Source organism: Gallicola sp. Sow4_E12 (assembly GCF_052116305.1).
Classification (GTDB): domain Bacteria; phylum Bacillota; class Clostridia; order Tissierellales; family Peptoniphilaceae; genus JBQKLI01.
This window is the reverse complement of sequence record NZ_JBQKLI010000005.1, coordinates 1-57,671: the sequence shown is the minus strand read 5'-3', so window position 1 is coordinate 57,671 and position 57,671 is coordinate 1. Positions and strand designations below refer to the sequence as shown.

At 38.8% G+C, this 57,671-nt stretch carries 55 protein-coding genes and 1 pseudogene (1 of these 56 running past the window's edge); 32 read left to right on the top strand and 24 right to left on the bottom strand.

All coding sequences use genetic code 11. The features are described 5' to 3' along the window. From ACTQ46_RS03955 to ACTQ46_RS03935, 5 genes and pseudogenes are all read right to left on the bottom strand, one after another. Nucleotides 1-1,367, bottom strand: the 5' portion of a protein-coding gene (locus ACTQ46_RS03955) for a sodium:solute symporter family protein (RefSeq protein WP_441747602.1). 61 nt of this gene lie to the left of the window's left edge; 1,367 of the gene's 1,428 nt are visible here — the first part of the coding sequence; the start codon lies at nt 1,365-1,367; its stop codon lies off the left edge, out of view. A 243-nt stretch (nt 1,368-1,610) separates the two neighbouring features. Next, entirely contained in the window at nt 1,611-1,793 is a 183-nt protein-coding gene (locus tag ACTQ46_RS03950; protein WP_441747600.1) for a PspC domain-containing protein, read from the bottom strand. A 38-nt stretch (nt 1,794-1,831) separates the two neighbouring features. Continuing rightward, the gene (locus ACTQ46_RS03945; protein WP_441747599.1) at nt 1,832-2,071 is read right to left on the bottom strand and encodes a hypothetical protein; all 240 of its coding nucleotides are present in this window, start codon (nt 2,069-2,071) and stop codon (nt 1,832-1,834) included. Nucleotides 2,072-2,200: 129 nt separating this feature from the next. After that, on the bottom strand, nt 2,201-2,500 hold the full coding sequence (locus ACTQ46_RS03940) for a PucR family transcriptional regulator (protein ID WP_441747687.1): 300 nt from the start codon (nt 2,498-2,500) through the stop codon (nt 2,201-2,203). A 63-nt stretch (nt 2,501-2,563) separates the two neighbouring features. Next, nucleotides 2,564-3,276 (bottom strand): annotated as a pseudogene (locus ACTQ46_RS03935) (sugar diacid recognition domain-containing protein); the annotation flags it as partial. Between the two features lie 191 nt (nt 3,277-3,467). Between ACTQ46_RS03935 and ACTQ46_RS03930 the strand changes: the two are divergent. The 3 genes from ACTQ46_RS03930 to ACTQ46_RS03920 are packed head-to-tail and all read left to right on the top strand — an operon-like array spanning nt 3,468 to nt 5,880. Continuing rightward, complete coding sequence (locus ACTQ46_RS03930; protein ID WP_441747598.1) at nt 3,468-3,854, top strand: GntT/GntP/DsdX family permease; 387 nt, start codon at nt 3,468-3,470, stop codon at nt 3,852-3,854. Nucleotides 3,855-3,856: 2 nt separating this feature from the next. Then, nucleotides 3,857-4,729, top strand: a complete 873-nt coding sequence (locus ACTQ46_RS03925; RefSeq protein WP_441747597.1) for a GntP family permease — start codon at nt 3,857-3,859, stop codon at nt 4,727-4,729. Between the two features lie 17 nt (nt 4,730-4,746). Then, nucleotides 4,747-5,880: a glycerate kinase gene (locus ACTQ46_RS03920; RefSeq protein ID WP_441747596.1), complete on the top strand. Its 1,134-nt coding sequence runs from the start codon at nt 4,747-4,749 to the stop codon at nt 5,878-5,880. 113 nt (nt 5,881-5,993) lie between these two features. On the opposite strand, the gene ACTQ46_RS03915 is transcribed toward ACTQ46_RS03920, so the two are convergent. Genes ACTQ46_RS03915 through ACTQ46_RS03890 form a run of 6 tightly spaced genes read right to left on the bottom strand, consistent with a single transcriptional unit; the run spans nt 5,994 to nt 11,653 of the window. Continuing rightward, nucleotides 5,994-6,860, bottom strand: coding sequence for a 4Fe-4S binding protein (locus ACTQ46_RS03915; RefSeq protein ID WP_441747594.1), 867 nt, complete (start codon nt 6,858-6,860; stop codon nt 5,994-5,996). Beyond that, on the bottom strand, nt 6,857-7,615 hold the full coding sequence (gene tatC, locus ACTQ46_RS03910) for a twin-arginine translocase subunit TatC (RefSeq protein ID WP_441747592.1): 759 nt from the start codon (nt 7,613-7,615) through the stop codon (nt 6,857-6,859). The genes ACTQ46_RS03915 and tatC overlap by 4 nt, the downstream gene beginning before the upstream one ends. Beyond that, nucleotides 7,599-7,787 carry a twin-arginine translocase TatA/TatE family subunit gene (locus ACTQ46_RS03905; RefSeq protein ID WP_441747590.1) on the bottom strand — a complete coding sequence of 63 codons (189 nt, stop codon included), beginning with the start codon at nt 7,785-7,787 and terminating at the stop codon, nt 7,599-7,601. The genes tatC and ACTQ46_RS03905 overlap by 17 nt, the downstream gene beginning before the upstream one ends. Nucleotides 7,788-7,798: 11 nt before the next feature. Next, complete coding sequence (locus tag ACTQ46_RS03900; RefSeq protein ID WP_441747589.1) at nt 7,799-8,422, bottom strand: 4Fe-4S dicluster domain-containing protein; 624 nt, start codon at nt 8,420-8,422, stop codon at nt 7,799-7,801. Between the two features lie 8 nt (nt 8,423-8,430). Further along, nucleotides 8,431-11,040 carry a molybdopterin-dependent oxidoreductase gene (locus ACTQ46_RS03895; protein WP_441747587.1) on the bottom strand — a complete coding sequence of 870 codons (2,610 nt, stop codon included), beginning with the start codon at nt 11,038-11,040 and terminating at the stop codon, nt 8,431-8,433. Next, nucleotides 10,967-11,653 carry a TorD/DmsD family molecular chaperone gene (locus ACTQ46_RS03890; RefSeq protein ID WP_441747585.1) on the bottom strand — a complete coding sequence of 229 codons (687 nt, stop codon included), beginning with the start codon at nt 11,651-11,653 and terminating at the stop codon, nt 10,967-10,969. Before ACTQ46_RS03890 ends, ACTQ46_RS03895 begins: the two co-directional genes overlap by 74 nt. A 158-nt stretch (nt 11,654-11,811) precedes the next feature. On the opposite strand from ACTQ46_RS03890, the gene ACTQ46_RS03885 reads away from it, so the two are divergent. From ACTQ46_RS03885 to ACTQ46_RS03865, 5 genes are all read left to right on the top strand, one after another. After that, a complete protein-coding gene (locus tag ACTQ46_RS03885) occupies nt 11,812-12,732 on the top strand; it encodes a putative selenate ABC transporter substrate-binding protein (protein ID WP_441747583.1) in 921 nt (306 codons plus the stop codon). Between the two features lie 3 nt (nt 12,733-12,735). Further along, the gene (locus ACTQ46_RS03880; protein ID WP_441747582.1) at nt 12,736-13,509 is read left to right on the top strand and encodes a phosphonate ABC transporter ATP-binding protein; all 774 of its coding nucleotides are present in this window, start codon (nt 12,736-12,738) and stop codon (nt 13,507-13,509) included. Then, the gene (locus tag ACTQ46_RS03875; protein WP_441747580.1) at nt 13,502-14,302 is read left to right on the top strand and encodes a PhnE/PtxC family ABC transporter permease; all 801 of its coding nucleotides are present in this window, start codon (nt 13,502-13,504) and stop codon (nt 14,300-14,302) included. The genes ACTQ46_RS03880 and ACTQ46_RS03875 overlap by 8 nt, the downstream gene beginning before the upstream one ends. Then, nucleotides 14,302-15,138 carry a PhnE/PtxC family ABC transporter permease gene (locus tag ACTQ46_RS03870; protein ID WP_441747578.1) on the top strand — a complete coding sequence of 279 codons (837 nt, stop codon included), beginning with the start codon at nt 14,302-14,304 and terminating at the stop codon, nt 15,136-15,138. The genes ACTQ46_RS03875 and ACTQ46_RS03870 overlap by 1 nt, the downstream gene beginning before the upstream one ends. A gap of 111 nt (nt 15,139-15,249) precedes the next feature. After that, nucleotides 15,250-15,777 (top strand): nitroreductase family protein, encoded by a 528-nt coding sequence (locus ACTQ46_RS03865; RefSeq protein WP_441747576.1) that lies wholly within the window; start codon nt 15,250-15,252, stop codon nt 15,775-15,777. Between the two features lie 32 nt (nt 15,778-15,809). Here the strand turns inward: ACTQ46_RS03865 and ACTQ46_RS03860 are convergent, their stop codons facing one another. Beyond that, nucleotides 15,810-16,277, bottom strand: a complete 468-nt coding sequence (locus ACTQ46_RS03860; RefSeq protein ID WP_441747574.1) for a methylated-DNA--[protein]-cysteine S-methyltransferase — start codon at nt 16,275-16,277, stop codon at nt 15,810-15,812. Continuing rightward, nucleotides 16,274-18,436 (bottom strand): metallophosphoesterase family protein, encoded by a 2,163-nt coding sequence (locus ACTQ46_RS03855; protein ID WP_441747572.1) that lies wholly within the window; start codon nt 18,434-18,436, stop codon nt 16,274-16,276. Before ACTQ46_RS03855 ends, ACTQ46_RS03860 begins: the two co-directional genes overlap by 4 nt. 158 nt (nt 18,437-18,594) lie before the next feature. On the opposite strand from ACTQ46_RS03855, the gene ACTQ46_RS03850 reads away from it, so the two are divergent. After that, complete coding sequence (locus ACTQ46_RS03850; RefSeq protein WP_441747571.1) at nt 18,595-19,671, top strand: FRG domain-containing protein; 1,077 nt, start codon at nt 18,595-18,597, stop codon at nt 19,669-19,671. Between the two features lie 500 nt (nt 19,672-20,171). Here the strand turns inward: ACTQ46_RS03850 and ACTQ46_RS03845 are convergent, their stop codons facing one another. The 3 genes from ACTQ46_RS03845 to ACTQ46_RS03835 all read right to left on the bottom strand — a co-directional run bounded on the left by ACTQ46_RS03845 (nt 20,172) and on the right by ACTQ46_RS03835 (nt 22,391). Beyond that, a complete protein-coding gene (locus ACTQ46_RS03845) occupies nt 20,172-20,567 on the bottom strand; it encodes a YbaN family protein (RefSeq protein WP_441747569.1) in 396 nt (131 codons plus the stop codon). A 103-nt stretch (nt 20,568-20,670) separates the two neighbouring features. Then, on the bottom strand, nt 20,671-21,303 hold the full coding sequence (locus ACTQ46_RS03840) for a response regulator (RefSeq protein WP_441747567.1): 633 nt from the start codon (nt 21,301-21,303) through the stop codon (nt 20,671-20,673). Continuing rightward, nucleotides 21,300-22,391: a sensor histidine kinase gene (locus ACTQ46_RS03835; protein WP_441747566.1), complete on the bottom strand. Its 1,092-nt coding sequence runs from the start codon at nt 22,389-22,391 to the stop codon at nt 21,300-21,302. Before ACTQ46_RS03835 ends, ACTQ46_RS03840 begins: the two co-directional genes overlap by 4 nt. Before the next feature lie 119 nt (nt 22,392-22,510). Here ACTQ46_RS03835 and ACTQ46_RS03830 point away from each other — a divergent pair, with 119 nt between their 5' ends. From ACTQ46_RS03830 to ACTQ46_RS03755, 16 genes are all read left to right on the top strand, one after another. After that, nucleotides 22,511-23,449 (top strand): ATP-binding cassette domain-containing protein, encoded by a 939-nt coding sequence (locus tag ACTQ46_RS03830; protein WP_441747565.1) that lies wholly within the window; start codon nt 22,511-22,513, stop codon nt 23,447-23,449. Continuing rightward, nucleotides 23,442-24,656: an ABC transporter permease gene (locus tag ACTQ46_RS03825; RefSeq protein ID WP_441747564.1), complete on the top strand. Its 1,215-nt coding sequence runs from the start codon at nt 23,442-23,444 to the stop codon at nt 24,654-24,656. Before ACTQ46_RS03830 ends, ACTQ46_RS03825 begins: the two co-directional genes overlap by 8 nt. Beyond that, nucleotides 24,643-25,827, top strand: a complete 1,185-nt coding sequence (locus tag ACTQ46_RS03820) for an ABC transporter permease (protein WP_441747563.1) — start codon at nt 24,643-24,645, stop codon at nt 25,825-25,827. Before ACTQ46_RS03825 ends, ACTQ46_RS03820 begins: the two co-directional genes overlap by 14 nt. Before the next feature lie 192 nt (nt 25,828-26,019). Continuing rightward, nucleotides 26,020-27,045: a LacI family DNA-binding transcriptional regulator gene (locus ACTQ46_RS03815; RefSeq protein ID WP_441747562.1), complete on the top strand. Its 1,026-nt coding sequence runs from the start codon at nt 26,020-26,022 to the stop codon at nt 27,043-27,045. Further along, nucleotides 27,017-27,904, top strand: a complete 888-nt coding sequence (locus tag ACTQ46_RS03810) for a ribokinase (protein ID WP_441747561.1) — start codon at nt 27,017-27,019, stop codon at nt 27,902-27,904. The genes ACTQ46_RS03815 and ACTQ46_RS03810 overlap by 29 nt, the downstream gene beginning before the upstream one ends. Then, nucleotides 27,901-28,293 (top strand): D-ribose pyranase, encoded by a 393-nt coding sequence (gene rbsD / locus ACTQ46_RS03805; RefSeq protein ID WP_441747560.1) that lies wholly within the window; start codon nt 27,901-27,903, stop codon nt 28,291-28,293. Before ACTQ46_RS03810 ends, rbsD begins: the two co-directional genes overlap by 4 nt. 9 nt (nt 28,294-28,302) lie before the next feature. Then, nucleotides 28,303-29,781, top strand: a complete 1,479-nt coding sequence (locus ACTQ46_RS03800; RefSeq protein ID WP_441747559.1) for a sugar ABC transporter ATP-binding protein — start codon at nt 28,303-28,305, stop codon at nt 29,779-29,781. Then, a complete protein-coding gene (locus ACTQ46_RS03795) occupies nt 29,778-30,713 on the top strand; it encodes an ABC transporter permease (RefSeq protein WP_441747558.1) in 936 nt (311 codons plus the stop codon). Before ACTQ46_RS03800 ends, ACTQ46_RS03795 begins: the two co-directional genes overlap by 4 nt. 9 nt (nt 30,714-30,722) lie before the next feature. Then, nucleotides 30,723-31,646, top strand: a complete 924-nt coding sequence (locus ACTQ46_RS03790) for a D-ribose ABC transporter substrate-binding protein (RefSeq protein WP_441747557.1) — start codon at nt 30,723-30,725, stop codon at nt 31,644-31,646. 302 nt (nt 31,647-31,948) lie between these two features. Continuing rightward, nucleotides 31,949-33,871 carry an OPT family oligopeptide transporter gene (locus ACTQ46_RS03785; protein ID WP_441747556.1) on the top strand — a complete coding sequence of 641 codons (1,923 nt, stop codon included), beginning with the start codon at nt 31,949-31,951 and terminating at the stop codon, nt 33,869-33,871. Beyond that, complete coding sequence (locus ACTQ46_RS03780; protein ID WP_441747555.1) at nt 33,855-34,190, top strand: PqqD family protein; 336 nt, start codon at nt 33,855-33,857, stop codon at nt 34,188-34,190. The genes ACTQ46_RS03785 and ACTQ46_RS03780 overlap by 17 nt, the downstream gene beginning before the upstream one ends. Before the next feature lie 528 nt (nt 34,191-34,718). Further along, nucleotides 34,719-35,267: a TIGR01440 family protein gene (locus tag ACTQ46_RS03775; RefSeq protein WP_441747554.1), complete on the top strand. Its 549-nt coding sequence runs from the start codon at nt 34,719-34,721 to the stop codon at nt 35,265-35,267. A 459-nt stretch (nt 35,268-35,726) separates the two neighbouring features. Continuing rightward, nucleotides 35,727-36,446: a polyphosphate polymerase domain-containing protein gene (locus ACTQ46_RS03770; protein ID WP_441747553.1), complete on the top strand. Its 720-nt coding sequence runs from the start codon at nt 35,727-35,729 to the stop codon at nt 36,444-36,446. Between the two features lie 20 nt (nt 36,447-36,466). After that, nucleotides 36,467-37,141, top strand: coding sequence for a DUF4956 domain-containing protein (locus ACTQ46_RS03765; protein WP_441747552.1), 675 nt, complete (start codon nt 36,467-36,469; stop codon nt 37,139-37,141). Nucleotides 37,142-37,171: 30 nt separating this feature from the next. Beyond that, nucleotides 37,172-37,795: a hypothetical protein gene (locus ACTQ46_RS03760; protein ID WP_441747551.1), complete on the top strand. Its 624-nt coding sequence runs from the start codon at nt 37,172-37,174 to the stop codon at nt 37,793-37,795. A gap of 4 nt (nt 37,796-37,799) precedes the next feature. Beyond that, nucleotides 37,800-38,789 carry an anti-sigma factor domain-containing protein gene (locus ACTQ46_RS03755; RefSeq protein ID WP_441747550.1) on the top strand — a complete coding sequence of 330 codons (990 nt, stop codon included), beginning with the start codon at nt 37,800-37,802 and terminating at the stop codon, nt 38,787-38,789. A 162-nt stretch (nt 38,790-38,951) separates the two neighbouring features. Here ACTQ46_RS03755 and ACTQ46_RS03750 read toward each other — a convergent pair whose 3' ends face one another. From ACTQ46_RS03750 to ACTQ46_RS03725, 6 genes are read right to left on the bottom strand one after another with little or no spacing between them, the layout of a single operon-like run. Then, on the bottom strand, nt 38,952-39,446 hold the full coding sequence (locus ACTQ46_RS03750) for a phosphatase PAP2 family protein (RefSeq protein WP_441747549.1): 495 nt from the start codon (nt 39,444-39,446) through the stop codon (nt 38,952-38,954). After that, nucleotides 39,443-40,069, bottom strand: a complete 627-nt coding sequence (locus tag ACTQ46_RS03745; protein ID WP_441747548.1) for a sugar O-acetyltransferase — start codon at nt 40,067-40,069, stop codon at nt 39,443-39,445. Before ACTQ46_RS03745 ends, ACTQ46_RS03750 begins: the two co-directional genes overlap by 4 nt. Before the next feature lies 1 nt (nt 40,070). After that, nucleotides 40,071-40,538, bottom strand: coding sequence for a YbaK/EbsC family protein (locus tag ACTQ46_RS03740; protein WP_441747547.1), 468 nt, complete (start codon nt 40,536-40,538; stop codon nt 40,071-40,073). Next, nucleotides 40,535-42,532: a thioredoxin domain-containing protein gene (locus tag ACTQ46_RS03735; RefSeq protein WP_441747546.1), complete on the bottom strand. Its 1,998-nt coding sequence runs from the start codon at nt 42,530-42,532 to the stop codon at nt 40,535-40,537. Before ACTQ46_RS03735 ends, ACTQ46_RS03740 begins: the two co-directional genes overlap by 4 nt. A 10-nt stretch (nt 42,533-42,542) precedes the next feature. Next, a complete protein-coding gene (locus ACTQ46_RS03730) occupies nt 42,543-43,586 on the bottom strand; it encodes a ribonucleotide-diphosphate reductase subunit beta (RefSeq protein WP_441747545.1) in 1,044 nt (347 codons plus the stop codon). Between the two features lie 8 nt (nt 43,587-43,594). Then, on the bottom strand, nt 43,595-46,123 hold the full coding sequence (locus tag ACTQ46_RS03725) for a ribonucleoside-diphosphate reductase subunit alpha (RefSeq protein WP_441747544.1): 2,529 nt from the start codon (nt 46,121-46,123) through the stop codon (nt 43,595-43,597). 188 nt (nt 46,124-46,311) lie between these two features. Here ACTQ46_RS03725 and ACTQ46_RS03720 point away from each other — a divergent pair, with 188 nt between their 5' ends. The 6 genes from ACTQ46_RS03720 (at nt 46,312) to ACTQ46_RS03695 (ending at nt 52,809) form a co-directional block, all read left to right on the top strand. Further along, the gene (locus ACTQ46_RS03720; RefSeq protein ID WP_441747543.1) at nt 46,312-46,995 is read left to right on the top strand and encodes a DUF554 domain-containing protein; all 684 of its coding nucleotides are present in this window, start codon (nt 46,312-46,314) and stop codon (nt 46,993-46,995) included. Nucleotides 46,996-47,423: 428 nt separating this feature from the next. Continuing rightward, a complete protein-coding gene (locus ACTQ46_RS03715; RefSeq protein WP_441747542.1) occupies nt 47,424-48,194 on the top strand; it encodes an acyl-CoA dehydratase activase in 771 nt (256 codons plus the stop codon). After that, the gene (locus tag ACTQ46_RS03710; RefSeq protein ID WP_441747541.1) at nt 48,191-49,030 is read left to right on the top strand and encodes a 2-hydroxyacyl-CoA dehydratase; all 840 of its coding nucleotides are present in this window, start codon (nt 48,191-48,193) and stop codon (nt 49,028-49,030) included. Before ACTQ46_RS03715 ends, ACTQ46_RS03710 begins: the two co-directional genes overlap by 4 nt. A gap of 9 nt (nt 49,031-49,039) precedes the next feature. Further along, nucleotides 49,040-50,320 (top strand): double-cubane-cluster-containing anaerobic reductase, encoded by a 1,281-nt coding sequence (locus ACTQ46_RS03705; RefSeq protein WP_441747540.1) that lies wholly within the window; start codon nt 49,040-49,042, stop codon nt 50,318-50,320. Beyond that, nucleotides 50,320-50,580, top strand: coding sequence for a DUF3343 domain-containing protein (locus ACTQ46_RS03700; RefSeq protein WP_441747539.1), 261 nt, complete (start codon nt 50,320-50,322; stop codon nt 50,578-50,580). Before ACTQ46_RS03705 ends, ACTQ46_RS03700 begins: the two co-directional genes overlap by 1 nt. 456 nt (nt 50,581-51,036) lie before the next feature. Further along, a complete protein-coding gene (locus ACTQ46_RS03695; RefSeq protein ID WP_441747538.1) occupies nt 51,037-52,809 on the top strand; it encodes a Na/Pi cotransporter family protein in 1,773 nt (590 codons plus the stop codon). A 174-nt stretch (nt 52,810-52,983) separates the two neighbouring features. Here the strand turns inward: ACTQ46_RS03695 and ACTQ46_RS03690 are convergent, their stop codons facing one another. Then, nucleotides 52,984-54,870, bottom strand: a complete 1,887-nt coding sequence (locus ACTQ46_RS03690; protein WP_441747537.1) for a cell wall-binding repeat-containing protein — start codon at nt 54,868-54,870, stop codon at nt 52,984-52,986. An 8-nt stretch (nt 54,871-54,878) separates the two neighbouring features. After that, a complete protein-coding gene (locus ACTQ46_RS03685; RefSeq protein ID WP_441747536.1) occupies nt 54,879-56,765 on the bottom strand; it encodes a cell wall-binding repeat-containing protein in 1,887 nt (628 codons plus the stop codon). Between the two features lie 276 nt (nt 56,766-57,041). On the opposite strand from ACTQ46_RS03685, the gene ACTQ46_RS03680 reads away from it, so the two are divergent. Continuing rightward, on the top strand, nt 57,042-57,671 hold a 630-nt coding region (locus ACTQ46_RS03680; protein ID WP_441747535.1), incomplete at its 3' end, for an IS256 family transposase.

Sequence of the window (57,671 nt, the reverse complement as noted above, 5' to 3'; positions counted from 1 at the left end):
GTTACCAGCATAAAGGTAACAGCAGACCAGAAACTGCCGAAGACAATCGCAAGTATTCCGAAAGGCTCTCCCATCAGCTGCCATACTACAACAGCGATAGAGCCTACTACGATAGAAGAAATCCCTGCATTTTTCGTTGCATCTTCTACTACCATTCCCAAACCGTATGCTCCGATCGGTCCTGCAGAACGAAGGGCAAAGGCAAATAGGTTCAGCGTTACAATACTGATATTAAGCATTGCAATTAGAGAACTGACTATTAGAATAATAACATTCATTCCCCTTGCATAATAAATTACTTTTCGATCCTCTAAGTCAGGATTAAAATAGCGAAGATAAATATCGTTCATCATTATAGAGGATGCGCTTAGAAGGTTGGAATCGGCACTGGACATTGTTGCTGCTACGATAGATGCTGCCAATACTCCAGATACCCAAGTCGGTGCATAGTTCTGTACGGTATACATAAGAGCTGATGTTCCTGCTCCGCCGTCAAGACCTGGATTTTCCGCTAATGCTATAAGTCCTATAATAGTAGGAAGGAATGCAATCATAGCCATAAAGATAGCAGAAAGAATCGCTGCTTTTTGTGCTGTCTTCTCATCTTCTGCAGAAGAGAAACGGCTGACCATTTCCGGTCCGGAAAGGAAGGTACAGAAATAGTTGAAAATAAGTCCTATAATCGTAACCCATCCGACTTTAAAGAAATCAAGCTCTACCGGCGGAAGCATTTCTACGATAGTTCCCCATCCGCCGACACCTCGTAATATAAAGAACATACTTACTGCAAGTCCGGCAAAAATAATAAAGAACTGAATCAAGTCTGAGATCTGGTCTGCCAGCATTCCTCCCATAACTGTATAGACTCCCGTTACAATCGCTGCTATCACAATCGCAAGATTAAGAGGAATCCCTACAAGAACGGATAGTACCGACCCTGAGGCCAAAATCTGAGAAGAAGTCAATAAGAATAAAGATAATACGTTTAGAACGGCCGTAAATGTTCCTGCCGCATTTCCAAATCTTCTGTGAACGACTTCCGGAATCGTAATCGCCATCGTTTTACGAATTCTAGGAGCAAAATAAGCCAACGGTATCATGGCAATCGCCGCTGCCAATACATACCAGGATGCACTCATTCCCCACCCGGAGAATGCCCGTGCTGCAAGACCTGTTGTAGAGCCTCCTCCTACGTTGTTCGCTGAAAGAGAAGCTGCTATCATAACCACTCCGACGGATCTTCCTGCCAGCATATAATCTGTACTGGATTTTATCGCGTATTTATTTGTAAAAAATCCAATAGCCAGCATGCCGATAAGATAAATAATAACAATAATAATAGGTAATAAACTAACATTGCTGTCCATAAATAATCCTCCTTTTTTATTTTGCAGAGTCTCCTCTACAGTCTTAGAATAGCATATAATTTTTCCATTTCAAATGAATTTCACACTTTTTTGAAAAGGTTTGCTCTTTTTGCCCCAGTGAATATTCTTTTGTTAAGACTTTGTAAGAATAAATATTTTCCTAAAATAGAATAGGATCTCCTATTCACAGAAGACCCTTTTCTTTTCTTATTCTCTTTTTATTCATAACAGCCGCCTGTAAACTTATTCTTCCGGAATCAATAACCATGCCAACAAATAAACCAAGACACCGTTTATCGGAGTTAATGCAAATAGAACAAATAATATTCTTACAATAGTAGAGTCGATATTGAAATACTCCGCTAATCCGCCGCAAACACCGGCAATCTTATAATCATAATGGGATCGGGTTAATCTTCGTCTCATAATAACTCTCCTTTCTTTTTTTATTATATACCCACTTCTTACATCTTATATAAGATCCACTGGCTTCTTGAAGGGAAAAACTTTAAAGTATAACGCCTGCCCCCTGTTTGGCATTCGTAAACGAAAGCATCTATCCCCGCCTTCTTCTCTTTTTTGATGTCTATAATCTGCTCCACCTTTACGGTCTCCTTATAATCCATCCGAAACTGAATCGGCACAACCTCCTTATTTTCCTTATGCCATGCGATAACCTCGATTTCATTTAAGCGTACTTTCATAATACCCCTCCTAGAACGTATGTTCTTAATCCATTATAGAACTTATTCTGCTTTTTTTCAATTCTTCTTATAATAAAAAAAGAACTCGCCTCATTAAAAAACAAGTTCTTTTCCTTAGAAATGGCAACTTTATTCTTCCTTCTCTCTATAGACATCTCTTATTAAGAAACTGACATATAAAAGAATATAGTCATTTAGGACTTTCGGATCATACCCAGTATATTCATATATCTTATTTAATTTATACTGAAACGTATTTTTATGTATAAATAGTTTCTCAGAACTTTTGCTAATACTTTTGTTAAAATCCCCATAAGCAAATAAAATTTCTTTTAATTCCTGAAATTCTCCTTCCGGTATCTTTTTTGCGATCCGCTCTTCTATTAATTTCTTTCTCTCTCTTTCTAATCCTGTCAAGAGAAGTCCCATATCCATTTCTTCAAAAAACAAAACATCATTTATTTTCTTTCTCACATTCCAGTCTAATGCTTCCAAGGCATATTGAAACCCTTTCGAAGCTTCACTAATTGAATAGCTTACAGGGCCTGCTCCGAAACAGAAGGAATAACCGTAGACTTTATTTAAACTCCTTGAAAGACATTTTAAATCTTTTTCAAGAGCATCTCTTCGCACTTCTCTTGTGAATAAAAAGAGTTTCTGATCTCTTATATAATACATATAAGACTTGTGATTCCTAATCTTATTTTCGATCAGCTGATAAATTTCTTCATTCTGAAAATCTATCGGTTGAAAGTTTTTTCCTACCACCGTTCTATGGGGAAGATGATAATTATAATTTAGGACAAAAGAAGTATCTCCCTTCATTTTTCTTGCTTCATAATTCAATATATTCCAGATAATATATTGAAATCTTTCTCTCCTCTTTATACTGATTTCTTTCAAAAAATCTTCTTTAATTAAAATCTGAGTCATCTTTTTTATAATTTCGCCGTATTTTTCAATTTTTTCTTGTTCTCCAGTAATTCCAATCACTCCAATAACTTCTTTTTCCAAAGCAATCGGCATATTGATCCCTTTTCTGCTTCCCGTGTATTCATCATCCTCTCGTATAATCAACGGTTCTTTGTTACGCAGTACAATATCAGCCCTCCATGAAAATACCCGATTCTTGTTGGATCCGTACTGGCGATAATAATCGCCTTGCTATTCATGAAATTGATTTCTTGGGATAATATCTTCTTCATCTGGGTAACAATCTCCTGAGCAAGAACTTGTGAAATTTCCATGAGTCCGCCTCCTTATTGATTTGAATGAATTCAGTATAATTGTTCTGTGTAACAGAAACAATATTTTTTTCTTGTCCTCTAAATTATAGAAAACGTATTCCAAAAAATATATTATTAAAGTACAAAATACAATAAAAGGAGATTTTAAAATGCAAGTAGAAGTATCGGCTTTAGGAGCCGTAATCGGATTAATCATTTCCACTATTCTAATCTTTAAAAAAACACCACCCATCTATAGCTTACTGATTGGAGCACTGGCAGGAGGCTTGATCGGAGGGGCTACTTTAGTTCAGACTGTGGAGCTTATGATTGGCGGTGCTCAAGGAATGATGACAGCAATACTCCGAATCCTCGCCGCAGGAGTTTTAGCCGGAGTTCTTATCGAATCTGGCGCTGCTGAATCTATCGCAAGAACAATTATTCATACACTAGGAGAGACTAGAGCTCTCTTTGCATTAGCCTTAGCTGCCATGCTTTTAACAGCGGTAGGATTTTTATCGACATCGCCGTTATTACCGTTGCCCCTATTGCATTAATCGTGGCTAAAAATGCCAACATCAGCAAAACTGCCATTCTTTTGGCTATGATCGGAGGCGGTAAAGCGGGGAATGTGATGTCGCCGAATCCAAATACCATCGCTGTCTCAGAAGCTTTTCAAAGCCCCCTTACTTCTGTAATGCTTGCAGGTGTTCTTCCGGGAATTGCAGCCCTCTTTATTACTTATTTTTTTGCAAAGCGTCTTTCTCAAAAAGGAGCTTTTATAAAAGAAGAAGAACTAGAAAAAACAGAAGTGGATAAAGATCTTCCTACTTTCATAAAGGCTTTGTCCGGACCTATTATAGCAGTCCTTCTTCTCTCTCTTCGTCCTGCTGCTGGTATCGTGATAGATCCGATCATCGCCTTGCCTGTTGGCGGGATTATAGGATCTATCACCATGGGAAAATATAAAGACCTTCTCCACCAAGCTAACTTCGGATTAAGTAAAATGTCTTCTGTAGCTATTTTGCTTATTGGTACAGGAACCATCGCAGGAATTATTACAAATTCTACTCTAGGAGCTGTATTAATAGAAGGGATTACAAGTTTAGGACTTCCCGTCTATCTCCTCGCCCCTATTTCAGGTATCGTAATGTCTGCAGCTACTGCTTCTACTACCTCCGGTTCTATTGTGGCAAGTTCTGTTTTTAGCGCTCCCCTATTGGAGTCTGGAATCAGCGCTTTAGCAGGAGCCGCTATGATCCATGCAGGAGCGACTGTCCTTGACCATCTTCCCCATGGAAGTTTCTTTCACGCAACCGGCGGAAGCGTGCTTATGAATTTTAAGGACCGTTTAAAACTTATTCCCTACGAATCCATGATCGGTTTAACGATAACTATCGTTTCAGTGATCTTGTTTGGAATTTTAGGCTAAAATATAAGGAGAATTTAATGAAAATTGTAATTGCACCAGATTCCTTTAAAGAAAGTATGTCTGCTTTAGAAGCAGCCTGCGCTATAGAAGAAGGTTTTAAAACCATTTATCCAACAGCAGATTATATAAAAGTCCCCATGGCCGATGGTGGCGAAGGTACTGTCCAGTCTATTATTGACGCTACCGGCGGAACTCTAAAAAAACTGTCCGTCACCGGTCCTCTTCTTTCTTCAGTAGATGCTTTTTACGGAATCTCTGGAGACAAAAAACTTGCTGTTATTGAAATGGCCGCAGCTTCAGGCCTTGAAAAAGTTTTACCTCAAGATCGCAATCCTCTTATTACAACAACAATAGGATTTGGAGAACTGATAGAAGATGCTATAAATGAAGGAGTTTCGGAAATTTTATTAGGCATCGGCGGAAGTGCTACCAACGACGGCGGAGCTGGTATAATTCAACGTCTTGGCGGAAAACTTTTAGACGAGAATAACTCCCCGATTTCTCCCAACGGAGAGGGATTAGGAAGACTAAGAAAAATTGATATTTCTAATATGAATCCTCGGCTTAAAGAAATAAAAATAAGAGTTGCCTGCGATGTAGACAATCCCCTTACCGGCCCAAATGGAGCCTCTTTTATTTATGGACCTCAAAAAGGCGGGACCCCAGAACAACTGGAACTCTTAGATCAAAACTTATCTCATTATGCCTCATTAATAAAAAAACAGCTTAAAAAAGATGTAGAATTCCTTCCCGGAGCCGGAGCTGCAGGCGGATTGGGAGCGGGGCTTGTTGCATTTCTCGACGGAAAACTTGAGAGAGGCGGAAATCTTCTAGTCGATATTTTAGATCTAGAAGAAAAAATTTCAGGCGCCGATCTTGTTATCACAGGGGAAGGAGGAATCAATCATCAAACCATCTTCGGAAAGACCCCTGTTGCCGTTTCACGTGTTGCTAAAAAACACAATGTACCTGTTATAGCGATAGCAGGCTCTCTTAGTAAAGGATATGAGGAAATATTCAAGGAAGGTATCACCGCAGCCTTCAGTATTATTCCAGAATTTTCAAGCCTTCAAGCTGCCTTAGAAAAGGGACCTGTTAATTTAAAAAACACTGCTGCAAATATTGCAAAAGTTATGAAAATAAGATTATAAAAAGAGGCTTTCTACTCAGACAAGCCTCTTTTTATAATCTTTTTTCTACAATAATTATTTTATTCAACATATTATTAAGTGAATTTTTCGATACTATCTTCATCTATACAGTTTCAAAACTTTTTCTCTTCATAAGATAAACTTTGTTCTGGACAGATTTCTATGCATAGTCCGCATCCAACACAATTCTCAAAATTCTGTTCTACTTTATTTTGTTTTTTATATCTTGCATTTTGGGGACAAATCTTCACACACGCTTGGCATCCCACACATTTATATGAATCTAAAACCACAGTGTAAATACCCATGTTTTTATTGGGAAAAAAATTAATTGTTTTCAACAATTTTAAAAACGTATTATCTTTTGTACATTGATATCCTAAAACTCTTCTAAAAAATGACTTCATCTCATTCTCACAAATTAAAAATGCTTCCCTTCTTGAACACACCTTATCTTTAAAACTAGGTAAATTCTGTTTTTCATTATCCCAAAATTCTATTGACCAAAACTCACATCCAATATTTTCCATTAGTTTTTTATTTAAATAAGTATTAACATTATCCACCATTTTCTTCACGTACTCATTCCTGTTATTTCCAATAACTACTATCTTTCGAATCCCTTGTAAGTAAAATCGACTAATCGCATCCATGCTGAAATAATATTCATTACTAAAATATATTGAATTTGCCTTAAATCTAAATTTTTTATCAAAACTTATATAGAGTGTTTGAGCTATTATGTAAAATTCGCGTTCAACTGAATGAAGAGCCTTAGTAGGACAATGCTCGCTACATGCACCGCAGCCGTCACAGTTGTTCGCGATATTTATTAGACTATTTTCCCAAGAAATATAGTCTTTATAGCAGACATCTTTGCATTTACTACAACTACTTTTACTCGAAATATATCGCAGACATTTCTCTTTCTTCCAATATGGTCGATGATCTATTCGCTCTAATATATCAAATAGGCTCATTTATCTTCTCCCTTAACTGCTTTTTTACTTTTTTCAATTACTCTCATCATTAATAAACCTAATTCAAATAACCCCCATAAGGGTAAAGCTGTTAACATTTGTGAGATAACATCAGGTGGAGTTAATACCGCCGAAACAATAACTATAGTTAAAATAGTATATTTTCTATTTTTACTTAATTTTGAAGAAGTTATAATTCCTACAACTGCTGCTAGACACATAAATAAAGGGAGTTCAAATACTATCCCAGATATTAACATTGTATTGATCACAAAAGATAAATACTGTCCTATTTCATACTGCGCTTGAACTTGCTCTGCTGAAAAACTTTCAAAAAATTCAATGCTAAAGGGAATAATTATTTTATAAGCAAAAAAACATCCAATATAAAATAACAGACTCCCTATTATAAGCATAAAGAAAAATATCCGCTTTTCTTTTGGATACAGCCCAGGATTTATAAATCCCCATACTTGATATAATAATAGCGGACTGATTAAAACAAATGAAATAGTCATTGATAGTTTTATATATGTTATAAATAAAGCTGCTGGTGTTAAGTAAATAAATTGTATACTTATAAATTTACCTAACAAGGAATTAAAAATCGGCTCACAATAATAAAAAATTATCAAAGAAAAGAAAAACCATGCTGTCAACACTATAATAATTCGTGTCCGTAGTTCTTTTATATGCTCTAGTATAGTTATTGCCGTATCTTCCTTCCCTTCCCACCAATTATTTAATATCTTCAACGTTTTCCTCTTTTTCGGGCTTTCCATCCATACCATCAGTAACTTCTTTTTTAACATTGCGGATGGTTCTACCTATCGTTTTTCCAATCTCAGGAAGATTTTTGGGCCCAAAAATAAGTAACGCTATAAAAGCAATTACGACTAACTCTTGCATACCAATTTTTCCAAACATAATAGTCTCCTTTATTTGTTCTTTTCTATATTATTTGATCTCTTCTTAAAATTTTTATCATTTTTTATTTTTTTATTTCCATTCTTTACTTTTGCTTCTTTGATAGGCTTTATATAAAGAATAGGTTTATACTTTTTATTTCCCGGATAATTTTTCACTTCAAGTACTGCATCTTTATTTAGTGAACCCAATTTGTTTTTTTCCATAAATTTTAAAGAGCGAGTCGAACATGCACTAACACATGCAGGACTTTGACCTTTTTCCAACAAATCTATACATAAATCACATTTTTGCACAATACGATCTTTATCAGCGTGGACAGCATTATAAGGACAAACCCTTATACAATTATGGCAAGAAATACATTTATTTTTATTCCATTGCACTGATCCAAACTTTGTCTCTCGATACATTGCCCCTGTTGGACACTTATCTATGCAAAGTGCCTTTTCACAGTGATTGCAACTATATGATAAATTGTAGCTCCATACATCAGGAAATCTACCTCCCTCTATAGATTCTACTTTTCTTAAACTTAAATTAGGCGCATTCATTCTATTTTTGTCCCGACAGGCAATATGACATACCTTACATCCACTACAACGTCTCATATCATAATAAAAACAATATTTCATTTTACCTCCTAAAAATATATTCGCTCTGGCTGATTAATATCATCTTTAAATCCTGATTCAGGATATAATTCTACTTGCCCAATACAAGCCTGCCAAGATTCAATATCTGGTCCTGATGGATAATCTCCCGTAAGAATATTTGGAGATCCTGCAATACAGTATCCATCTTTATTAAATTCCACTGCAGGACCTTCATAAATAACTATTATTCCTGGCATAATTCTTTCACTAAGTTTTGCTCTTCTTACGATACTTCCTATGGAATTATAAATACGGATTACTGATCTCTCTTTTATTTTTCTTTTTTTTGCATCAATCGGATTTATTAAAACATGATTAGGGAATGCCTCTTTTAGCCAACGTACATTCCCCATGCTGGAGTGAGTAAAACGTCGACCATGAATACAACATATTTGCAGCGGATATTTTCCTTTAATTTTTTTCTTAAAGTCTGCAAAAGTAGCTTCGTATCCTGCCCTTGGTGGATCATATACAGCTATCGGATTCCCTTTGTTCCACCCAGCCGCAGTAACAAGATCTGACAATTCTTGACAATGTATTTGAATTTTTCCAGAACGAGTATCTAATGGGTATTTTTCCGGATCTTTTCTAAATTTCTCATTATGTATATATCTATAATTATCATTTTCTTTCCGTTCTACTTGATAAATCCCTTTCTCTTTAAATTCCAAAATTGGAATCCGCCCTTTTTGTTCATTTCCTTGAACTTTTAAAATCTCTATATCCTTTTTTGTAATGCTGACTAGAGGCTCATACCCATTTCCATTTTCTTTTATAACGGACGCCCCTGCTACCATATTGAATAAAATCTGTTTCTCAGGTAAAGGATTAACCAGCTTCTCATCGATATTAAGTCTTTTTGCAAGCTCTGCTGCTATCCAATTGTCATCTCTTGTCTCATAAAGCGGCTCCATAACTTTACCTGTCCAAATAAGCATTTCTCGATTTCCAGTCAGAACAGCTCCTTCTTTTTCCCATGGAAATGTTACGGGAAAAATAATATCTGAAAACATTGCTGTTGTATCCATATACATTTGATGCGAAACTACTGTATCTACTTTTCGATATGCCTCAATACCTTTATTGATATTATTAGTTTGAGTCAGACATCCTGAGAAACAAGAATAGATCATATGTATATCAATATCTTCTTTTTTATCGGGCCCTGCAGTATATTGGCCCGAGAGAATTGCTTCCCAATGTTCATTAGTACAAAGCATTGTTTTAACAGGATTTTCAATATCTTCATAACCTTTCTTGCCTGCTTTTACTAAATTTGGTCCTCCATTAGTAGAAGGTTCTTGATTGCTAACTGTAAATGCTCCACCCGCTATACCATGATTTCCCGTCATAGCCCCTAGAGTAACTTGTGCCAAACATATATGTTGTGCTTTTTCTACACGTGCTGAATTCCAACCAAATAAAATCGTAGTTGGTTTTGTTCTTCCAACTTCAATTGCCAATTCATATATAAGTTTTGCGGGTGTTCCACATATCTCAGATGCCCAGTCTGGAGTCTTTGCAATACCGTCATACGTTCCTAATACATAGTCTTTAAAATTCTCTTTAGGATCAGCTCCTTCATGCATATGTTCAGCATCAAAACCAACAGTACATCGATTAAGAAAATCCCAATCAATCATCGGAGTATTCTTACTATCTTCTTTAATCATCACATATGCCATTGCTAATAGCATAGTTGTATCTGTTGCTGGACGGATTGGTATATACTGATCTGCAAGCATAGCTGCTGTTTCCGTATATATCGGATCAACTACAATAAATCGAATCCCTTTTTCTTTAGCTCTAATGAGATTTTGTACTGAAGTACCTGTCTGCGTAACTGCAGGATTATTCCCCCACAAAATAATAAGCTTAGCATTAAGCAGATCCATTCTATCATTTTGAATATGAGATTTTTGATTTACTCCCAATATCGGTTTCATAGCCTTTTGCCAACAACCTCTAGAACGGCTTCCATACTTTCCTGTATAGCCTCCATATGCTGCAAATAAACGGCGTAAATTAGTTTTTTCGCTATCTCCGCCTTCCATTAAGTAAAAGGCTTCATTACTATATTCTTTTTTTATCCTTTTCATTTCATCCGCTACATAATTTAATGCCTCATCCCATGTGATTCGTTCCCACGTATCCTTGCCCCTCATATGTCCATTAGGATTTTCAGGAGACCAAGAGGATCTTTTCATTGGGTATTTTAGTCTATCTGGACCAAATATTCTCATATGCTGTGACCAACCTCTGACGCAAGCTCTTTGTTGTGGATTGTCATATGAATCAAGATGCGTATCATCTGTTTTAATTCTTACTACTTGTCCGTTTTGTATATTCGCTTGGATGAAGCATCTACCTCCACAATTATCCCAACAAGGTGCAGGTATCCAATTATCATTCTCTGCAGCTAATTCTGCTGCATGAGCTTTATCCACTTTTCCTAAGATATATTCCCATCCAGAAAATCCTATAGTTGCTAAAATCCCGCTTATCTCTAAAAATGTACGTCGTTTAACCTTCACTGAAACAGCCCCTCTTCTTTGTTGTATCATTTCTTTTAATATTAGATAAATAATTAAAATCATCTAATAAAAATCTCATAAAATAATTAATTACAGAGTGAAACCAAATGCCTTCTTTATAACTATGAATCCTCTCAGCTAAAAGCCCCCCCCAATTCAAAAGATGCTCTTTTAAAAAAACTATTTGATCTTCTATAATCTCATTTTTATTCTTCTTTTCGTCAATAGAAAGTCCAATCAACTTCACCATAAAATCTAACTCAGTAGCTAAATGATCATCAGGTTCTTGTGGAAATCCATTAGCTATAAATTGATATTTTAAATACTTTTTACGAACTTCAAACGTCTGTTCCTGAAATGTCAATCCTTCCGGATGAAAATAACTAGATTCCCATAATGGAGCAATTAAATGTACTGGGTTTTCAAAGAGATAATAGTATTGGAGCTCTGGACTATCTTCTATTATTTTTTCGCCTGAGATAATCAACCTTTGCATACTTATCAACTTTTCTTTTTCTATCTTAAGTATTTGATTTGACTCTTCAGGTAATAATTCAAGGATAGAATGTTCAAATAAAGCAGATAGATATTCTTTTGTAGGCTTATTCGCAAATAAATCTCTTAATATAAGATAACTAATTCTTCTCTGCTCCATAAGCTCTATAAAATCGTTCATTACAACACCTCGATTATCTAATATTCATAAAATTATTTATGTTTAAACTGATTCTAGCACAGCTAAAAAAACAATGGCAAGTTGCATTTTTCTATACATTGACATCACCACTTATCTCCAATATATTTAATAGGACAAAACATAAAGGAGAGAATACTATGAGAAAAATATTGACCTTAGCACTATCTTTGATGATGATCTTTGTTTTAGGAGCCTGCAGTTCCAATGAAAAAGGGGCAGAAAATGAAGAAGGAACAACTACAACATCTGCACAGACTTTTAATATCGGAGCGATTCCCGATCAGGATGCTTCGGAATTAAACCCGAATATGGATCAGATGGCTAAATACTTAAGCGAGAAAATTGGCCATAATGTTAAATTCATCCCCTCAAACGACTATGCATCCTTAGTTACCGCTTTTGAACGAGGCGAAATGCAGATGGTATGGTTTGGCGGTTTAACCGGTGTGCAAGCCCGTTCTGCTGTGGAAGGGGCAGAAGCGATAGCCCAAAGACCCAGCGATGCAGAATTCAAGTCTGTATTTATTCAGCAAAAAGGTTTGGGTCTTGAAGGGATTGAAGATGTAAAAGGACATACTTTTACTTTCGGAAGTGAAAGTTCTACCTCTGGTTCTTTGATGCCAAGATATTTTATGACACAAGCTGGGATCGATCCTGAAAAAGATTTAAATGGCCAGCCGAATTATTCCGGCAATCACGATACTACTATTAAACTAGTTGAAACCGGTGCTTTTGAAACCGGGGCTTTAAACATTTCTGTATGGGAAAAGACCGTTGCAGAAGGAAATGTAGATTTAGACAAAGTAGAAGTGTTCTATACAACACCTGACTACTATGATTATAACTGGACTGTAAACAAAGATAAATTTTTAGATACTATTTACGGCGAAGGTACAAAAGAAAAGCTGAAAGAAGCTCTTTTCGCTATGAGTCCTGAAGGCAGCGAAGAAGAGAAAGCTGTTCTTAATTTCTTCCAAACAGATAAATTTATAGAAACGAATAACGACAATTATAAAAATATTGAAGAAGTAGCAAGAAGCTTAGGAATGGTTAATTAAATTATGGATAAATCCTTATCTGCCATTTACGAAATAAACAATATATGTAAGGATTACGGGAATAAAAGGGTGCTGTCTTCTCTTTCATTAAAAATATACGAAGGAGAAAGTGTTGCCCTTATCGGACCAAGCGGAGCCGGTAAAACTACGCTGCTGAATATTCTTGCAAATGTTATAGAGCCAGACAGCGGCGAAGTCTTATTAACAGGGACACCGCTTAAAGAATTCAAGTCTCGAAAAGAATTCGCAAAAAAAGTAGGTATTATGCGTCAACAGTTTGACTTGGTCAGACAATTGCCGGCGATACAAAATGTACTTGCCGGCAGACTCAATGAATGGGGAGTCTTGAAGTCTTTGATTTCTTTAGTTTTTCCTGAAAAGGACTATGCTGAAAAAGCTCTTGAACGAGTAGGTCTTGCGGATAAGATTTATGAAAAAACGTCGAACCTTTCCGGAGGAGAACAGCAGAGAGTTGCCATTGCAAGATTATTAGTCCAACACCCAGAAGTTGTTCTGGCTGATGAACCAATCTCCTCCTTGGACCCGGCACGAGCCGATGATATCTTATCCATTCTAACAAAATTAACGGAAGAAGGCGGAGAAACATTAATAACTGTCCTTCATTCTGTTGATTATGCAAAAATCTATTTTAAAAGAATTATCGGTATGCGAAAGGGAGAGATCCATTTTGATCTGCCTGCAAAAGAAGTAACCGATGAACTGCTGAAAGATCTCTATACTCTTGACGAATTCGAAGAGGTTAAAACAAATGAATAAATTCGATGAATTCTTAATATTTCATAAAAAAGGATTTCTTAATCTTATCCTCTTTCTCGTCTTTTTATGGAGCCTTTTTCAGATACCTTGGGGAGAAAATTTAATTCATCCAGGCGGCTCTGTTGCCATTCATCAAATCTTTCAGGGAATGATCACGCCAGATCTTTCTGCTCAAACACTAGAATATGCTGTCATTGCCTCGATACGAACTGTCGCCTATGCTGTAACGGGAATGACTGTGGCTCTTCTAATTGCTATGACATTAGGCGTTCTTGCATCCGGAGTTCTTTTTAAAGAAAAAAGAAGGAGCAGAGTTTTAAAAAGTTTCTTTAGGGGAATTTTAGGTTTTATGAGAGCGATCCATGAACTGGTATGGGCATGGCTTTTTGTAGCAGCTATCGGGTTATCTCCTTATGCTGCAGTTTTTGCCTTAGGAATTCCTTATGGAGGTACTTTAGGAAGAGTCTTTGCAGACATGCTGGAGGATGTTCCGAAAGAGCCTATTTCTTCTTTGGAATCTGCCGGCGCCAACAAACTCCAGGTTCTGTTCTATGGATATCTCCCTATTGCAAAAGCGGATATGATCAGCTATGGGATGTATCGTTTTGAATGTGCTATCCGCTCTTCTACTATTATGAGTTTTATCGGTCTCGGAGGTTTGGGTTATCAAATTCAAATGGCTTTAAGCGATCTAAGTTATTCCAGGGTCTGGACATACCTCTACTTTCTGATTCTTTTAGTCTTTTTAATCGACTTGTGGAGCAATGGAATTCGTAAAAGGGAGACTGCATAATGAAAAAAATAAAATTCAATTTCAAAACATTTTCCTATGCTTTATTTTTTATATTGCTTGCCGTTTCCTGGTTTTTTATTATCGTTGTAGATGAAGGGGATTTTTTCGGTCTCTTTACAGAAAAAAATGCAGAATTCTTGAGGAGATTCCTTCAGGGATTGGTAGGTGCCGGCGAAGAAACACCGGCCTTTTTACAGAAAGATGCTGTCTTAAATATACTGGAACTAATGGGAGAAACTTTATGGATGAGCATCCTTGCCATTGGATTTGCTACAATTGCAATGCTTATCACCGTCCTTCCCAGTGCTCGGAATGTAGCAGATGGAAGTCTTCTATTAAAAAAACACTGGTATGATAGACCCCTCTTTCTCTTTCTTCGATTGATTTACATCATCACAAGAGCGATTCCGGAATTGGTCTGGGCTATGATTATTATCTTTATCTTCCAGCCGGGAATTCTCCCTGGAGCTATCGCTTTAGCTCTTCATAATTATGGAATTTTGGGAAAACTCTGCGCTGAAGTGATCGAAGATCTAAAAGAAGATCCTATACGAAATCTCGCCTCTTGCGGGGCAAACAGTGTTCAAATCATGGTTTACGGCATAGCACCGGCTGTAACTGCTAAATTTCTCACTTATATTATTTATCGTTGGGAAGTTATTATCCGAACGACTATTGTTGTGGGTTTTGTGGGCGCAGGAGGTCTTGGGATGCAGTTTAAACTGGCTATGAGCTATTTCCGCTATTCGGAAATCACCTTGATTCTTATTGCCTACCTGCTTTTAGTATGGCTAGCGGATATTGTATCGAATCAGACAAGAAAAATAGTAAGTTAAAAACAAAACCCTATTCAAAACCGGCTGGTAATTTAACACCGATTCTTGAATAGGGTTTTGCTATATTTAAACAAAGGGTCTATATTTAAAGAAAAAGAAAGGAGATTGACAATGGATTTTGAAAACGTATTGGCTTTGCGAAAAACTACAAGGGTCTATATTCAGGGAAAAGAAATTTCGAAGCAGGATATGGAGACTTTAATCCAAGCCGCAAAACTTGCCCCTCTGGCTATGGGCGATTTTAAAACTACCGGCTTAACGGTTATAAAAGATCAGAACCTTTTAGAACGTATTCGCCAAGGTGTTCTTCTGACTCGTAAAAATGGAGAAAAAGCAGATCCTTTCTATGGCGCTTCTCTTCTTATGATTGTAAGCACAACCGATCTTTCCGAAGATCATATTGAATACGCCAACGCAGCCTGCATTATAGAAAACATACTTTTACAAGCAGCCGCTCTCGGCTTAGGCAGTACTTATATCTGGGGATGCCTTCGTAAATTAAAGAAAAACCACGAACTGATAGCTCTTTTAGATCTTCCTGAAAACTCTACAATTCTATCCGCTGCCGCCATCGGTTATCCAAAAGAAAAACTTTCTCCCCGTGAAAATAGGCCGGAAATTAAGGTTAAAATAATATAAAGAAAATCCTGCCCCTTTTCCGGCAGGATTTACTAATTGTTTTTAAATTGTTCTTCCATGTGGAGCAGATATTCTTTTTTATCTAATCCTCCCCCATATCCTACAAGCTTTCCGCTTTTTCCAATCACTCTGTGGCAGGGGATGATAATGGAGACGGGATTTTTATTGTTGGCATTGCCAACAGCTCTAAAGGCTTTCGGGGATCCGATTTCCTCTGCTATCTCCTGATAGCTTTTGGTTTCTCCGTAGGGAATCTTTTCTAAAGCTTTCCAGACTTTCACCTGGAAATCTGTCCCTTTCAGTTCTAAAGGAAGGTCGAAGCTTTTTCTTCTGCCTTCGAAATATTCTGTAAGCTGTCTTTCTGCTTTTTCTAAAAGAGAAGAGGAACCCTTTTCTATCCCGGCAGTTTCCTGCTTATCGTAGGTTAAACCCGTTATATTTCCATCCTCTTCAAGGATATAAATACTTCCAATCTCTGTTTCCAGTTCCTTATAGATCATAGTATCCTCCCGTGAATAAACTTCGAATCATTTCCCCATTGATAAGGATAATCCTCATGGACCATATTGTCTAACAATTCAACGATATATTCATTGATGCGGTCCATATTTAAAGTGTTTAAGAAATTCAGAATCATCTGATCCAGATTAACAGATTTCAAAGTATCGTTTAGCGTTTCGCCGATTGCCGAAAGAAGATATCTTCCATAAAGATTAAAAACTCCCTCCCTATGAAGAATTTTCGACACATCCGGCTGATAATAGATTGTTCTGGCGATTTCTCTTAAATATCGGCTGAAATAGGGGGTCGCCCATTCATATAATTTCTTCATCATACTTCCCTTTTCGATATAAGGGTATGTCTTTTTAAACCATTCGTTTTCTACCAAATCATAAAAATCATTTTCATTTCCCACAGCCATTCTGGAATAAGCATAGGATGCGATATCTCCTACGTTTCCCCCCAGTTCCGGTATTTTTGTATAGGTCAGAATTTCTCCTAATTCGTAAAATTTCGACCGAAGATAGGTAGTGTCTTGAAGATACTGCTGATCCACCTGATAAAGAACGTTGGAAATAAGGTCTTCCAAATCCGACTGATGGATATAGTATTTTACAAAGGGTCCGCTAAAATAGATTCTCTCTTCTCCTTCATCGTAAAAAAGGCTGAAGTAACGTTTCACAAGCCGTCTTCCATGCTTTCTTGATGTTCCCAGCCAAGCAGGCAGTGTTCTTCGTATAAACTCTCCCCAATCCTCGCCCAATAGTCTTGATATACTTTGGCGAAGCCCGTTTTTTTGAATTTCTTTAAAATTGCCCGAGCGAAGCTGAAGGTCTAAAAAGAGGACAAAACGGTCTGTCGTAAAATATCTTTTGTTTTTATAATCGGAAAGGTCGGGGATCGGTATATCTTCTCCAGTTTTCTGATTGTGATAGATCACATCCGGCACAATCGAGGTTTCTACCGCCAGCTGTTCTATACGGATACCATCTTTGCAGTTTGTAGCAATCGCTGTGCGCATCGTTGAAGGGTAATCGACAATGGAGCCTGTTTCAATATCAAAGATCCGATTTCCCTCTTTTGTATCGAGTTTTGCAATATCATTTGTATGAAGATGCCCTGTGAAAATATACTCTACTCCTGCATCTGCAAATGCTTCTGCTGGTGTTTTGTTGTTTTGAGGATACTTAAAATCCCATGTTTTTACAAGACCTCCGATTTTCATATCCTGATGTTCTAAATGAGGAATAAAACCGTGATGGCCCAGTATCACCACCATATCTTCCCTTTCTTTTCCCTCTTTTATTTTTTCCAAGGCCCATTGGATAAGGGGCCATACAATCTGGCCTTCTACTTCATTGGTATTCAGATGCTCTGCTGTTACATCGCTGCTGTAGGCTGCAGTATCAAGTCCTATTACCGTAAGGCCCTTTCCTTCCGGATTATTTCCAAAAGGAACTCTTGCCGTATAGGACAGAACTCCTGAAGCGTATTCTTGGTCAGGATAAGTAATGTTCACATTCTTTAAATAATTCTTATAAATATCCGAATCTTCATACTTTTCGATTGTGTCTGTTCCCATCATCTCTTTTCGAAGAAAGATCTCTTTGAATTCCTGGGGACCGATTCTCTCTGTCAAGGCTGCATCCGTCCAGACTTTCACAGAGTCCGGAGTCATTTCAAAATCTCTGGCAGCCATATTATTCATGTCGTGATTCCCGTTAACCGCAAAGATATACAGATCTCTTCCTACTTTTTCATAAGCGAGCTTTAAATCTAAAAGTTTTTCTTCTAATCGTTTTAAGGCTTTCCACTCTCCATTTCGGCTCAAATCTCCTGTCAAAAAAAGAATAGACGAATTTGAACGATACACCTCTTCTAATGCCGCATCCAGAATATCCTCTCCTTCTAGAAGAAGCTTTCCGTCGAGGCTTAAGCTGTCAAAAAAAGCGTTATTTTCCCGAATCATAAACTTTGGAAGAAGATGAGTGTCAGAAAGGATAGAAATTTTTCTTTGATACTTTTCTGTCTTTTCTGGAAGCCTTTTGTATGTTTCAACATATTCCTGAAGATCCCTTGCTGAAGTGCCTTGAGGCATTTCTTCATCTTTATTAAATTCTATTTTTTTGTAGTCAATAGACGGTGTTTTTTGTATCATATACAGCTCCTGTTTTGTTCTGCCTTTATTATAACACGGTGTATATCTTCTAATATTACGTTTTGCTTACAATCTATGTTAAACTTGTTTAAACTTAACGTATAAGAAATATCTATTTAAAAATTCTCTGCTATTTTTCTAGGAAAGGAAGTGTTTTTATGCAGAACAAATACTATATGCCAGAATCCGTCGAACATGAAATTTCATCCTTGTCGGAGTATATCGATCTTATACTTTCTGGAAGATACGAAAACTCGATCTATCGGGGGGAACCTCAGAAATATCCCCACAGCAACGCCTCTGCCTTTCGAAGAACTGTAGAATCTGGAGGGAAATATCCCTTTCTCCATATGAAAAACGAGTTTAAACGGGAAACCTATTATAAAATCACCCCGGACCAGCGCCATGATTTTTTAGCCTTCGCCCAGCATCACGGTATCCCTACGAATCTCTTAGACTTTACAACATCCCCTTTAATCGCCTTGTTTTTTGCCTGCAAGCCTTATTTCCCTCAGGAAGAATCCATCGACAGCAGCGGTTATGTATATCTTGTTCGAAATCATCTTTTGAATGTAACAAAACTGATTTCAGAAAACGAATACGATAATCTGCTGGATCTTCTCCTTGTAGGCAAAAAAGAAATTATGGCAGAGCTTTATCTTCGTCTGTCCCAATACGAACAAGGCTTTCCGGAAGTTTTCTATACTCATCTAAAGAAGCTTCATCAAGCCCTTTTTCCCGAAGAACAGTTTCCGGCTTATGAAAAAGGAGATTACAGAAATGAAATTCCAGAAAGCCTCTTGGTTTATAAAGATTCCGCAAACAAAAAAATCCACCAGAAGCTTAAGCGGGATCAAGGGAAGCTGGATCCTGCCGTTACAGCCTATCTCTTCTCTCTGCAGTATTATTTAAAAGAGATTCGGGAAGGGCGTATCCGCCACAAATGGATCGACTGTCTGCCAAATTTCACCTATCAGCCTATCTTTTCCTTTGAAAGAGGGAAAAACCAGCTGGGACTCTTTCTTTATCAGAACTACCTGACTCTTCGAGGAGACGACGATTCTGAACTGGTAGCCCTTCAAAGAATCTGGCCGGACGTGAAAATCAAAGTCAATAATCCCCGAAAGATTCTAAAACAATTAGACCTGATGGGCATCAACGAAAAGTTCATCTACGGAGATGTAGATAGTATCGCAAGATATATTACAAACAAATATAAGGATTCTATTTTGTAAAATAGGACTATTCATAAACACAGTCCGTACTATAAAGAGTATAAAACTTATGAAGAGTAGAAAAATCGAAAACCTCTATGATGTTAATACCGCAGCTTCATAGTTTTTAAGAATGTACTCCTTTATTGAGGGTATATTATATATCATCTACTACTTCTATTTTAAGGAAAGGAGCTTATTACGGGATGGATTATACTTATTATCGCCATAGCTGTTGTATTCTTCGGAGCTTGGGGCGGAGCCAGCCGTCAGAAATGGCTGGAAGATCTGGCTAACAAAAATAAACACAAGGACAAATAAAAGGAAGAGCAGAGGCTCTTCCTTTTATTTGTGAATTTTTATTTTTACTCTTAAAATACTTTTCAACTTTAGTGAAGTTCAACACTTATAAATCTATCTTTAATAGAATGTAGAAAAATGAATGAATTTTTCATTTTTCCACCCTCTCTCCACTCTTTCACTCTTTCACTCTTTTACTCTCTTACTCTTCACTCTTTCTTTTAAACTGCCTTTAAACTATTTAAATGGATCGTTACACCTACGGCAATAGCGAGTAAAATTACTTTTACCATTATTTTGTCGATTACAAAAGCAGAAAAAATAATTCCGATCCATAGAATCGCCAACGTTCTGTATTTATCCTTTTTCTCCATAACTCCCTTTTCATAGTTGCGGATATATCGTCCGAAAATCTTATGATGGGTTACGTAGTCATACATTTTTCTAGAGCTTCTTAAAAAGCATGCCGCCGATAACAGTATAAAGGGCGTTGTCGGCAAAAGAGGCAGAAATAAGCCGATCATCCCCAGTACAAGGGATATCGTTCCTCCTATAAAAAATAAAGCTCTTTTTACTCGAACCTTTCGGCTCTCCTTAATATTATCTATATTATCCATCGATTCACCTCATTTTATATCTACCCTATATTCAGCTGCTATAATTATATACTAAATTATTCTGAAATTGTTCTGTTATTTATATTATACCTTTATCATTCTATTACTGGTTTTTATAATAAAAAATCGCAAGCTGCGTCCGGTCTCTTAATTGTAATTTCTCCAAGATAACAGAAAGATAGTTCCGCACAGTTCCTTCGCTTAAAAAAAGCTCTTCTGCGATTTCTTTATTATTCATCCCTTCTGCGACTCTTTCAACCAAGTCCATTTCTCTTTTGGTAAGTTCCGGGATTGTTTTTGTTTTTTCTTGTTTTATCATTCCAGGAATCTTTTCTATTATCTCATCGCCAAAGACCCTCTGTCCTTCCTGTATCGCATAGAGGGCGGTTACTATACTTTCATATCCGGACTTCATAAGATAGCCTTTCGCTCCGATTCTCAAGGCTTCTACGATATAATCCCCGTCTAAAAAAGTTGTCAAGTAAAGAATTTTCGCTTCCGGATCTTTTTCTAAAATAACTTTCCCCGCTTCTAAGCCGTCCATTTTATCCATCCGGATATCTAAGAGAATAATGTCCGGTCTTTCCTTTTCGTAAAAAGCAACGGCTTCTTCTCCATTTTCACCCATGGTTATTACTTCTATTTCCTCGCCGCTTCCTTGTTTAGAACCTGCTTCTATAATGGTCTTTAAAGATTGGCAGACTAATGGATCGTCGTCTATAATAATTATTCTCATACTTCTCTCTCCTTTGCCGGCAGGGTTATAAAAATACGGTATCCATTCTCTTTGTTAAGATAAAAGTTTCCTCCGAGATCTTCTACCCGTTCTCTCATACTCATCAGCCCTAGGCCTCTGCCCTCTTCTTGCTTTTTAACACTACCGTTGTCTTTTATAAGAAGATGATAGTCTCCCCGCACTTCCATCAGCTGAATATTCACACGATCTGCATCGGAATGCTTTGATACATTGGACAAAGCTTCCTTTACGATACTGGATATAGTGTAATAGAGAGAAGCTTCCGGCTCTTTCTCGATTTCTACAGTATACTCCAAAGAACAAAAGGTAAAGCCTTCCTTCAGCTCTTTCAATAATATTTCCATATTCAAAGATTTGTCATAAAGACCGTGAACACTTTTGCGGGTCTTTTCCATAGCTTCCTTTATCGTGGCTTGCAGTTTTAAAAAGGGATCTTTTAAGTCCTCCGATATTAAAAATTCCAAGGCTCCCAGCTGGAGAAGGGCACTGGAAAGAAGATGACCCACATTATCGTGAATTTCCTTTGAAATACGATTTCTTTCCTTCAGGGCAGAATTTACAATTTCAATATCTTGATTTTCGACGAGTTTTTGGTTTTCGATTCTTAAATTTTGATATAGATAATCCGCCTCCCCTTTTTGCTTAAAATATTCTTCTTTCAGTTTTTCATAACGGCACCTTCTATAGGAAAGTCTTATCCCTAGAATCGATAACACCGCTGCTATCAAGAACTGTAGGGGGGTTCTGCTTGTAATCAAAACGGCTGCAAAAAGAATCGGCATTTCTTCTTTCTTCCATGTATTTTGAAGAATCAAAACCGGTGCAAAAAGAAGAAGCTGGGGAAGAAATATACTGATTAGGAGTACAATCAGAATAAATACTTTTTTTACATAATACATAATTTCATTTCTTCTATCCCTGCCCTTTTTCTCTATTAAAATAAAATTCATCGCCATAAAAATTAGAAGAATAAAGAGTTCTGCTACAGGGATCTTTCCCGGATATAAAGAATAATTTCCTATAAACCCGAGTCCAGCCATAATAATCGAATCTATTAAAATTTCCATCCTTCCTCCTCTCTTCTCTCTTTTTAGATGTGACAAATGTCACTTCATCTTATGACGCATTGCACTTATAATGTTTCCTTTCCTCCATTATAATATAGATAATCAAAGGAGGGATTACAATGATCGTTGAAATTAAAGATTTAGTAAAAAGGTATGGTGATCTGACAGCAGTAGATCATTTAAACTTGGAAATAAAAGAAAAAGAAATCTATGGGCTTCTCGGCCCCAACGGCTCTGGAAAGACAACGGTGATCAACTGTCTATTGTCCCTTTTAAAATACGAACAAGGCGACGTTTTTGTCTTTGGAAAAGAGATGAAGCCGGATGCTTACGATATAAAAGCAGAAATCGGTCTTGTGATGCAGAATCCTGCAGTATACGAAGAGCTGACTGTAAGGGAAAATATAGACTATTTCTGCAGTCTCTACATTAACGACAAAAAGAAACGAAGAGAGGCCGTAGACTGGGCGATAGACTTTGTACAGCTGAAAGATTTCGAGAAATTCCGACCGTCTAAACTATCCGGAGGTCTTCTTCGAAGATTAAATCTGGCCTGCGGCATCGCCCATAAACCGAAACTGATCATTCTCGATGAACCCACGGTAGCAGTCGATCCTCAAAGCCGAAACAAAATTCTCGAAGGAATCAAAGAGCTTAGGGATCAGGGAAGTACAATTCTCTATACTACCCATTATATGGAAGAGGTAGAAGCTCTTTGCGATCGTCTTTCTATTATGGATAAAGGAAAAATACTTGTTACGGGAAGTTCTCCAGAAATCAAAGAACTTTCCCAGCACGGAGATGTCGTCTCTATTACTTCTTATGAAATCGATGAAGCTATGATCGAAAAAATAAAAGAACTTAAAAACCTCAGCCATTACGATTATAAGGAAGGCCAGCTTACACTTCGAATGAAGAAAGGACTGAACACTCTAACTGAAGTTCTGGACTTGTTTGAAAAAGAAAACGTATCTATCCACAAAATCTCCTTAAAACAACCCTCTCTAAATGATGTTTTCTTAGAAATCACAGGAAAGGAGTTGAGGGATCGTGTTTAAAGATTTATTTTTAACTCAAACAAAAATTACCTTGCGTAACCGGCAGGGACTCTTCTGGACTATTGTGTTTCCTTTCGTTATGGGAACCTTGTTCTTTTTCGCCTTTAGAAATCTTATTACCAACGAAATCTTTACATTGGATCCGATCCCTGTAGCTGTTATCGACAACACTGCAAGCTCGGATTACGGTTCTTTCCAGTCTTTTATGGAGTCTGTCGGAGTAAAAGGCGAAGAAGGCGAAAAAGTACTAGAACCTGTAGAAGAAGGAACAGACCCTCTTTTCTATTATAAACAAACGAATAAAGAAGAAGCAGAACGATTGATGGAACAAGGAAAGGTTTTTGGAACTATAGAAAATGGAGACCCTATAAAATTTATTCTGGCCCCTTCTGAAGATCCGGGATTCAAGGCAGGTATTATCGAATCCGTTCTTAATCAGCATCAGCAGAATTTCAAATCCATTCGTACTATTATGGAGGAGAAATCTCAAGAAGGAGATCTTGACCCAAACTTTCTCGAAGAAAGCATCCGTCTTTTAAATCAGAGACAATCCCCGGCCATAAAAGACGTTACACCGAATAAACTGTCTTCGCCTTATATTATTCTTTTCTTTTCATTGCTAGGCTATAGCGCCCTTTTAGCGATGACATCCTCTATCTTTTATGTGTCTAGCGAGTTGGAGGCAGACCTTTCCCATATCGCTTTGCGCCAAGGCATCTCGCCTGTTCCAAAATTTATACGATTTATCGCCGGTGCGCTGCCAAGACTTCTTCTTCAAATGATAGCAAGCCTCTTATTATTTTTATATTTAAAGATTCTAGGAATTGATTTTGGAGATCAGACTCTTGCGATCATTCTCCTAATAGAGGCAGGATGTGCAGCCGGTTTTTTTATCGGATCAGGAATCGCCACAACATTTCGAAAATCCGAAAAAATATTATCTGCACTTGCTATAGGATTGCCTCTTTTATTTGCATCCCTTTCTGGAATGATGAGTCCTGTAGTTTTAACCTACGCTAATAAATACGTCCCCTTTTTGCAAAGGGTAAATCCGATTATAAAAATCACCGACGGCATCTATTCCTTATACTATTACGAAGGGTACAGTCGTTATCTTAGAAACTTGGGAGAACTGGCACTGCTTGCTGCAGTTTTTCTAGGGATCACCATCTTTAACCTTAGGAGGAAACAATATGAAAACATTTAAATTGTATTTCAACGTTTTAAAAAAGCATTTGTCGGAGTTTTTCCTTCAGTTTGCTATTTTCATCCTTATTTTTTTCTTCCTTCTAATGAGCCTGGGACAAGAGCAGTCGGAAACAGTACAGCTTGATAAAGTTCCTATTGCAGTATTTAATGAAGATTCCAACGATCCTCTTTCCGCTTCCTTAGTAAAATCTCTGGAATCCTCTACTCGGACCGTTCCTCTTAAAGATGAAAAAGATATCCTCTCCGATGCTATCTTTTTCGAAGAAGTTTTGTTTGTTATGAGAATCCCCAAAGGATTTGGAGAATCTCTCCGCCAAGGACAGGAACAGGAAAACCCCATCGAAGTTTTAAAGGCTCTGGATGAAAGCTCTTCCGGCATTTTGGAAACTCAGATCAACCAGTTTGTTTCCCTGTATAAGATCAACGCTATGGCAGAAGGAGGAAATATTTCCTCTGGGGAAGAAGAAAATATACTTCAAAAGATAGAGCAGGCTTTTACAGATCGCATCACCCTTCTCTACCATGGTACAGAAAACAATCGCCAGACTCTTTTGATGACCCTCTTCTTCCGAACCCTATGCTATTATCTCTATGTCACATCCATTGCCCTTGTTGGACTTACCATGGTTACTATGGATGACAAAAACATTCAGGCGAGAGAAATTTCCAGCGGCTATCCTCAGATAAAAAGAAGTGCAGGTATGTACTTCTCAAGCCTTCTGGTAGTCTTTTTCATCTGGCTGATTTCCTTAGTGATAGGATTTTTATTCTTCCGGGAAGCCTTTATCAGCACCCTTACCGCAAGACTCTTTATCCTATCAAGTTTCGTTCATATGATATCCGTGGCGTCCATTGCGATCTTCTTTGGAACGATTGCCCCAAATAAAGAATTTATCAGTTTTGCCAGCACCATCTTTGCTCTGTTTATCGGTTTTTCCAGCGGAGTCTTTATCCCGAAGGACCTGATCTGGGAACCTATGAAAAATCTTGCCTATTTCACCCCGACTCTGTGGCATGTGGAATTGTTGGAAGAACTGGCAAAAACGACAGGCACTATCGATTGGAATTTGTTTGTAAAGCCCTTTTCCATACAGATCTTGATGGCGTTGGCCTTCTTCCTCCTTTCTCTTGCTTATAGAAGAAGAAAGCAGTTTCAAGGATTGTCTTAAATACTCTTTATGAAAATTCTATTGAATATCGATTAAACTGAGCACTGCTGCTAAAAGCACACCCTTTTACAGGATGTGCTTTTTCTTGGTACAATTTGATAATTCTTTGTCCTTTTTCTCTAAAAAGGATTTGACATCTTTTATAGCTGCCATTATAATTAAATTAATTAAAACGTTTTAACGGAGAAGATTATGCCTATCACAATAAAACACGTTGCGAAAGCCGCCGGTGTTTCCATCACCACCGTTTCCATGGTTTTAAACAACACTCATTATAAAATCAAAGAAGAAACAAAAGAAAAGGTCCGAAAGGCTGCCGAGGAACTGGGCTATGTACCGAATAATCTGGCTAAAAGCCTCGTAACCCAGAAATCAAATCTGATTATGCTGATGGTGCCGAATCTGTCCAATCCTTTTTTTGCCAACCTCTGCGAATATATTGCAAAAGAATTTGAAAAGAGGGACTATACTCTGTTTATCTATCAGACTTTGGGTAAAAAGATTACAATAGAAAAATTCTCCTCCATTATGGATGCTAATTTCATGGCGGGCTGTCTTATTGTAGATCGTTCCGTTCGAGACTTTAAGGAAGAGCTTCATCGAAAATATAAAATAGTTCTTTTAGATGAAATCGATTACAGCAAGGACAAATGTCTTATGGTCACAGGTGATAATGAAAAGGGAGGCTATCTTGCCATGAGCTATCTTTTAGACCGGGGCCATCGAAAGATCGGAATCGTAGCCGGCCCAAAGGATACAGCAAACTCCTCTAGAAGAATCGCCGGCGCTTTAGGCGCAATGATGGAAAGAGATGTCCACTTTGATTCAGACTGTCTTGTCCACGGAAATTATAACTATGAAGGCGGCAGGGAGGCTTATGATTATCTTGAAGACAAAGATATTACTGCTGTATTCTGCTTCAACGATCTCTCCGCCTTCGGCTTTATAAACCGGGCACAAGAAAAAGGACGAAAGATACCGGAGGATTTGTCGGTAATCGGCTACGATAACCTCACCATCAATACCATTATCGAGCCGAAACTCACTACTATCGATCAGCATCTGGAAAAAATAGCAAAGCTGGGTGTCGATATTTTAATCGAACATATCGAAAACCGGGAAATTAAAAAGAAAAGACATCTAATCACTCCCGACTTATGTATCGGGAAAACTGTAGAAGGAGGACCTTATGAAAATACTGAATATGGGATCTCTTAATATCGATCTTACTTATAGTGTCCATCATATTGTACGACCGGGAGAGACTATCGAATCCACAGGCCTTAAAACACTAGTCGGCGGAAAGGGACTCAATCAATCCACTGCCCTTGCCCGAGTTTCTAATGAGGTTTATCATATGGGCTTTATCGGCGAAGACGGCAGATTTTTAAAAGAATTTCTTAACAAAAACAATGTCAATACCGATTATATTGCTGCTGTTTCTGAAAGAAGCGGCAATGCTATTATCCAAGTCGATGAAACCGGAGAAAACTCCATCATCTTATTTCATGGAGCAAATTTCGAATTTGACAAAAAATCCATCGACGACGTTTTGGAGAAATTTAGAGGAGAAGCTCTTGTTCTTCAAAACGAAATCAACCATTTAGATTATGTTATCGAAAAAGCAAAAGAAAATGATCTCTTTATTTTCTTAAACCCCTCCCCCATTACAGATTCTTTGCTGGAAATGGATCTTTCTAAAATTGATTTCTTTATCTTGAACGAAACAGAGGCAAAAGATATTACAAATTCCAAGGATCTTGCAGGAATTCAAAAAAAACTGCTGACAATGTTTCCTGAGTCCAGATTCCTCATGACAAAAGGAAAAAAAGGTTCTATCTATTTCGATTCAGAAAACTGTTTTGAAAAAGAAGCTTATGCCGTTAAAACGGTAGATACTACAGGGGCTGGAGATACTTTTACAGGATATTTTATCAGCAAGTATTTAGAAGAAAAAGATGTAAAAACGGCAATGGAATATGGAACGGCTGCAAGCGCCTTGTCTGTTCAGACTTTCGGTGCAGCAGAGTCTATCCCTCATCTATCCGATGTAGAAGACTTTAGGAGGAAACAATGAAATTAAACGGCATATTAAACTCGGCGATTTCAAAAGCTTTGTCCGAACTTGGCCATACAGATAAAATCGCCATCGGCGACTGCGGTCTGCCTATAGAAGACGCTAAAAAAATCGACATCAGCCTTCGATTAGGAGAACCCTCTTTCTCGGATGTATTGGAAGAAGTTCTAAAGGATTTTAGTGTGGAGAAATATACTGCCGCTTCTGAAATTATAAAAGAAAATCCAGAACAGCTGGAAAAGATCAGAATCCTTCTTCCGGGAGCAGAAGAAGAATTCGTCTCCCATGAAGACTTTAAGAAGTCGTTGGCAGATGTAAAATATATTATTCGTACAGGAGAAGCAACTCCTTATTCGAATATTATTTTACAAAGCAAGAACATATTTTAAGGTGATTTTATGAATCTATTTATGCAGGGAATCGAAAAATCCTTTGGCAAAAACCACGTCTTAAAGGGTGTTGATTTCGAAGTGAAAACAGGAGAAATCCATGCTCTCGTTGGAGAAAACGGTGCTGGGAAATCTACATTGATGAATATTTTAACCGGTATTCTCGAAAAAGACGGCGGGAAAATCCTATTGGATGGAGAGGAAGTCCATTTCAAAAAGTCTACAGAAGCTCTGGAAAAGGGAATCGGATTTATCCACCAAGAACTTGTAGACTGGCCGGATATGACGGTTTTAGAAAACCTCTATATGGGAAGAGAATTAAAAAAGGGCGTGATCATCGATGAAAATCAGATGAAAGAAGAAGCGGAAGCTCTTTTTAAGCGTTTAGAAATCAATCTCAGCCCTTCCCAAAGAGTGGGCGACCTCTCCGCAGGACAAAGACAGATGCTGGAAATCGCCAAGGCAAACATGGAAAACTTGGAAATCCTAATTATGGATGAACCTACTTCCGCCTTGACGAATAACGAAATCGACAAGCTTTTTAAACTTATGGCGAAATTAAAAGAAGACAAGGTCTCTATTATCTATATTTCCCACAGAATGGAAGAGATCTTCGCCCTCACTTCTCGTATTACCGTTATGCGGGACGGCATCTCTGTAGCCGCAGTGGATACGAACAGTACGAATGTGGAAGAAATCGTAAAAATGATGGTCGGCCGAGAAGTCGGCGACTTTTACCCTGAAATGCATCGTGTTATCGGAGAAGAGAAGCTTCGTGTTGAAAACTTAAGCTCCGAACACTTCGAAGATATCTCCTTTTCCGTAAGAGCCGGCGAGATCCTTGGTATCGGAGGATTGATGGGCTCTGGACGTACAGAGATTATGAGGAGTATTTTTGGGATTGATCCGAAATCCTCTGGAAAAGTTTTTATCGGCGGCAAAGAAAAGGATATCTCAAGTCCCCAGAAAGCGATCGCTGAAAAAATTGCTTTTGTGACGGAAAACCGTCAGGAAGAAGGCCTGATCCTAGACGAAAGCATCGAAGATAATATCTCCATCGCCAACTTAAAAAAGATTTCCAAAGGATTCTTTGTGGACAAAGAAAAAGAAAAGAATTTTGCTCAAACACTTTTTGATAACTTAAAAGTCCGATCCACTGGTATCAAAGAATTTGTACAAGACTTGTCTGGAGGAAATCAGCAGAAAATCGTTATGGCGAAGTGGTTCGGAAACGATCCGGAGATTCTCATTCTTGACGAACCGACAAAGGGCGTCGATGTAGGCGCTAAAAGAGAAATCTATCTTCTAATCAATGAAATGACAAAAAGAAATGTAGCCGTGATTCTCGTATCCAGCGATCTTTCAGAACTTTTAAGTTTATCGGACCGTATCTGCGTGATCTATGAAGGAAAGCTTCAAGGAGAATACGAACGAGGGGAATTTACACAAGAAAAAATCATGCATCTAGCAACAGGAGGGACAAAATGATAAAAGATAAACTTAAAAATTCAAACCTGGGCACTCTTTTAGCTTTAATCGTATTAATGATTATTGTAACGGCTTTGAACCCAAGTTTTATCTATCCATCAAATCTGATCAACTTATTTAGACAAATTACTATCAACGGATTTATCGCCTTGGGAATGACTTTTGTTATTTTAACCGGCGGTATCGACTTGTCTGTCGGCAGTATATTAGCCCTTACTTCTGCACTGTTCGCAGGATTTGTGGCAGGAGGAATGAACACCTTTTTTGCGATCGTTATCGCTTTGGTTCTAGGGGCTGTTATGGGTCTAGTAAACGGTCTTTTGATTACAAAAGGAAAACTGGCTCCTTTTATCGTAACCTTGGCTACTATGACCGTCTACCGAGGTTTAACTTTGGTTTATACAAACGGAAACCCGATCCAGGGACAAAGCGGCGACTTTTTATTCGCTTTTCTTGGCAGAGGAAACTTCTTCGGGATCCCTTTCCAAATTATATTATTCCTGATTCTTTTTGGTATTAGTTTTGTCATCCTTAGAAAAACAACCTTCGGCAAAAAAACATATGCTGTCGGAGGAAACGAAAAGGCAAGCTTTATCGCCGGCATCGATACAGACAAAGTGAAAACGAAGATCTATATTATCTCTGGCGTTCTTGCTTCTGTAGCAGGTCTTGTTCTTGCATCTAGATTAAATTCTGCGCAGCCTACCGCAGGACAGGCTTATGAGATGGATGCTATCGCCGCAGTTGTTCTTGGTGGAACGAGTATGAGCGGTGGAAAAGGAACCGTTGTAGGCACTTTAATCGGTGCAGTTATTCTAGGAGTACTCAATAATGGTTTGAATCTGCTGGGAATTTCCAGTTTCTATCAGCAGATTGTAAAAGGTATTGTAATTCTACTTGCTGTCTTGATCGACCGACAACGAAACAAATAGGAGGAACTCATGAAAAAAATATTATTATCTCTATTACTCGCCTTCACAATTGTGATCACAGGCTGTTCTATCGAAGGCCAAAATGCGGAGGTAGCTCAAAAAGCTGAAAATCAAAAGGCTGCAGACCAGCTTAAAATCGGTGTATCGATCTCTACTTTAAACAATCCTTTCTTCGTATCTGTAAGAGATGGACTTCAAGAGATCGCCGATGCAAACAAAACAGAAATCATCATCTACGATGCTCAAAACGATTCGTCTACACAAAGCAATCAAATCGACGATCTGCTTCAGCAAAATGTGGATATGATTATTGTAAACCCTGTAGATTCTCAAGCGATCTCAACATCTATCCAATCCATCAACGCTGCTAATATCCCTGTAATTGCAGTAGACCGGGGAGCAGACGAAGGAAAACTTGTTTCTCTTGTAGCTTCCAACAACGTGGAAGGGGGAAAAATGGCCGGAGAATTTATGCTGGAGAAACTAGGGGAAAATCCTAAGATTTTACAACTAGAAGGAATCCCCGGCGCTTCTACTACTCGAGAACGAGGAGAGGGATTTGCACAAGCTACAGAAGGAAAAATCGAGCTTTTAGGCTCTCAAACAGCGAACTTTGACAGAGCAGAAGGTATGACTGTAATGGAAAATCTTTTACAAGCGAACCCTTCCGTTCAAGGTGTTTTTGCACAAAACGACGAGATGGCGTTAGGTGCTGTGGAAGCGATCAAGGCCAGCGGAAAAGACATCGTCGTTGTGGGATTTGATGGTACAGAAGATGCTTTGAAAGCTGTCGAAGGCGGTACATTAGATGCAACTGTTGCCCAAAAACCTTTAGAAATGGGTAAAATTGCTATGCAGGCAGCCATCGATTATTTCGGCGGCAAAGAAATCGAAGAAAATATAGCTTCTCCATTAGAGCTTATTAAACAGTAAGAAATTAAAATTATAATACCTTGAGAGATCCTCACAACGAGGGTCTCTTTTAATGCTTGAACCATTAAAAAAATGCAATATAATACCAATTTCTGAAATTTCAATCAAAATTGTCTTTGAATCCCTTTATCACTTAAAAACAGGAGATTACAGCCATCCCTTTTTTACTTCCCTTAAGTACCATTTTTTCAAACAGAAAAATATGCACTTATAACCATCATTCTTTGGTAAAAATGCCTTTCTTATGCTATACTAAATCTGAAATTATCGATATTTTGTATCCTTTTTTGAAAGGAGCAATTATGAAAAACAATGAAGGTTTCAAACCTTTTATACCTGCCGATCAAAACCCCAATGAGTTAAATGCAACATCTATCATTATGGGTGCTATTTTGGCGATTGTTTTCGGAGCTGCCAATGCTTATCTGGGTCTTAGAGTTGGACTTACTATCTCTGCCTCTATCCCAGCAGCTGTAATCTCTATGGGAGTGATCCGTTTTATCTTAAAACGAAACTCTGTACTTGAAAACAACATGGCTCAAACAATCGGTTCCGCAGGTGAATCTTTAGCTGCAGGTGCTATTTTTACATTACCTGCATTATTTATTTGGTTCAATGAATGGGACATGGGAACACCTTCCATTCTATCTATTTTTATCATCTCTATTATCGGCGGGGTTCTAGGAATATTATTTATGATTCCTCTACGAAACGCACTTATCGTTCAAGAACACGGTGTGCTTCCTTATCCTGAAGGAACAGCCTGTGCTGAAGTCCTTTTAGCCGGCGAATCTGGAGGAGCAAAAGCTTCTACTGTCTTCAAAGGACTTGGAATCGCTGCCGTCTATAAATTTATAGCAGATGGTTTAAAACTGTTCCCTAGTGAAGTTCACTATGAAATCTCCAACAATACAATGAGAGGAACAGGTGTAGGTATGGACGTACTTCCAGCACTTCTTGGAGTAGGTTATATTACCGGACCTAGAATATCTTCTTATATGTTCACTGGCGGTATTTTAGGATGGTTCGTTCTTATGCCTTTAATCGCGTTCTTCGGAGGCGATGCTGTATTATTCCCTGGAACGGATCCTATTTCATCTATGGACAGCTGGGGCATTTGGGGAAGCTATATCCGTTATATCGGCGCTGGAGCCGTAGCTGCAGGAGGTATTATTTCCCTTATCAAATCTCTTCCTATGATTTTCAGCAGTTTCCGCGATGCCATAAAAGCTTACGGAAGCGGTTCAGGAACAGCAAATACTCTTCGTACAGACAAAGATCTTCCTCTTCCTTTTGTAGGAATCGGAGTTGTAGCAATGATTATTCTTATTTGGCTGATTCCTCAAGTACCTGTAAGCCTTTTAAGTGCAGCATTAATTGTACTATTCGGTTTCTTCTTTGCGACAGTTTCTTCTAGAATGGTTGGTTTGATCGGAAGTTCCAACAACCCTGTTTCCGGTATGGCTATTGCAACACTTCTGTTCTCTACAATCCTTCTTAAGTGGAGCGGACAAGTAGGACGTGAAGGGATGATGGCGGCTATCGGTATCGGATCTATTATCTGTATTATCGCTGCTATCGCCGGAGATACTTCTCAGGATTTAAAAACAGGTTATATTGTAGGTGCTACACCTTACCGCCAGCAAATCGGGGAGCTTATCGGAGTATTCGCTTCTGCAATCGTTATCGGATTCGTATTATGGCTGTTAAACGAGTCTTGGGGATATGGTTCTCCAGAACTTCCAGCACCTCAAGCAATCTTAATGAAGCTTGTAGTAGAAGGAGTTATGAACGGAAACCTTCCATGGCTTCTCGTTCTTGCAGGAGTTGCTATTGCAGTATTAGCTGAAATCTTAAGAATTCCAGTACTTCCTTTTGCAGTAGGTTTATACCTTCCATTCCATCTAACATCAGGTATCATGGTCGGAGGGCTTGTTCGTCTTTATGTAGATAAGAAAAAACATAAGTCAGAAGAAGAAAAAACAGAGGCAACTACTACAGGTATCTTGTTTACATCCGGTTTAATTGCCGGAGAAGGCTTAATCGGAATCCTTTTGGCTGTCTTTGCAATTATTCCATTTGCGAATGGAACGTTAGCAGATGTAATCAATCTTCAGACAGGAGCCGGCATCAATCTTGGCAACTTGGGAGGATTGATCTTCTTTGCTCTTCTTACTGCTTATCTTGTTTTCGTAGTGAATAAGAAATATGAGAAAAGACCGTAAGGGACAAAACCTCTTGGATTTAGTACCGGAAAAGCTTCACCCTTCCATGGAAGAGAAGGGCAATGTAACTATTCTTGTGGAAAACAAAGGAATCTTCAACCGATTTGGACAGAAATTTTTAAAAAAACCTGTTCAGTCAAAGATTCAATTAGATCCTTTAGGTTCTTTTATCTGGACTCATATCGATGGAAAAACGTCTATCTACGATATCGGCCAAAAAGTAAAAGAACAATTCGGTGAAGAAGCCGAACCCCTTTATCCAAGATTATCTGAATTTATAAAAACATTACAAAAGGTACATTATATCGATTTAAAATGACACGGGAAACCGTGTCGTTTTTATTTTAAAAAACCTTCTAAAAGCGTGAAGAGTTTTAGAGTGAAGAGTTGGAGGAAAAAGCACAGCTTTTTCTTCATAGAATAAGAACACCTCCCCGCCCTCCAGTCCCATAACAGCAAGTATTTTTCACATCTCTTTTTCTTTTATTACTCTAAAAAGAAGCATTAGATTCTTCCGGCTCTGATCTTAAGTTTTTTGTTCTAATATGATAAACGAAACACGCCCCATGTTTCTTCCATAACTCCCCTCTCCACTCTCCCCACTCTAACACTCTTTTTTTTTAATCTCTCACACTCTTTTTTTAACTCCCCCTTTCTTAATAAATACAATATTTTTACTATTCTCATACTATTTTTTTATAATCTTTTTGTTCTTTTTTGAGAAACGTCTAAAATCTCTCATTCTTTTCTCTTGAAAAAAACAAAAAAGTTGTTTTAAATCCTTTTATATTTTGCCAATAGGGTTTATACTAAAGATAGGAAGAATTATACAAAGGGGGAAATGATTATGGATCAAATTAAAGAACAAGTTACGGCTGCTCTAGAAGAATTATTAGAAGAAGCTGATTTAAGAGAACATGATATTCTTGTACTAGGTGCCAGCTCCAGCGAAGTGCTTGGTTCAAAAATCGGAAAAAACTCCAGTCAAGAAGTTGGAGAAGCTATCGTTTCAACAATTTTGCCCATTTTAAAAGAACGCGGAATTTATCTTGCAGTCCAAGGCTGCGAGCATATCAATAGATCATTAGTTGTAGAAAGAGAATGTGCCAGACGATATCATCTAGAGGAGGTTACTGTTATTCCTCATCTTCATGCAGGAGGTGCTTGTGCAGTGGCTGCATACGAACATGCAGAAGATCCTGTTATGGTAGAACATATCTGCGCTTATGCAGGTCTTGATATTGGCGATACTTCTATTGGAATGCATATTCGATATGTGCAGATTCCAGTGCGCTTGAAGATTAAAGAAATCGGAAAAGCCCATGTAACTGCGATGAAATGGAGACCAAAACTTGTCGGTGGAGAACGAGCTAAATATCCAGGCAAAATAAGATAATCTTCGCTATTTATAACGAAATATCAAGAATAAAACGGCTGTGAAAAACAAGATCACAGCCGTTCTTTTTTTGTTTTTTTTATGAAGTCCTTCGAACTGCCTTTCCAAGCCTGCCTCTTTTGATATTACCACTACATTTTTGCACCCTTTTTGTAAGTGGTATTTTTTTCCGGTCTCTCTGTATATCTTATATTTCTTGATCTATCCTACTTTCTTGTTTTATTTTTATACCATTTTATTAAATGGTATTTTATATAAACAACCTTGTCTTTCAACCCTTCTGTATATTCTAATATAAATTCCTTTAACTAAAGTTAACAATTATTCTATATTTCTATACATTTATGATTATTGTGTAAACTTTTTATAAATTTTTTTCTAAAAAGGTACCGAAATCTAAAGGAGTCTTTGTATATTGTAGTAGAAGGGCAAACTATTTAATTTACATAGGAGGTTATTATGGAAGCTTTACAAAATCAAGAGACCATTACCGTATCCCGCCGAGAGTTTAAATATATGGTGGATTTAAAAGATCGTCTCTATCTATTAGATGCATTAAACAAAATACTCGTGCCGGATGCTTATGGCGGTTATAACGGATACCGTGTTCGAAGTGTCTACTTCGATGCTATCGACAATCAAGACTATATCGGCAAGATGAAAAAGAAGGAATTCGTGAAACGTATGAGAATCCGTATCTATGATACGAAGGATGAAACTGCAAAATTCGAACTGAAAAGGAAATTAAACGGCCATCAGGTCAAAGACAGTGTGATTATAACGAAAGATGATGCAATACGCATCCAAGAGGGAGATTTTTCGCCTCTTTTAAAGTATAACTCCCCTACTGCAAAATTAGGTTATGAGCTGGGCCATTCTATGGGTTATCGTCCCATTTCTCTTGTAGAATACTCAAGACGCGCCTTCACCCATCCAAACTTTAATACGAGAATCACTCTGGATAACCGTCTTCGCTATACACATATGAATACAGATCTTTATCAGGAAGAACCGAATTATCAGTATGCAATGCCCCTTCGAAAAACAATTCTTGAAGTGAAATTCGAAAAATTTCTCTTCAGCCAAATACAATTTGCCCTTAGCCAGTGTAATTTGGAAAAATGCAAAGTCAGCAAATTCGGATCCTCCAGATCCTTATTAGAAGAATTTTACTACTAAAAATATAAAAGAGGTGTATGATGAATATTGATCAATTTTTACAACAGTCTGGTATGGAAAACGCTCCCGACATCAGTTTGGAGGCAATCTTTCTTAGTTTAGGAATGGCTCTTCTTTTGTCTGGACTGATGTTTATTACCTTTAAAAAAAGCCACAGCCTAATCGTGTACGATGTGAAGTTCAACATTACATTGGTAATGCTAGCCTTAGTAACTACTCTTATAATGAGTATTATTCGACACAATGTGGCACTCTCTCTAGGTATGATGGGTTCTTTGTCTATCGTCCGATTCCGTACCAATACGAAAGACCCTAGGGACTTGGGCTTTGTATTCTGGTCTATGGCTATCGGAGTTATCTGTTCTACTCAAACATTTGGAATTGGTATTATAGGTTCTATCCTCATCAGTATTTTGATGATTGCAACAGGAGATAACAGCGAAAAAAGCGAAAATTTATTATTGGTTGTACGTGGAAGCCAAACCAATGTAACTGTATTATCTGATATAATAATGAAATACAACAGCGCATCAAAATTAAAAGCACAAAACTTATTAGAAGACTCATTCGAACTTGTTTATGAAATCAAAGGAAATTCCAGAAGCCATGAAGAGCTTATATTAGCAATGAAATTAAAGGAAATTCCGGGGGTAGATACTGTAAATCTATTAACACCAAGTTCAGAAATCATTTAAAAGAGAGTCTTTCAATAGAAAGGTGATCAAATGAACAATAATGATATGGATAATTTGATTAAACAACATTACGGTTTTATTATAAAATCCACTAGCGATGTTACCGGGAAATACGTATCTGCAGACAGCGACCTGTATTTGTCCATCGCCATGGAAGCCTTTCAAGAGGCTTATCACAGATACGAACTAGACAAAGGGCCTTTTCTGCCCTTTGCCAAGCTTGTGATCAAAAGCCGTTTGTATAATCAGCTAAAAAAAGAACAAAAAGATAAGCGGGTTGCCTCTATCGATGAAATGGAAGAGCAGGGAATCTTTCTCGGAGAAGATCCTGAAAACGACAATCCATTGAAAGAAGAAATCATAGAATGGGCAAAAGAGCTCCAGCAGTTTTCCATCACTTTTGAGCATCTAGTGGAAAGCTCTCCAAAGCATAGTGATACACGCATAAGAGCCATTGATATTTCCGAAAAATCCAGCAGCGATGGCGAAGTAACCGGTTTTATCTACGAAAAAAAACGGCTGCCGATCCGCCTGATCTCGACAAAACAAAATGTTACAGAAAAGATTATAAAAGGCAGCAAAGTATTTATCCTGTCCATCATTATTGTTTTCTATAAGAAATATGAACAATTAATCCTTTGGATTAAGAGGTGAACCTATGCATAATGAAGCAATTGTACTAGAACTATCGGAAAAATACGCTATCGTTCTCGATGAAGGCGGCAGGGTTCATCGAATAAAAAGAAAAAAGGATATGAAGATCGGAGACCGGATCTATTATGTAGAAGAAGACCGCTTTCAGTCTTCCTACTCTCAGAAAAATACTATTCCTTTTATGCGATATATCGCCGCCGCTGCCGTGTTTGTACTTCTATTTACAGGTGTCTTTGCAAGCATGGTGAGAAATCAGACTTATGCTGCCATGGCAATGGGAACAGCTTCCCATCCCCTAACGATGGAATTTCGAAAAGACGGCCGTATAAAATATTTCCATGACCCGTCAGGCCAGATCAGCGAAAAAGATTTTATCGGCAAAACATTAGAAGAAGCTGTTCCTCTTCTTATAGAGTATGCAGACAACCTTGGTATACAGGATCTGATCCTTTCTTCCACATATTCTCAGGAAGAATTCTCTAAAATTCAAGGGCTGTTGGCATCCCTTCAGAACAATTCAAATAAGATCGGAATCCTTTTGATGAACGGCACCCTAGAGGATTATGAAAAATCAAAATCCGCCGGCAATTCCTTAAGTGCCGATTTGATTCGGGAAAGGGAAATTCCCCTTTGGTCCGATGAAGATGCACTTCTCTTTGCACCAGAAAGAAAAAATGAAATCTTAGGCCAACGGGGACAGTATTATCAAACAGATACAGACGTTCAAAGAAGAGAAGAAATCAGAAGAGTTGAAGCGGAAAGAAGAGCCGAGGAAGAAAGAAGAGCTCAGGAAGAGCGGGAAAGAGCCGAAAGGGAAGAACAGCGCCGTCAAGAAGAGCAAAGACGTGCCGCTCCTGCTCCTCAACCCCTTCCTCAGCGCCAGCCTCAGCGAGTTCAGCCTAGAAGACAGGCTCCCGCACAAAGAGCTCCTGTTCGAAGAGCCCCGGTCTATAACGACGATTATGATGACGACGATGACGATGACGACGATTAAAAAATGAAGAATATTTAAAAAGAAGTGTGAAAGCGGAGAAAGGGGGTGTGGAGTTATACACCCTTTCTTCTCCTAAAAAACGAATAACTTTTCGATTAAAAAACAGGCTATTAGAAGCCTGTTTTTTTTAGTCTTTATTTTTCATATAACCGCTTTCTCTTCTTAGAAAAATCCGATCAGCCCGAATATCAAACTTATAAGAGCTGCTGCGATAACATCCCTTGGAAAGTGGATTCCTGCGGCGACCCGGACTATCCCCAAGAGTACGCCCAGAAGCAGAAAAAGAATTCCCAAGGCTGTATTTATGTATAAAAAAGCCATAGCAATAATTAAAATCGATAATGTATGGCGGCTGGGAAAAGACTCTCCTTTTTTCTCTCTGGGAATCAAAGGGCGGATAGTATATTTTTCATAGGGTCTAGGTTCATTTTTGACTTTTCGGATGATCGTTGTAAAAAGAAAGGCTGCAAAAGGCACAAGAAGTACTTTTACAGCCCTTTCATCTTTTGTAAAGATCAAGAACAAAAGGAGCAGCGGATAGGAAATATAAACAAGTCTCGGTATCCAAGTATTAAAAAATACAAGAAGATCGAATAACATCTCCCATTTTCTAAAATACTGTTCTATCCCTTCATACCATCTCTCATAGGCTTTCACTCGGACTGTTCCCTTTCTATCTCTTCATCGTATTCTTCTTCCAGCGCTTTCCAATACCTTTTGTCTTCTTCTGTTATTTCCCGAATCACTCTGCAGGGGTTGCCCTTCGCTACTACGTTCTTCGGGATACTTCGAGTTACTACAGAGCCGGAACCTATGATAGAACCTTCGCCGATGGTAATTCCGGGATTTACTACTACATCTCCGCCGATCCATACATCGTCTTCTATGGTGATCGCTTTTCCATACTCAAGCTTTCTTCTGCGCACCATCGGATCCAATGGATGAGCAGCTGTATAGAGCCCTACACGAGGTCCGAAATTCACATTATCGCCGATACGGATTTCTGCTACATCGAGCATAATACAGTCATAGTTTGCGAAGAAATGATCCCCGATATGGATCTGTTTTCCATAATCGCATCGAAAAGGCGGTGTAATCGTAACATCTTCCCCATAGCTTCCTAATAATTCATCTAAAAGTTTTTCTCTTTTTTCGATTTCCTCCGGCATTGTCCGGTTAAATTCATAGCTGTATCGTCTAGCTTTTTCATAACGTTTTCTCAGCTCTTTGTCTTCAGCATTATAAAGTTTTCCTGCAATCATTCTCTCTTTTTCGCTCATATTATACCTCTCTTTCCAACTCCACCCACTTTACAGGCTGTATGATTTTTTCCAACTCTTCAAGGCTTAATTCTACGACACTATCCTCGCTGCCGCCGGCAGGATAAACATTCTCAAAACGTTTCAAAGAATGATCCATATAAATTTCCACATCTTCATTCACGTTAAAAGGACAGACTCCTCCCATAGGATAGCCGATTTTTTCAATGAGATCTTCTCTTTTGATCATCTTGGCTTTCTTGCCGAATTCTTCTTTATATTTTTTATTGTCAATACGGATATCTCCCGCAGCCACAATAAGGATACATCGTTCATCGATCTCAAAATCCATGGATTTTGCTATTTCAGAAGGGAGGCAGCCGACTTGTTCCGCTGCCTTTTCCACTGTTTCTGTCCCTTCTTCAAAAACTCTGATTCGATCTCCCAGATGATGCTGCTTTAAAAATCTCCTTGCTTTTTCAACACTCATATTTTTAATTCCTTCTCTATATCCTCTTTCCTTTCTAAGGGTTTTTGGCAGGATCCTTCTTGGCAGATGAGCAAAGCCGGCGCTTCTTGAACTTCCAGATCAAAAAGCTCCCTTAGAATCCCCTCATTCGTTAAACTGATCAAGGTGTCGAAAGGACGGTATTCCTGTCTGAACACTTCCGTATACTCCAAGGCTTCTTCACTTGAAACTGTATAGAGCTGATAGGCCTTATGCCCCATATTGGCTGTAAGATAAGCCGCCATAAAATAGCAGTGGGCTCCTGGTGTTTTTTTTAAATTCGAAGAAAAGACTTTAAACTGTCTTTCCATAATCTCACGATATCTTACCACTCCTGTTAAGCGGGAAATCTTAGCGAGCACCATCACCGCCATAGAAATACCGGAAGGCATAGCTCCGTCATAGGTTTCTCTCGGTCTCATAATCAAGTCTGTTTTATCCTTCGAGGTCATATAAAAACCACCGTCTTCTCCGCCGATAAAATCTTCGATCATTTTTTCCGTTAACATTCTGCTATGGAAAAGCCATTTATCTTCTAATGTGGCGTCATAAAGATTCAACAATCCATGAATTAAGAACGCATAGTCCTCTAAGGTTCCTGAATCCCCCAGTTTCCCTTCTCTGCTGCTGTTATATAGAACGGCCTCCCGGATGTGGTAATTTAAGATAAAGTCTGCTGCTTTTCTTGCGGACTGAAGATAGGATTCTTCTTTAAAGACTTTCCCGCCTAGAGAAAGAGCACTGATCATAAGACCGTTCCAGGATGTCAGGATTTTATCGTCCTTAAATGGAGGAACTCTGTCCTTTCTGTATTCGTACAGACGATCGAGAAGAGGTTCTGCTTTTTCTAAATCCTCTCGTTTCAGAGAATCTTTATGGATCAGATTTAAATGATTTTTCCCTTCAAAGTTTCCTCTTTTGGTGATACCATAAAAATCGATAAACCACTCCGCCTCTTCTCCCAAGGCTTCTTCAATTTCAGAAGGAGAAAATACATAAAACTTCCCCTCCTCCCCTTCGCTGTCTGCGTCCTGTGCGCTGTAAAAGGCTCCGTGAGGCGAGGTCATCTCTCTTTCGATATAATGGAAGAGTTCTTCTGAAACGTTCTTAAATCGGTCTTTTTTCGTTATAGCATAGGCTTCGATATAGCTTTCGGCGATAAGAGCATTATCATAGAGCATTTTTTCAAAATGAGGGATCTCCCATCTTTCATCTACACTATAGCGGGCAAATCCTCCTCCCGCATGATCCATGAGACCGCCTTTCGCCATACCTTCCAGCTGGCCTTTAACCATTTCTAGGGCTTCCATCTCTCCTGCCGCTTTATAATATCTCAGCAGAAACAGCATCTGATGCGGGGAAGGGAACTTCGGTTTTTCCGAAAATCCTCCGTATTTTTCGTCATAATTCGATTTTAAAGTTTCATAAGTTTCACGAATGATTTCTCCGGATAGAGCTTCTTCTCCTCGAGGTTTAAAGGCAGAAGCAACAGCTACCCTTGCCTTTTCGCTGTGCATAAAAAGTTCTGCCGGGTTTTCCTCCCAGATTTTTGCCACTTGATTTAAAAGGTCTACAAAGGCAGGCTGGCCGTATATGGATTTCTTCGGAAAATAAGTTCCGGCATAAAAAGGAACCTTCTTCGGTGTTAAAAAGAGATTCAAAGGCCACCCGCCGGAGCCGGTCATCGCTTGGCAAAAGGCCATATAGATGGTATCCAGATCCGGTCGTTCTTCCCGATCTACTTTTATAGCGACAAAATCCTTGTTTAATACTTCCGCCGTCTTTTCATCTTCGAAAGATTCTCTTTCCATTATATGACACCAGTGGCATGTAGAATAGCCGATGGATAGAAAGATGATTTTATTTTCTTTTTCTGCCTTTTCAAAGGCTTCCTCTCCCCATGGATACCAGTCTACTGGATTATCCTTATGCTGAAGCAGATAGGGAGAAGTTTCATTTGCCAAACGATTTGTCATATCCGTCTCCTTATAAGTCGTCTTCGATAACAGAACTTTTCGAGTAAGCGGAAGGCTTTCCTTCGAAAAAGTCTGTCTTAATTCCGTTGGGATCGCTGTATTCCCGTACCCATTCCATAGAATCCGGTTCTTTTTCATGTCCTGGATAGAGAACTGAAAAACCAAGTCCTGTAGAACGGAGATTTCCCAGATATTTAATATAGTTTTCGATCATATTCATAGAAAGTCCGGAGATACGGTCCCCATAGACATAGTCCGCCCATTTGATTTCTTCTTCGACTCCATGGGCGATCATATCTTCGTAGATCTTGATCTTATCTTCTGTAAAAAGCTCCGGCTGTTCTTTTTTCAGTTCTAGAATAATCGAACGGAACAGCCAAAGATGAGTGTTTTCATCCCGATTGATATAGCGGATTTCCTGAACCGTTCCAGGCATTTTTCCCACTCGTCCTAAACTGTAGAAAAACATAAAACCGGAATAGAAATAGATCCCTTCCAAAATATAGTTTGCAATCATGGTCTTCATTAAAGAAAGGACATCTTTCTTCTCTAGAAATTCATTATACAAATCTCCGATAAACTTGTTTCTAGCCAGAAGTCTTTCGTCGTCCTTCCACTGATAGAGGATATCTGTTCTTTCTTCCGGCGAAGCGATCGTATCTAGTATATATCCATAAGACTGGGAATGAATCGCCTCTTGATACGCCTGTATCGTCAAGCAAAGATTCACCTCGTTTGCTGTAACAAAATCACCCACATTGGGAAGGTTCGCAGTCTGGATGCTGTCTAGAAAGATCAGGAAAGAAAGAGTCTTGTCGTAAGCTCTTCTTTCCTCTTCTTTTAAATTCCTGTAATCCTTGATATCCTGGCTGAGATTGATCTCTTCCGGGATCCAGAAATTATTCATAGCCTGTCTGTACCAGTCGCTGGTCCAGCTGTATTTTATATTATTAAAATCGTTGAGATTTGTCGTGTTTCCATTGATCATTCTTCTTTTCGAAAGTTCAATATCTCCGTTTTCGTTAAACAAACCCCTCTGTTGTAATTTTTCCATATTTCCTCCTAAGACGAACAAGAATCGCATTCTGCTACTTCTAAAGATTTGCTTCTTACATAGTAGACGGTTTTAACGCCGGCTTCCCATGCTCGGATATAAATATTTAGAAGAGTTCTCATGGTATATTCTGTGGTGATATAGATATTGATCGATTGGCTTTGATCCATGTGGCGCTGTCTGATTCCTGCAATTTCTGCAACAACTCCCTGATCGATATCATGGGCGTTTTCATAGAGCCAGAAGGTTTCTGGAGAGAGTCCCGGAGCCACCCTTGGAAGGATGGATCCTTTCTTTTCTTCCAAGAAATATCGGCTCATTACTGGATCTACCGCTGCAGTTGTTCCTGCAATAATCGATGTGGAACCTGTCGGTGCGATGGCCATAAGGTAGGCATTTCGAAGACCCTTTTCGGAAACTTCTTTTTTGAGTTCCTGCCACTTGTCCGAATCATATCCTCTTAAGTCGAAATATTCTCCCGTCTGCCAGTCAGAACCTTCAAAATAAGAATAGCTTCCTTTTTCTTTCGCAATATTCATGCTTGCTTTTATCGTATAGTAATTGATTTTTTCATACACCTTGTCTGCAAACTCTCTATGGGCTTCTTCATCGCTCCAGCGGATGCCTTCTTTGACTAAAGCATGATGATAGCCGCTGGTTCCAAGGCCGATGGAACGGTATTTTTGATTCGTCACTTCCCCGTAGGCAACCGGGTACTGATTCAAGTCGATTACATTATCAAGCCCTCTTACAGCTGTTTCGATAATTCTTTCTACTTCCTTGTCGTCTTTTAAGTCAATTCGGTCAAGAACTAAAGAGGCAAGATTGCAGACTACGAAATCCCCAGCCTTTGTCGTATTTACAATAATAGTATCCCCATTATCATCTTTTATTTCTGTAGAAATCGTCTCGATCTCCTTCATATTTTGAAGAATCTCTGTACAAAGATTCGAAGAGTAGATCATACCCTTGTGCTTATTCGGATTTAAACGGTTTACGATATCCCTGTTAAAGGTAAAAGGTGTGCCTGTTTCTACCCAAGACTTGATGATAATCCTTACAAGATCCTTCATTTTAATTACACGTTTTGAAACTTCAGGATCTTCTACACAGTCCCAGTATCTTTCTTCCCATTCTTTTCCATAGGAGTCTTCAAGACAATAGCCTTTTTTCACCATGATTTCATGGGGATCAAAAAGATACCAGCTGCCGTTGATATTTTCCTTTGCCATCTTCCAGAAAAGATCCGGATAACAGATCGCAGGAAACACATCATGGGCTTTCATCCGGTCGTCTCCGTTATTTGTACGAAGCTGCAGAAACTCCGGCAGATCTCTATGCCATGCATCTAGATAGATTGCTACAGAGCCTTGGCGGACCCCCAGCTGGTCTACAGCTACCGCAGTATCGTTGGCAATCTTGATCCAGCGGATCACTCCTCCTGCTACTCCTTTAAAACCTCGAATATCGGAACCTGTCGCTCGAACTTTACCAAAATAAAGACCCATGCCTCCGCCGTGTTTCGAGACTTGGGCGAAATTATCGATAGAACGGTATATCCCGTCTAAAGAGTCCGGTACTGTATCGATAAAGCAGGAACTTAGCTGATGGAAGGGCTTTCTGGCATTGCTCATCGTAGGAGTCGCTACCGTTACCTGAAGCTTGCTGTAGATATCGTACAGTCTCTTTGCCCAGTGAACCTTATCTTTCTCCGGCAAAGCAAGATGCATCGCAATGCCCATAAACATCTCTTGAGGACGTTCGATAACCTCTCCTTCATGGGTAGAAATCAAATATCGTTTCGAAATTAAGTCCATCCCGCTGTAGTTTAAAAGATGATCTCTGTGAGGCTTCATATAATCTTCCAGCTCGTCGATCTCTTCATCGCTATAGCTTTCTGGAATAAAGCTTCCATAGAGACCTTCCTTCTCCATATAACGGATTCTGTCTTTAAAACTGTCGCAGCCTTTTCCATCCCAGAACCCTTCGATTTCCCGTCTTACAGAAAGATTCAAAAAACGTCCCGCCACATATTCCCAGTCCGGCGCCTCTTTCGCTGTCAACTCCGACGCCGCCTTCGTCAAGGCTTTTAAATATTCTTCTTCCTTCATATCTTCTTTTGCAAAGGATGTAAATTTATAGTACAGCTGCTCGATGGAATATCTTGTGCGGTCGAAGTCTGCCTGCACCTTTCGGATTTCATCTATAATCTGCGGATCCTTAATATAATCGCCGAACTCTTCAATGACCTTTCTGTCCATGCTGTGTTTCGCCCGATAAAGGATATAGCTTTTTACAACTTGATAATAATTATGGTCGATTAAAGTCAATTCCACTAAATCCTGGATCTCTTCTACAGAAGGAATCTGCTCTTTTGGATATCGTTCTTGTATTGTCTTTTCGATATCTAAAACCATTCTATCCAATTCCTCAGAATCTATAGGATTGTTCACAGAACGAAAGGCCTTGGCCATTGCTAGGCGGATTTTCTTCTTGTCAAACTCCGCTGTCGTTCCATCTCTTTTAATAATTTTCATAAAAACCTCGCTCATCTATCTTTCTATTATTGTAAACTAACCTTACTTAAATATAGTACCCCTTCTAAGGCTTCGTGAAAACCCATTTATTTTATTTAAATAATTATAGTATAATGATAATATTGCTGATTTTCGTAAAGAAAATCCTTGTTTTTTCATATTTAAAAAAAGAATCATAAGGAGATATTATGTTTGGAATTATTTTAAATACAGTAGCCGTTCTACTAGGAGGCTTCTTCGGAATTTCCCTTAGAAAAGTCATATCCTCAAAAGTTATGGACGCCGTCTTTCTTATCGTCGCCGTAACCATCGCCATTATCGGAATACAAGGAGCTGTCAAAGGAGAAGATATGGCCTACGTGTTAATCTGTACAGCACTCGGAGGACTGATCGGCGAATCCATCGATATCGATAAACGCATCGAAAACACCACCGCTTTTATCAAGTCCAAAATGAAAGACGCAGACAACGAATTTTTTACAAGAGCCATCGAAATTTTTCTGATCCAATGCACCGGCTCTCTGGCGATCCTCGGCCCCTTAAACGCAGGTCTTCAGGGAAATATGGATATTCTGTTTTTCAAGTCCACCTTGGACTTCACAAGCTCCATTATCTTTGCCTCTATGTATGGAAAAAGCATCTATCTGTCAGGAATCCTGCTTTTCCTCTATCAAGGAGGAATTTTTGCCCTCTCCACCTGGCTTAAACCTCTGTTGACAGAACAAGTCATCAGCCAGCTCTCCGTAGTCGGCTCTGTCTTGATCTTCGCCATGGCATTAGACATGCTTGGTATCAAAAAAATAAAAGTAGTGAACTACCTGCCAGCCCTCTTGATCCCGGTAGTTTGGTATGGAGTGCAGCTGCTGTTTTAAGAAAAGAAAAGTGAATAAAATATTGTAGGAAAGCGGAAAACATCGATTTCCTCTTACAGTTAATCCTCTTAATCCATATCCCCATCACAAACGAAATACGTCCCATGTTTCTTCCATATCTCTGAAGCCCTAGTCCAAATCAGGTATTTTGATTTGGCAACAGGTCTCATGCCACTCGTTTCCCAATCACGATCTCTTCCGTGATTGGCTAGAAACGATCGGCCACTCTTCCACTCTTTCACTCTCTCACTCTTTTTTTATCCTCCTCCACTCTCTCATTCTGTTCTTATCCTCTACTTTCACATTCCATCCTAGAGGATAATCCCTAAAAACTAGATGGTTGTGTATACTTTTGCAACTTGATTTCCCCGTCTCTAAAGATTAGAATAAATGTGAATATAAACCTATTTTACCGTTAAGGAGGCATTATGTACTATACAGGAATCGATATTGGTTCGACAGCCACGAAAGTGGTTGTTTTTGACGAGAAAAAAGAAAATATTTTACATAAATTAATGATTCCATCTGGATGGAACAGCAGGGAAACTTCGGAAAAGGTTCTGGAATGGCTAGGATCAGAAGGAGTGACCCCAGAAAATTCTGTAATTATCTCCACCGGCTATGGAAGAATATCTGTTCCTTATGCAGACAAGCAGATTACAGAAATCACCTGCCATGGTAAAGGAGCCCTGTTTCTTCATCCAGAAGATGCAACGGTCATCGACATCGGAGGACAGGATACAAAGATTATCTATCTTCAAGACGGGATGGTAACGGATTTTATAATGAATGATAAATGCTCCGCCGGCACCGGCAAGTTTTTAGAAATCATGGCGAATCGGCTGGGTGTCACTATCGGTGAAATCTTCGAGCTGGCTGCAAAAGGAAACCCCATTACCATCAGTTCCATGTGCACCGTCTTTGCCGAATCGGAAGTCATTTCTCTCATGGGAAAGGGCTCTCCAAAAGAAGATATCGCCAACGGTGTAATTCTCTCGATCGTACAAAAAGTCAGTTCCCAAGAGAAAAAATCATCCGACAATAATACAGAATACTTTTTAACAGGAGGTTTTTGCGATACCCCCTATATGATGGAAGAGCTTGGAAAAGCCTTAGGAGGCAATGTCACCTCCCATCCTGACGGTCGTTTCGCAGGAGCTATCGGCGCAGCACTTCTAGGAAGGAAGAAAAAATCATGATACCTAATTTTAGGGAAGAAGCTTATGTAACAGCTATCCACAAAAAAATGTCCGGAGAAATTATCGGCGGAACCTTTGGAAGAATCCCTCTTCCTATCCTCTATGGCTTTGGAATTACACCGGTTTCCCTTTACGGCATCCATAAGGATCTTATAGAGGAAAGCCCAAGCACAGGCTACTGCGATGCACTGCGTTCCACAGAAGGCTATGCTTTAACAGACCGCTGTCCTTTTATCCACTCTTCGTCTTTTTTTATTTCCGATGATCTCTGCCCAAAAAGAGTCGAACTTTTAAACTCCCTTCCTTTAAATAAGCTAGTCTATATCTATTCTATAAAGGATAAAAATCTGGAGGAAGCTGTAGAAGAGCAGGAAAAATTAATCCGATTTTTAGAGACGTTTACAAAGAAAACAATCGATCATTCCCTTGTGGAAAAATCTTTTGAGCTGCTTTTGGAAATCGACAGCCTTCTTCTAGAATTAAAAAACAGCTCTCTTACAGGGAAAGAATACAGCAAGATCTGCTACGAAACACAGTATATCTTTGATTTAGAAGTAAGAAAAAATTTTATCGAATCTCTCCCTGTACAAGGAAATAACACAAATAAAACGTCTGTATATTCAGCACCTCTCGGCGGAATTATAGAGGATTTTCCATTAGAAGAAGATGAGTTTTTAGACGACAGTCTCTCCTGTACACCCTGTACACCAACGGTCTTCGAGAGAGAAGCTTCTTTAACAGAAGATATTGCCAGATACTACCGGCCTGTAGATCATTTTATCGTTCACGGCTTTAGGGATTGTCCTTATGCCGATCAGAATACTATTACATACTAGGAGGAAATTATGACAGACAACAAACAAATGTGGACCGAACTTGGAATGGATGTAGAAACCCATGATTTATTATGCGAGGCACTGCCTCAAGCTTATGGAGACGTGTATCTTTCTCAGGAAAACCGTCCGGAAGGAATGGACTATTTTAATATGATCGTAGCGGATATTCACGGTCTTCGTCCTGCGGAACTTATAGAAGCACAAAAGGAAGGAAAAAAAGTAGTTGGATCTTTTTGTATTCACGTACCCGATGAATTAGTCCTTGCTGCAGGAGCCATCCCCACAGGACTCTGCTCTGGTTCCCAGTTCTGGGTACCGGAAGGGGAAAAGCATCTTCCTACAACAACCTGCCCTTTAATCAAAGCTTCTATCGGAGCCCGTTTTGGAAGAACCTGTCCTTATTCTAGAATTGCCGACCTTTTCGTCTGCGAAAACACCTGCGATGGAAAGAAAAAAGCATGGGAAATCTTAGCAGAAGACGCTCCTGTTTACGTTATGGACATTCCCCAAATGAAAAGAGAAAGAGATTTTCTTCACTGGAAAGACGAGCTTTACGGATATAAAGAAAAACTGGAAGAGATTACAGGCAATAAGATCACAGAAGAATCTTTAAAAGAAGCGATTCATACTGTGAACGAAAAGAGAAAAGCTCTCCAAAGACTTTATAATTTTAGAAAAGAGCCGAATGTTCCTATCAGCGGACTGGATACCCTTCTAATTACACAGATCGCTTTCTTTGACGATCCGAAACGCTTCGCTGCTATGGTAAACAAGCTTTGCGACGAACTAGATCAGAAAAAATCAGAAGGATTCTCTGTTTATGAAAAAGATGCTGTAAGATTGATGCTTTCCGGAACGCCTCTTTCTATTCCAAACTGGAAGCTTCATCATATTATCGAATCTTCAGGAGCTGCTGTAATCATAGAAGAAATGTGTACAGGATCCAGATATTTTGAAAACCTCGTAGACGAATCTGGAGAAACGATAGATGAAATGCTTGAAAATCTTACTCAGCGTTATCTAGGCGGAATCAACTGCGCCTGCTTTACACCAAACGACGCCCGTATCGATGATATTATCCGTCTTTCTGAAGAATATCATGCAGACGGCGTTATCGATGTAAACTTGAAATTCTGCGGAATTTACGATATGGAAGGTGTTAAAGTCGAAAAAACATTAAAAGAAAAAGATATTCCGATTTTAGGAATCGAAACGGATTATACGGACCAAGATGCTGAACAGCTGAAAACAAGGATCGGAGCCTTTGTGGAACTGTTGGAGAATCGTTAATGGACTCCCTCCACTATATTTTATTCAACAATGTGAAAGAAGCCACATCCGCTTACGAATACTTAAAGGAAAAGGGCTTTCGTTTAACCTTAGCTCCGACTCCTAGAAAAGCTTCAAAATGCTGCGGCGTCTGTGTACTCTCAAAAAATAGTGAAGAGTTTAAACAAATAAAAGGACTTCTTGAAAAAGATAATATTCCCCACAGCTCTATCTACGAAACGGAAAACGACTTTGATCCAACACGCAATAAGTTTTGTTGAAAAAAAGCTTTTAAAAACAGAGTGAGGAGTCTTAAAAAACAGAGTGTGAGAGTGAAAGAGTGGTAGAGTGGAGATGTGGTGGAAAAATGATAAAGAATCATTTTTCTTCATAAGATAAAGACCAGTTTATCTCTGCGAGATTTTACTACAAGTCTATAGACTTCTTAAGATTAAATATACCCTAAAAAGGAAAGTGCAGGAGCTGCACTTTCCTTTTTTTTATGAAAAATAATATTGTACTTGCGAAATACTTTTTATTTATACTAGAGGTGTTTTGTTTTAAAAAGGTTTTTCTCTTTGCTGCAAAATCTTATTGGGCTTTCTTGTTTTTTACATTCTTTTCTTTTTTATTTAACATTCTATAAATAGATCTAGATTAAATCTCTTTCTTACGTTATAATCTAATCGAATAATTAACATATTTTTTACATTAATTTTATAATTGTAGGAGGTTTTATGAATATCTTTATGCTCCTTTCTTTGATCGGGGGACTTGCCTTGTTCCTATACGGTATGGATACCATGAGTGTAGGTTTGGCTAAGCTTACTGGAGGGAAACTGCAGAAAATCCTGCAGAGTCTGACTTCCAACAAATGGAAAGCCTGTGCATTAGGCGCTGTGGTTACAGCTATTATCCAGTCTTCATCTGCTACGACAGTAATGGTTGTAGGTATGGTAAACTCGGGAATTTTAAAACTTTCCCAAGTTGTAGGAATCATCTTCGGGGCAAATATCGGGACAACTGCCACTTCGTGGATCCTTAGTTTGTCTGGATTAAGAGGGGAATCTTTTTTTGTTCAGCTCTTTAAGCCTACCACCTTCTCCCCTATCTTGGGAATCGTCGGTGTTATTCTGATTATGGCTGGAAACAAGCCTTTTAAAAAGGATATCGGCCGAATTATGATCGGCTTTGCGATCTTGATGTTTGGAATGAATGCCATGAGCGATGCAGTAGAACCTTTGGGTGAAATCCCGGAATTCGCTCAGATTATGACACTTTTCAGCAACCCTATTCTAGGAGTCCTTATGGGTGCCGTTGTTACAGCCGTTATCCAGTCATCCTCCGCTTCTGTAGGGATTTTGCAGGCGCTTTCTATGACAGGAAGCCTGTCTTATGCAAGCACCGTCCCGATTATCTTAGGACAAAACATCGGAACCTGCGCTACCTCTTTAATTTCTTCTCTCGGAACCAATAAGAATGCAAAGGCTGCCGCCTTTATTCACTTATATTTTAATATTATCGGAACTGTACTCTTTCTAGCAGCCTACTTAATCGCTTTGGCTTTTTTAGATATGCAGTTTTTAGGCTCCGTGACTACCCCTGTAGGGATCGCTGTCATACATAGTATCTTCAATGTCGTCTCTACTGTTATCCTTATGCCTTTTGCTGAGAAAATAACAGATCTGGCTACTTTTACGGTATACGGCAAAGAGCCGATTCCAGAGATGGAAGATTCTACGTTAAACAAACTAGATCCTCTATTCCTTTCCAATCCTTCTTTCGCAGTACAACAGGCGAGACAGGTTGCCAATGAAATGGGCAAGAAATGCTATAACGCTTTGGTTATGTCCTATGACTTAATCCAAAATTACAACCCGGGAGTTCACGAAGAAATCATTCGGATCGAACAAAAAGTCGATAATTACGAAGACCATCTAGGCAGCTATCTTGTAAAATTAAGCGCCTTGGAATTATCCGAAAGCGATAATAGAATTATAACTATTATTATGAACTCCATCAGCGATTTGGAAAGAATCAGCGATCACGTAGCAACTATTTCCGACAACTGCAAAGACAAACATGACAACCACGGTATCTTCTCTTCTGCAGCTCTTGCAGAAATGAAAGTCTATCAAGAAGCTTTAACAGATATTATGAACAAGACTGTAACAGCTTTCGAAACTATGGATTTGAATCTCGCCTCTGAAATAGAACCTTTAGAAGAAGTCATCGACAAAATCAACAGCAAGGTCAAGAAAAAGCATGTTAAACGGCTTCAAAAGGGAATCTGTTCTATCGACATGGGCTTGATCTTAATGAATATCGCTACTTCCTATGAACGAATTTCCGATCACTGTTCCAATATCGGAGCCAGCATGATCGAAATTATGGAAGATGATTACGAGACTCACCAGTATCTAACCGATATTCGAGAAGACGAGCACTACAAGAACCTTGTCAAAGAATACAGAAAAAAATATCAGCTCCCTGCTAAAAAAGCAGTCTAACAAAAAACCTCCAGGAAAATTCTCGGAGGTTTTTTGTTAAATAATATTGTAACAGATGCTGATGAGGAAAATACCGGATGTAGAAAACAGAAATAAACAAAAGCTATCCATAACTTCACTCTATCACTCTACATTTTTTCTCTCTTTATTTCATCCTAAATCTTATGTTTTTCCTTATACATAGGTTTTCCATAAATCTTCAAAATCTTTAAATCGTTGTACTTCTGTAATACTGTATAAAGCATGAAGCAGTTTTATGTGAATTGCATGGTAGCCGGGAATGAGTCTCGGTGCTACATCGAAATTCATATATCCTAAATCATAATTTGTAAATCCTCCTACATCATAGAGATGAATCACATACTGCAGGGATTCTACCCCTTCATTGAATCCCCACTCCGCTTGGTTTTCCCCTACAATATCAGGATAGGCCTGTGTTAAGCTTGCCCAGTCGAATAGCCCTAGCAATGTATAAATATAGCCGTTTAATGTATAGCTGTTTGGCGTAGAGACATATTCTTCGAAGAAGATTCTGTCTTTTAAAGACGGATCTAAATCTCTTAGCGTTGTACGGACCCCTCCTTTTTCTTTCTCAAGCATTAGATGCTTTAAAGCACGGTTTCCCCCTTCGATATACTTTGGATCTTTTGTTAACTCGTAGGCTCTTGTAAAACAGCTTAGAGCGTGTCCCTGAGCCATACTGCTTGTCCATCCTTTAGGATAGACTTCTTTTGTGTTTCCGTTGTACCATTCGAATTCATAGCGGAGAGCTCCGTCTTTATCCATATAGCTTAATAGTTTATCTGCTGCTTTTAAAAACTCTTTTTCATCCCTTTCCCCATAATAAAACTCTGCATAAGAACACAGTGCAAACTGGCCGATCGTTACCGGATTATAATAGTATTTTCCATTATATTTCACCATAGGAATCCCGTTTTTATCCATTTGTACTGTGTCCGGGGATGTTTTATAGCTTCTTGTACTTCTAAAGTCGATGTACGGCTCCAATGGACGGTAATTTTTCATTCCGTCGCTATAGCGTCTTCCCTGCTTGTGGTAGAGTTCCACCGCTTCTTGTACCTCTTTTTGATATTCTCCAGGAAGCACGGTACTCGTCAAAAGCGAGTATTCTATTTCAGGTTCTTGAATATTTTCAAGCTGCCACTGAACTTTTGATGAAACCGCCGCCTCTCCTCCTGCAATAATAATACGAGAGTGTTTCTTTTCTCTTAAAAACTTTAAAACCTCTGCAGAAAGACCCTTTTTTGGTGTTAGTAGAATCGGCGCATTGTATTCTTTCGATAATGCTCCCGATGACAAAGCATCCGGGAAATTTTCTCCAGAAGCGATAATTACCGTGTCAAAATCCCCAAATTTTTTTGCAATCTCAACTGAAGTATCATAGCGGTTTGCACCAGATACTCTCTCAAAAGAGCCTATATTCGAATCTTTGATTCGGGCATTCCCACCGAAAACATAGCCTGTTCCTTGATTTCTTAAGGATTCTCCTTCGCTAAATAATAATAATGGCATTTTCTCTTTTGTTAATAAGGGCACTGCTGATAAAGCATCCGGGAAATGTCCGCCGGAAGCGTATCCTTTTTCTTCAACATCAAGATTCTCGCTAATTTTTTTCGCTGTTTCATAACGGTTCTTTCCCTCTACTCTTTGGGCTGACTGAATGACTCGGCTTCTAAGCTGTCCTACCGCTGCCGTTCCTCCGACAATTACCGCACTTTTGGCTCCTAATCGTTCCAGCTCCCCATCCATTTGAGATAGATCTCCGTTTTTAGGAGACAATAAAATCGGCATATTTTCTTCATTCGCATAAACACCGGCAGAAAGAGCATCCGGAAAGTCTTCCCCTGAAGCTACTAGTATTTTTTCCGCCTCACTATAGACCCTGCGGCTGATAAGAGCAGAAGTCTCATACCGATTCTTTCCCGCAATCCTTTCTACTGTAATACCCTCCTCAGCAAAAGATTTTTTTAGAAAAATCCCCTGCCCCAAAGGTGCTGTTAAACTCATAATAAGGATTGCTGCTGTAATTTTCTTTTTCATTTCTTCTCCTATTCTTCAATGTATTCTATCCAACGTTCTTCGTATTCTTTTAACCTTGGAACCTGTGTAATGGAATATAAATTATGTAAAAGTTCAATATGGATCGCATGATATCCAGGAATCAAACGAGGTTCTACGTCAAAATTCATATAACCCAGGTCGTAATTTGTAAATCCTCCCACATCATATAGATGAATAATATAACAAAGAGACTCTATCCCATCGCTAAAAACTTTTCCCGCACTGTTTTCTCCTACAAGATCCGGATAAGTCTCTGTTAATATTTTCCAGTCGTAGATGCCTAACAAGGTAAACATATAGCCGTTTAAGGTATAGCTGCTGGGATTTGAAACATATTCTTCGAAAAAGATTTTATCTGATAATCGTTCGTCGAGATCTCCTAAGGATGTCATCGCTCCGCCCTGCAGTTTATCCAAGATCAAGAAACTGTAAGCTTTCTTTCCTGCTTCGATATATTTCGGATCTTTTGTGAGATAATAGGCTCTGGAAAAACAGCTTAAGGCATGACCTTGTGCCATTGCACTGATCCATCCTTTTTCATAAACTTCGCCTGTATTGCCATTGTGCCAAGGAAAAGAATATCGGAAGGCGCCATCTTCGCTCATCATATCGATAAGCTTGTCCGTTGCTTTGATAAAGGGTTCTGAACTGCTCTGACCTCTCCTATATTCTCCGAATGTTGATAAGGCATATTGAGCCACTGTTACAGCGTTATAATGAAATTCGTCTTGCTGGCGTACCTTCGGTATCCCCTCTTCGTCCAGCTGGAGTTTCTCAGATTCTCTATATCCTCTTGCTGTTACAAAACCTGAGTATATCCCTTTCGGATCATAATCTACACTGCCGTCTCGATGATCTCTGCCTTGTTCATGATAAGTCTTTACAGCTTCTTTTACTTCCTTTGCATATCGTCCGTTTTGAATGGGACTGGTGAGCAGGGTAAAGCGCACCGCCGGATTTTCGATTTCCTTTAACTGTTTCTCCACTTTTGTGGATACTGCATTTTCTCCGCCGACAATAATAAAATGTTTAATCTTTTTATCCATCAAGTATTCTAATACAGGCAGCGGCAGCCCTTCTTCTGTCGTTAAAAGAATCGGCGCCTTGTATCGTTTCGATAACGGCATCGCAGATAGGGCATCTGGAAAACTCTCCCCCGACACAACAATCAACGATTTAAAATCTCCATACGCTTCAGCCGCTTTAATCGCGGTTGTATATCGGTCTTCTCCGCTGATTCTCTTATAGCTCTTTATATTTTCCTCTTTTATTTTTTCCGTACCGCCAAAGACAAGCCCTTCTCCCCCGAGCTTTGAATCTTTGTGATACAAAAGAAGAGGCGTATCTTCTTTCGATGCAATAGGACCTGCTGAAAGGGCATCTGGAAAATCCTCTCCTGAAGCATAGGCCATTTTGACCCCAGGCATTTTCGCTGCCACTTCTAACGCCGTTTCATAGCGGTTTTTACCAAAGATCACTTCGCTTTCTTGTATATAGGGACTGCCGAAATCCGATACCGCCTTATCTCCTCCGATAACAGCTGTATACTCCGGTTTGATCCGGCTTAATTCTTCCTGCACCTTTTCCGGAATCCCCTCTTTTTCCGTCAAAAGAAGCCTCCCGCCGATATGATTCGCATATACACCTGCCGAAAGAGCATCTGGGAAATTCTCTCCTGAGGCTAAAACAACCTTATTGCCTTTATATTCTAAAAAATGTCCTACATTCACAGCCGTCTCATAACGGTCTTCCCCGGCAATCCGCTCCACTGTAAGTTCCGCAGGAATTTCTACCGGTTTTACCGCCTCCATCAAGTCTGGATTTTGAGGACTTAATAGTGAAGTCAGGATCATTGCAGTTATTAATAATTCCATAAAAATACTATCCTTTCTTCTTTTCCTCCATTTTATCGCTTTGACTTACTATTTTATCATAAACGAATGGTTGTGATAACCTTTTCTACATAATAAGTACTCTTTTATTTTGTATACTTTTATTAACTATAAAAGGATCTAGGAAAATAAGTTTGGAGAGAGGATAAAGTCCGTATAATGGTGTAAAAAGAAACTTCAAATAAAAATGAGCCAAAATGCTCGTCCTCGGTTAAAATATAAGTACCACACAAATACCTAACTGAGGAGATGAACAAAATGGCTCAATTAAATATTACACTGGATACTGAACTTTTGCACGGACTTTTTACAAAAGAAACAAAGGATGAAGCATTTTCTAAACTACTTGAAGAAATATTTAATCAGGTTCTGATAGCTCAATCTACTGAGCAGCTTGGTGCAGAGCCATATGAACGATCTGATGACCGCAGAGCCTATCGTAACGGCTTCAGGGACAGAGAACTTACCACAAGGGTTGGAACTCTTACACTTCGTGTTCCAAGGCATAGAAATGGCAATTTCAGCACCACCATGTTTGAAAGGTACCAGCGCAGTGAGCAAGCTCTTGTCCTCTCCATGATCGAGATGGTCATCAACGGTGTCTCGACAAGAAAAATTGAGAACATAACCGAAGAGCTCTGTGGCAAGTCATTTTCAAAATCCATGGTCTCAGACTTATGCAAAAAGCTTGATCCTGTTGTTGAGGCCTTCAGAAACAGACCACTAACAAGCGAATATCCGTTTCTAATGGTTGATGCCATCTACATCAAAGCCAGGGACAACCACCGGGTAAGGAGCAAAAGCCTCTTGATAGCAATAGGCGTCAATGAGGAAGGATACCGTGAAATCATAGGTTTTCATCTGTCAGAAAGCGAGTCAGAAACAAGC

What these genes read in the sequence shown, in the direction of transcription:
- ACTQ46_RS03930 (WP_441747598.1), top strand. Translation starts at nt 3,468, where the DNA reads ATGCAAGTAGAAGTATCGGCTTTAGGAGCCGTAATCGGATTAATCATT.
- ACTQ46_RS03685 (WP_441747536.1), bottom strand. Translation starts at nt 56,765, where the DNA reads ATGGAATTATTAATAACTGCAATGATCCTGACTTCACTATTAAGTCCT.
- ACTQ46_RS03905 (WP_441747590.1), bottom strand. Translation starts at nt 7,787, where the DNA reads ATGTTTGGAAAAATTGGTATGCAAGAGTTAGTCGTAATTGCTTTTATA.
- ACTQ46_RS03810 (WP_441747561.1), top strand. Translation starts at nt 27,017, where the DNA reads ATGAAAATACTGAATATGGGATCTCTTAATATCGATCTTACTTATAGT.
- ACTQ46_RS03755 (WP_441747550.1), top strand. Translation starts at nt 37,800, where the DNA reads ATGCATAATGAAGCAATTGTACTAGAACTATCGGAAAAATACGCTATC.
- rbsD (WP_441747560.1), top strand. Translation starts at nt 27,901, where the DNA reads ATGAAATTAAACGGCATATTAAACTCGGCGATTTCAAAAGCTTTGTCC.
- ACTQ46_RS03785 (WP_441747556.1), top strand. Translation starts at nt 31,949, where the DNA reads ATGAAAAACAATGAAGGTTTCAAACCTTTTATACCTGCCGATCAAAAC.
- ACTQ46_RS03895 (WP_441747587.1), bottom strand. Translation starts at nt 11,040, where the DNA reads ATGATTTTAATTATTTATCTAATATTAAAAGAAATGATACAACAAAGA.
- ACTQ46_RS03845 (WP_441747569.1), bottom strand. Translation starts at nt 20,567, where the DNA reads ATGGATAATATAGATAATATTAAGGAGAGCCGAAAGGTTCGAGTAAAA.
- ACTQ46_RS03760 (WP_441747551.1), top strand. Translation starts at nt 37,172, where the DNA reads ATGAACAATAATGATATGGATAATTTGATTAAACAACATTACGGTTTT.
- ACTQ46_RS03740 (WP_441747547.1), bottom strand. Translation starts at nt 40,538, where the DNA reads ATGAGTGTTGAAAAAGCAAGGAGATTTTTAAAGCAGCATCATCTGGGA.
- ACTQ46_RS03715 (WP_441747542.1), top strand. Translation starts at nt 47,424, where the DNA reads ATGTACTATACAGGAATCGATATTGGTTCGACAGCCACGAAAGTGGTT.
- ACTQ46_RS03800 (WP_441747559.1), top strand. Translation starts at nt 28,303, where the DNA reads ATGAATCTATTTATGCAGGGAATCGAAAAATCCTTTGGCAAAAACCAC.
- ACTQ46_RS03795 (WP_441747558.1), top strand. Translation starts at nt 29,778, where the DNA reads ATGATAAAAGATAAACTTAAAAATTCAAACCTGGGCACTCTTTTAGCT.
- ACTQ46_RS03900 (WP_441747589.1), bottom strand. Translation starts at nt 8,422, where the DNA reads ATGAAATATTGTTTTTATTATGATATGAGACGTTGTAGTGGATGTAAG.
- ACTQ46_RS03815 (WP_441747562.1), top strand. Translation starts at nt 26,020, where the DNA reads ATGCCTATCACAATAAAACACGTTGCGAAAGCCGCCGGTGTTTCCATC.
- ACTQ46_RS03855 (WP_441747572.1), bottom strand. Translation starts at nt 18,436, where the DNA reads ATGATACAAAAAACACCGTCTATTGACTACAAAAAAATAGAATTTAAT.
- ACTQ46_RS03885 (WP_441747583.1), top strand. Translation starts at nt 11,812, where the DNA reads ATGAGAAAAATATTGACCTTAGCACTATCTTTGATGATGATCTTTGTT.
- ACTQ46_RS03915 (WP_441747594.1), bottom strand. Translation starts at nt 6,860, where the DNA reads ATGAGCCTATTTGATATATTAGAGCGAATAGATCATCGACCATATTGG.
- ACTQ46_RS03865 (WP_441747576.1), top strand. Translation starts at nt 15,250, where the DNA reads ATGGATTTTGAAAACGTATTGGCTTTGCGAAAAACTACAAGGGTCTAT.
- ACTQ46_RS03720 (WP_441747543.1), top strand. Translation starts at nt 46,312, where the DNA reads ATGTTTGGAATTATTTTAAATACAGTAGCCGTTCTACTAGGAGGCTTC.
- ACTQ46_RS03690 (WP_441747537.1), bottom strand. Translation starts at nt 54,870, where the DNA reads ATGAAAAAGAAAATTACAGCAGCAATCCTTATTATGAGTTTAACAGCA.
- ACTQ46_RS03870 (WP_441747578.1), top strand. Translation starts at nt 14,302, where the DNA reads ATGAAAAAAATAAAATTCAATTTCAAAACATTTTCCTATGCTTTATTT.
- ACTQ46_RS03840 (WP_441747567.1), bottom strand. Translation starts at nt 21,303, where the DNA reads ATGAGAATAATTATTATAGACGACGATCCATTAGTCTGCCAATCTTTA.
- ACTQ46_RS03830 (WP_441747565.1), top strand. Translation starts at nt 22,511, where the DNA reads ATGATCGTTGAAATTAAAGATTTAGTAAAAAGGTATGGTGATCTGACA.
- ACTQ46_RS03770 (WP_441747553.1), top strand. Translation starts at nt 35,727, where the DNA reads ATGGAAGCTTTACAAAATCAAGAGACCATTACCGTATCCCGCCGAGAG.
- ACTQ46_RS03780 (WP_441747555.1), top strand. Translation starts at nt 33,855, where the DNA reads ATGAGAAAAGACCGTAAGGGACAAAACCTCTTGGATTTAGTACCGGAA.
- ACTQ46_RS03920 (WP_441747596.1), top strand. Translation starts at nt 4,747, where the DNA reads ATGAAAATTGTAATTGCACCAGATTCCTTTAAAGAAAGTATGTCTGCT.
- ACTQ46_RS03730 (WP_441747545.1), bottom strand. Translation starts at nt 43,586, where the DNA reads ATGGAAAAATTACAACAGAGGGGTTTGTTTAACGAAAACGGAGATATT.
- ACTQ46_RS03710 (WP_441747541.1), top strand. Translation starts at nt 48,191, where the DNA reads ATGATACCTAATTTTAGGGAAGAAGCTTATGTAACAGCTATCCACAAA.
- ACTQ46_RS03735 (WP_441747546.1), bottom strand. Translation starts at nt 42,532, where the DNA reads ATGACAAATCGTTTGGCAAATGAAACTTCTCCCTATCTGCTTCAGCAT.
- ACTQ46_RS03950 (WP_441747600.1), bottom strand. Translation starts at nt 1,793, where the DNA reads ATGAGACGAAGATTAACCCGATCCCATTATGATTATAAGATTGCCGGT.
- ACTQ46_RS03820 (WP_441747563.1), top strand. Translation starts at nt 24,643, where the DNA reads ATGAAAACATTTAAATTGTATTTCAACGTTTTAAAAAAGCATTTGTCG.
- ACTQ46_RS03850 (WP_441747571.1), top strand. Translation starts at nt 18,595, where the DNA reads ATGCAGAACAAATACTATATGCCAGAATCCGTCGAACATGAAATTTCA.
- ACTQ46_RS03700 (WP_441747539.1), top strand. Translation starts at nt 50,320, where the DNA reads ATGGACTCCCTCCACTATATTTTATTCAACAATGTGAAAGAAGCCACA.
- ACTQ46_RS03940 (WP_441747687.1), bottom strand. Translation starts at nt 2,500, where the DNA reads ATGGGACTTCTCTTGACAGGATTAGAAAGAGAGAGAAAGAAATTAATA.
- ACTQ46_RS03875 (WP_441747580.1), top strand. Translation starts at nt 13,502, where the DNA reads ATGAATAAATTCGATGAATTCTTAATATTTCATAAAAAAGGATTTCTT.
- ACTQ46_RS03880 (WP_441747582.1), top strand. Translation starts at nt 12,736, where the DNA reads ATGGATAAATCCTTATCTGCCATTTACGAAATAAACAATATATGTAAG.
- ACTQ46_RS03860 (WP_441747574.1), bottom strand. Translation starts at nt 16,277, where the DNA reads ATGATCTATAAGGAACTGGAAACAGAGATTGGAAGTATTTATATCCTT.
- ACTQ46_RS03745 (WP_441747548.1), bottom strand. Translation starts at nt 40,069, where the DNA reads ATGAGCGAAAAAGAGAGAATGATTGCAGGAAAACTTTATAATGCTGAA.
- ACTQ46_RS03945 (WP_441747599.1), bottom strand. Translation starts at nt 2,071, where the DNA reads ATGAAAGTACGCTTAAATGAAATCGAGGTTATCGCATGGCATAAGGAA.
- ACTQ46_RS03725 (WP_441747544.1), bottom strand. Translation starts at nt 46,123, where the DNA reads ATGAAAATTATTAAAAGAGATGGAACGACAGCGGAGTTTGACAAGAAG.
- ACTQ46_RS03705 (WP_441747540.1), top strand. Translation starts at nt 49,040, where the DNA reads ATGACAGACAACAAACAAATGTGGACCGAACTTGGAATGGATGTAGAA.
- ACTQ46_RS03835 (WP_441747566.1), bottom strand. Translation starts at nt 22,391, where the DNA reads ATGGAAATTTTAATAGATTCGATTATTATGGCTGGACTCGGGTTTATA.
- ACTQ46_RS03890 (WP_441747585.1), bottom strand. Translation starts at nt 11,653, where the DNA reads ATGAACGATTTTATAGAGCTTATGGAGCAGAGAAGAATTAGTTATCTT.
- ACTQ46_RS03695 (WP_441747538.1), top strand. Translation starts at nt 51,037, where the DNA reads ATGAATATCTTTATGCTCCTTTCTTTGATCGGGGGACTTGCCTTGTTC.
- ACTQ46_RS03790 (WP_441747557.1), top strand. Translation starts at nt 30,723, where the DNA reads ATGAAAAAAATATTATTATCTCTATTACTCGCCTTCACAATTGTGATC.
- ACTQ46_RS03765 (WP_441747552.1), top strand. Translation starts at nt 36,467, where the DNA reads ATGAATATTGATCAATTTTTACAACAGTCTGGTATGGAAAACGCTCCC.
- ACTQ46_RS03775 (WP_441747554.1), top strand. Translation starts at nt 34,719, where the DNA reads ATGGATCAAATTAAAGAACAAGTTACGGCTGCTCTAGAAGAATTATTA.